This window comes from Actinoplanes sp. NPDC048967 (genome assembly GCF_040649415.1).
In the GTDB taxonomy this organism is placed as follows: Bacteria; Actinomycetota; Actinomycetes; order Mycobacteriales; family Micromonosporaceae; genus Actinoplanes.
Genome location: NZ_JBEZFL010000009.1, coordinates 286,145 through 342,163 on the forward strand (window position 1 = coordinate 286,145; position 56,019 = coordinate 342,163).

Sequence of the window (56,019 nt, forward strand, 5' to 3'; positions counted from 1 at the left end):
GCGGCGCGGGCAGAGTCGGGCGTGCGCAGCATCGTCAGCAACCCGGGGAAGCGTTGCTCCACGTCCTCGTAGCGAAGCCTGACCAACCGGCGGATGCCGTCGACCCGCGTGCGGATCAGGCCGGCGTCGCGCAGCACCTTGATGTGGTGCGACAGCGTTGATTTGCCGATGGTGACGCCGGTGTCTCTGAGGACATCACTGCCGCACGTCCAGTCCCCGGCGGCGTCGAGGGCGCGGACGAACGTGAGTCGTACCGGATCGGCCAGTGCGCTGAGCACGACGTCGATCGTCACGGTCTCGATGGCGGGTTCGATCACCTCGGTCACGACCCGAGCCTAACCAGATCTTGCTGAAAGTTCGACCGTCGTCGTACTGTTCGATGCAAATCGAACGGAGGAGCACTCGTGAAGGCGATCATCTACCGCGAGAACGGCGGTCCCGGCGTTCTCCAGCTCGTCGAACGTGACCGGCCCGCGCCCGGCCCCGGCGAGGTCCGCGTCGAGGTGGCCGTTTCCGGGGTCAACCCGACCGACTGGCAGGCCCGCTCCGGCCTCGCCCACCGCAAGCTGTGCACCGAGATGACCCCGCACCTCGACGGTGCCGGTGTGATCGACGCCGTCGGTGAGGGCGTCGACCCAGGCCGGATCGGCCGGCGGGTGTGGCTGTTCATGGCTGCGGCCGGCAGGCCCACCGGCACCGCCGCGGAGTTCACCGTCGTACCCGCCGATCAGGCCGTGCCGCTGCCCGACGCGGTCAGTTTCGACGTCGGCGCCTCACTCGGCGTACCCGCCCTCACCGCACACCGTGCACTCACCGTGGCCGAGGACGGGCCACGCCGCCTGCACCCCGGCGCGCTCGACGGCAAGGTGGTCCTCGCCGCGGGCGGGGCCGGCGCGGTCGGGCACGCGGTGATCCAGCTCGCCCGCTGGGCCGGCGCCACGGTGATCAGCACGGTGAGCGGCCCGGAGAAGGCGGAGCTGGCGACCGCGGCGGGGGCTCACCACACGGTCAACTATCGCGAGGGCGAGCCGGCCGCCGCGATCCGTGCGTTCGCGCCGGACGGCGTCGACATCGTCGCCGAGGTGGCGCTGGGCGCTAACCTCGCTCTGGACCTGGCCGTGCTGCGCACCCGGGGCACGATCGCGACGTACGCCAACGAGGGCGGACACGCGATCGAGCTGAACGTGGGGCAGAACATGGTGCTGAACACGCGTCTGCAGTTCCTGGTGCTCTACACGGCCGGCCCGCAGGCGCGCGCCGCGGCCGTCGAGGACGTCGCCGCCGCGACCCGGGACGGCGCCCTGCCGGTCGGCGAGGAACGCGGCCTGCCGCTGCTCCGCTTCCCGCTGCACCGCACCGCCGACGCCCACCGGGCAGTGGAGAACGGCGCGGTCGGCAAGGTCCTGGTGGACGTCATCCAGGTCGATCGCGATCACTGAGCCGGGCCGGCGCGACAGGCATGGACGACGAGCTGGGCGCGATCCGACATGGCCGGGCGAGCGGATCAGCACGCCTCGGCCGGGCGGTCAAGAGATCGATCAATGTCGTGATCTTGGCACAATGGGTGCATGCGGCGGTTGTCAGCGCGGGTGATCATCACGGTCGTGGTGGTCTGCCTGGGCATGGCGGTCGCGGTCGGCTTCCTCGCCCGGCAGAAGCTGGCCGACGCGGACCAGTACTCGAGCGTCGGCTCCGGCCTGGTGGCCCTCTTCGGATTCCTGGTTGTTGCTGGTGGCGGCGTTGCCACGGTGATCAGGTTCGTGACTCAGCGGGCCCGGGTGGACGACCGGCCCGGGCTCGTCGGGGACGTCGGCGACCTGGACCTCGGCGTCGCTGTCGCCATCCACAGCCCCCACGCGATCAGCGGGGTGATCCCGCTCTACATCGGCCGGAGCATCGACGACGAGCTGCGGGAGGCCGTCAAGCGCGGCGGGTTCGTCCTGGTCCACGGCGAGGGCCCGGCGGGCAAGACGCGGACAGCGGTCGTCGCGATCAACAATGCCCGCCGCGGACAGCCGCTCTGGCGCCCCGCCGGGCCGGACGAACTGCGGAAGCTGGCCGAGGCGCCGGTGCCGCGGCACGGCGCGGTCGTCTGGCTGGACCGGCTCGAGCGGTTCCTCGGACCGGACGGTCTCGATCTGGCGACCCTCGACCGGCTGACCCGCGATCAGCGTCTCGCGGTCGTGGCCACCATCCGGGACGAGCAGATCGCGGCGATCCGGTCGGCACCCGCGGCCGGGGCGCCACCGGGTACGGATGTGCTGAGCGGCATGCCCGGGCACCGGTGGTTCAAGATCGACCGTTTCCTGACCCCGGAGGAGTGGGCGGCGGCGCCGGACGACACCCGGTACGACCCGCGGCTCGAGCAGGCGTACCACGCGCGGGAGGGATTCGGTGAGTACCTCGTCGCTGGGCGCGCGCTGCTCGACCGCTGGCTGGTCGGCGGCGGCCCTCTGTACGCGGTCGGCAGTGCGCTCGTCTCCGCCGCGGTGGACTGTGCCCGGGCGGGCTTACGGGGGCCGGTGCCGGTCGAGGTCCTGGAGAAGCTTCTACCGCGGTATCTGGCCGATCCGTGGTACGGCCGCACCGATCTCCCCACGGTCGCTGACGGGCTGGCCTGGGCCACCACGCGAGTGCTCGGGGCAAGCTCGTGCCTGTGGCCGGTTCCGGGTGGATACCTCGCTTCCGAACAGTTGGTCGGACCGGTCCGCGCGCTCTCGCGCCGGCCCGGGCCGCCGGTTCAGGACGCCGTGTGGCCGCTCGTGTACGAGCTGGCCGCCGGCGACGACGGCGAACTGCGGTCGATTGCGGCGAACGCCGTACAGGAAGAACGGACCGACTGGGCCGAGCGGATCGCCCGGCCGATGGCCGAGGCCGGGGACGCCGAGGCTGCGGCCTTCCTGGCCTGCCTACTGGTGATGGAGAAGCGCTGGGACGACGCGATCGAGTGGGGGCGGCGGTCCGCCCAGGCCGGCTCCACCCGCGGGATGATCATCTACGGTATGGCGCTCGGCACCCGGTTCGGGGAGCTCGAGGCCGAGGTGTGGTTGCAGGCGGCTGCCGAGCGCGGCGACCTGTCGGGCGCGTTCGTCCTCGGCGAGATCGCGATGAACCGCGGTGACCGGGCGGCGGCGAAGAGCTGGTGGCGGCGGGGGGCCGAGGCCGGTGAACTGGACGCGAAATTCGCTCTCGCCCTGCTGATGGAGGACGACGACGATCCGGCCTACGCACGACTTCTCGGCGAGCTGGTGATGGCCGACCATCCGGAAGCGCTCACGGAGTTCGGCGCCCGGGCACTGCGCGCCGGTGAGGTGACGATGGCGGCGGGTGTGCTGATGCGCGCGGCCGACCGCGGATCGGTGACGGCGCTGTACCACCTGGGTGTGCATGCCATGCTGACCGAAGGCGACGGGGACCGGGCGATCCTGTGCTGGCGTGAAGCCGCGGAGCGCGGACATGTCCCGGCCATGACTGGTTTGTCGCTCCTGCTGACGGCGGCTGACCCGGCTGAGAGCGACGTCTGGCTCCGGAAGGCGGCCGAACTCGGCGAGCCACAAGCGGTCGAGCTGCTCAACGAACGCCGGCAGCGGTGAACGAGGGTCACCGCAGGGATCCGCTTCCGTCGTTGTATGTCGCGCCGTAGGGTCGGTTTGTGGATGGCGCTGAACTGGTCGGCGTGCAGAAGACGCTCACGCCTGTTCTCAAGGCCAAAGCCCTCGACAACCGCCTGCCGGACCCGATTCTCGGTGACCGGTACGCCGAGAGGGTGATGCGCCGGCTCGATCCCGGCTACGACCGAGGCCGCGGGGCCACCCAGCTGGGCCTCGTCGCCGTGATCCGGAGTCTGGCCCACGACACCTGGGCCCGGAGCTTCCTCGCCGCTCATCCCGATGCGGTCGTGCTGCACCTGGGGTGCGGCCTCGATGCCCGGGTCCACCGGATCGACCCGCCCGCCACCGTCGACTGGTTCGACCTGGACTACCCGGCCGTCATCGAGTTGCGGAAACAACTGCTGCCGTCGCGTGAGCACTACGTCCAGCTCGGCACCAGTGTCACCGACCTGGCCTGGCTGGACCGCATTCCCCGCGAACGCCCGGTGCTCCTGATCGCCGAAGGGCTGGTGCCCTACCTGACCGAAGCTGACGTCCGGCGGCTGCTCACCACTGTCGTCGAGGCGTTTCCCAGTGGGCAGCTGCAGTTCGACACGGTGCCGGTCTGGGCGTGGCGCACCTCGCGGTGGGATCCCACGCTGCGCCGGTACGACGCCCAGTTCCACTGCGGATTCGACGATCCGGCGGCGCTGGCCCAGTGGCATCCGCGGCTCGAATTCGTTGACGAGGCGCCGATGTACGACGCGGCACTGGTGAAAGCCAAGGCGCCCGCGACCGTCCGTCGCGTCTACCGGCTGCTCACCCTGCTGCCGGGTCTGAAACGCTCGACGAGGATCGTGCGGTTCAGGTTCCCACCACGGAGGTCGTCCGATGCCCCTGCCTCCTGACAGTCACGTGCACAGCGAATGGTCGTGGGACACGGCCGTGGGCGACATGGAGCAGACCTGCCTCCGGGCCGTGGAGCTCGGTCTTCCGGCCGTCGCATTCACCGAGCACCTGGATCACACCGTGTGGCGTGTCGCGCTGGAAGGGCCGTACGTCATGGACAACCTCACGGCGCTGGCCGACGCTGACGGGCTGTTGACGCCGCCCGCGTTCGACGCCGCCGGATATCTGGCGGCGATCGAGCGTTGCCGGGAGGAGTTCCCGCAGCTGCGCGTCCTCAGTGGTCTGGAGCTGGGGGAGCCGCACCGCCACGCCGACCAGATCGCGCGGGTGCTGGCCGCGGGCCGGTTCGACCGGTTGCTCGGCTCGCTGCACACCTTGCCGGACCAAGGCGTCCTCGCCGAGCCCTGGGGCATCTTCCCGCACCGGGACCCCCACGACGTGGTACGGGACTATCTTGCCGAGGTCGCCGCGATGGTGTCGGCGGGCGGGACGTTCTCCGTGCTGGCCCACATCGACTATCCGGTCCGCTTCTGGCCGGCCGAGCACGCCGGCCCTTTCGACCCCGCCGCCTTCGAGGACGAGTTCCGGCATGCGCTGCGGCTGACCGCGCAGTCCGGCCGGGCGCTGGAGGTCAACACCCGGCTGCCGCTGCATGCGACGGTGCTGACCTGGTGGCACGAGGAGGGCGGCGACGCCATCACCTTCGGCAGTGACGCCCACCTGCCGGCCCTGGTCGGACACGGCTTCGCCGAGGCCGCGCAGCTGGCCGAGGCGCACGGCTTCAAACCCGGTGAGAGCCCCCACAGCCTGTGGGGACGGGTCGACTGAGCGACACCGGGGCCACGCGGCTCAGCCCACCCGGTGTCCCTGGGCCTCGGCGGACAGGTCCTGCCAGTCGGCCCAGGTCTTGAGCCGGTCGGCGTACACCTGCTGCACCAGCGGGTAGAAGCCCTGGCCGAACAGCACCCGCAGCGGCGGGCGGTCCGCATCGACGATCTTGAGCAGGGCCTGGGCCGCGGCGGCCGGGTCGCCGGCCGGCTGCCGGCCCACCAGGGCGGCCAGACGCCGGCGCAGATCGTCGTACGCCGGCTGGGTCCGGGCCATGTGCCCGTTGGCCAGCGGGTCGGGGTTCTTACCACCCCGGGTGGCGAAGCCGCCGGGCTCGACGATGGTCACCTTGACGCCGAAGTCAGCGACCTCACCGGCGAGCGCCTCGTTCAAGCCCTCGAGGGCCCACTTGGACGCGTGGTACGCACCGCCGAGCGGCATGGCGATGACCCCGGCCGCCGAGGACAGCTGGATGATGTGTCCCGAGCGCTGCTCGCGCAGGTACGGCAGCACAGCCTGGATCACCCAGGCCGCACCGAAGAGATTGGTCTCCAGCTGCTCCCGCAGTTCCTGTTCGGACAGCTCCTCGACGGCGCCGACCTGGGCGTAGCCGGCGTTGTTGACGATGACATCGAGCCGGCCGAAGTGCTCTTCTGCCCGCCGTACGGTCGAAAAGACCGCCGCCCGGTCGGTCACGTCCATCTCGAGCGGCAGGATCGCGTCGCCGTAGGCGGCGACCAGGTCATCCAGGCTCGCGGTGCTCCGGGCAGTGGCGGCGACCCGGTCACCGCGGGCCAGCGCGGCCGCGACGAACTCGCGGCCCAGGCCGCGGGACGAGCCGGTGACGAACCAGACCTTGCTCATGGTGTTCCTTCCTTTCCGGTACGGGTCGGCCGGGCGGTTCACCAGGCGACGGGGCCGAGACGGTCGACGAAGATCCCGGTCGGCCCGTCGGCGTCGACGGTCGCGAGCCGGATGATCGAGTCGGTGCCCTCGGTGACGGTCAGCTGACCGGTGTGCCGGTTCATGTCGGTGGCGGCGAACCTGTGGTTGGCGATCTCGCCCGGGGTGGCGACGTTGAACTTGACGGCCGGCAGCGCCTGGGCGTACCGGAGCGTGATCATGTGCAGGGCGGCCTTCGACGAGCTGTAGGCGAGTTCGTGCATCTTCGAGACGGGCTGGGCCGGGTCGGTGACGACGGCGAAGGAACCGCCGCCGCTGCCCACCATCACCACGCGCGGGTTGTCGGCCGCCTGGAGCAGCGGAAGAACGGCGTGCGTCACCCTGATGGGCCCGTACACATTGGTCTCGTACACGGAGTGGATCTCCTCGACCGTCGCTTCCGCCGGCGCGACCACGCGCCCCGGCGCGCCGGCGTTGTTGATGAGCACGTCCAGCCGGTCGGTGTGCTCGCGGACGAGCCGTACGGCGCCGGCCACCGACTCGTCCGAGGTGACGTCCAACGGCACCATGACCACCTCGGCGCCGCCGGCGGTCAGCTTGTCGGCGGCCGCTTGTCCGCGTACCGGATCCCGCGAGCCGAGGAAGATCGTCCAGCCTTGCTCGCCGAGCCGGCGGGCCGTTTCATAACCCAGTCCCTTGTTGCCTCCGGTGATCAGCACCGAGGTCTTCCGCGTAGCTGTCATGCCATCCGTGACGAGAGGCAGCCCCGGGTTGTAACAAGGTGTGGGCCGCCTCACGTGTTGGCCCGGTAGTACAGGTACGTGACGGAGAGGAGCAGGGGCCCCCACAACAGCGCCGGCAGGTAGCAGCTCACCAGCAGCACCCACCACCCGGTCCCGCCGGTGAACTCCTCGACCGGAGTGACGAACAGCCGTCCCACCGCGAAGGTCCAGATGACGATCAGCAGGAGGCCGCCGGCGGTCGCCGGCACGACCACAGCCACCGGTGGGATCCGGCGGCCACCGAGCCACGGCACCCAGGCGGGCACGACCTCACCCCAGGGGCGTACGAGACCGATGGTCAGCAGCGCCAGCGCTTCGGTGAGCACGGTGAGGAAGAAGGCCCACGCCGAGCCCCAGCCCGGGATGTCACCGGCCTGCAGCGCGGCGGGGCTGAATCCCATGCCGAACCCGAGCCCCAGCAGGGTCCGCCACACCCCCGACGGCAGCACGGTGAGCGGTACGAGACGGGCGAGGATCACGGCAGTACGGCTCACGGGCTTTCTCCCGGTCATCTGATCCGGTCCGGTGCGGTCGTGATCAGGCGCCAACCGTCGGTCCCGCCCCGTACCCGCGGAGTCCAGCCGCTCGCTTCCTGGAGCTTCCGGCTGCGGACGCGCTGGGATCGGCTCAGGGGCTCCAGCTCGGGCGGTATCTCGTTCACCGCCGGTCGAAGTGCTGTGCGCCCGACGACGGCGGCCAGCGCGGCGTCGATCTCCGCCCGGGTGGGCGGATCGTCGTCGGCCACGTTGTAGGTGCCGGCGGGCGCGATCACCGCCGCGGCCACCGCGGTGCCGGCGTCGTCGAGCCAGAGGGTCGGCTGGTACGCGTCCCGCCGGCCGACGCCGGGGGAGACTCCTTTGCGCGCGTTCTCGACGTCGGCCCGGGAGAGGTGGCTGTCCGGCCCGATGAACATCCCGAAGCGCAGGATGACCGTGTCCCCGGTGAAGAACCGCGTGGCGTTGGTCTCGGCCGCCAGCGCCGCAGTGGTCGTGCCGCCGCCGGTCACCGGCGCGCCTTCGTCCACCCAGGCGTCGCCGGCACGGGCTCCGAGGCCCTCGAGCCGCGATCGGCCGCGGGCCGATCGTGTGACGCCGGTGACGCGGTGGCCCGGGCCAGCAGTTCCCGTACGGCACGCCGCCCGGCAACGCCGGTGGCTCCGGTAATCACGATGTTTGACATGTTCTGTTGACGAGGCGTCCGGAAAAATCGTCACAGGCCGGCCGGAATGTGTCGCCGGTCACCAGCTGTCACGTTTCGCCGGCCCGAATCGACCAGTGGTCACGACACCAGGTGGAAGGAAGAACGATGCGCGTTGCAGTGGCCGGAGCAACCGGCCGGATCGGTTCCCTGACGGTGGCAGCCCTCGAACGCGACGGGCACGAGGTCCGGCGGATCAGCCGCGCCGAGGGGGTGGACGTCCGCACCGGAAGCGGGCTGGAAGCGGCAGTGACCGGCGTGGACGCGGTGATCGACACGTTGAGCAGCACCGCTCCGGACCGGGCCGAGACCGTCGGCTTCTTCACGGCGACCACCGGAAACCTGCTGGAGGCCGAAGAGCGGGCAGGCGTACGGCACCACGTGGCGCTGAGCATCGTGGGCGTGCACAAGGTCGAGGGGAACGCCCACTACGCGGGCAAACGGGCGCAGGAGGCCGCGGTGGAGGCGGGTCCGGTCCCGTTCACGATCGTCCCCGCGACCCAGTTCCACGATTTCCCGGCCATGGTCGCGTCCTGGTTCGAGCAGGACGGGGCCGCCCTGATCCCGCCCCTGCTGCTCCAGCCGATCGCGCCCGAGGACGTGGCCGACGTGCTGGCCCGGGTCGCCGTGGGACAGCCGCAGGGCCGGCACCGTGACATCGCCGGCCCCGACACCCAGGACCTGGTCGACATGGCCCGGCGCACCCACACCGCGCAGGGCAGGACGGTCCGTCTCGTGCCGACCTGGCACAACGGCGTCTTCGACCAGTCCATGGCGGGTGACGTCCTGCTGCCCGGTCCGGACGCCGAGATCACTCCCACCACCTTCGAGGACTGGCTCGCCGCGCTGGGTGCGTGACCCGGGGCTTCCGCGTCGGTTACTTCTGCCTCCCGGTTCGCGTCATGTCCATGACGCGAACCGCCGAGAGGAAGGCGAGAACCATGACCGGTACGGGTCCGGACGAGCCGCTGGCCCGCGCGTTCGAGGAGCAGCGCGGACGGTTGGTGTCCGTGGCGCACCGGATCCTCGGATGACGCGCTGGTGGCCGAGTCGGTCGGCCTGGCGTTGATGGTGGTTCTCGACACCCTCGGCCCCGCCGAGCGCCTGGCTTTCGTGCTGCACGACGTGTTCGCGGTGCCGTTCGACGAGATAGCGGAGATCGTCGGCACCTCCGGTGACGCCGCCAAGATGCTCGCCTGGCGGGCCCGCCGCAAGGTGCGGGACACGCCGCGGCCGGCCGCCAGCCACCGGGAGCAGCGCGCTGTGGTCGACGCCTTCATGGCCGCGACCGGCCACGGAGACTTCGAAGGCCTGCTCCGCGTGCTCGACCCGGACGTGACCTGGCGGGAGCACACGGCGCGCGGCCTGGTCGTCAGGAGCGGCTCCACAGAGGTGGCCGCCAGGGTGCGGCGGGCCGGACGGGCACGCGGCACAGCACGCCGCGTACGGGTGAACGACGCCTTCGGGGTCGCCGCCTGGACGCCCGACGGCCGGCTGCGCACCGTCATGGCGTGCACGGTCGTGAACGGCCGGATCGTCGAGATGGAGTCGGTGACCGACCCGGCCCGGCTCGCCTCCCTCAGCCTGCCCCGGCCGACCGTGGAAGGTCCATGGACGCGAGGCGCTCGGAGTCGGTGACGGACACCATCTCGGTGATGCGGCCGTCGGCCACGGTGCACGCCATGACGCCCAGCGGCCTGCCCTTGCGGTCCGACACCACGAAGCCCGGCTCGCCGTTGACCAGCACCGGGTAGGTGCTCACCTGGGCCTTGACCCCGTGCTGGGCCCGGGCGGCGACCTCGGTCGCGCCCTGTCTGACAACAACCCCGTGCCCGGTGTACGCGCGCCACGTCACGTCCGGGTCCAGCACCCGCAGCAGGCCGTCGAAATCACCGTTCCGGGAGGCCGTGATGAACGCGTCGACCACCGCACGCCGGTTCTTCGGCTCGTCGCCGGGCGGCGGCCTGTCCTGCACCTTGCGACGGGCCCGATGGGCGAGCATCTTCGTGGCGTCGGGGGACCGGCCGACGATCGGGGCGATGTCCTGGAACGGCACCGCGAACATGTAGTGCAGGACGAAGGCGAGCCGTTCGGCCGGGCGGAGCGTGTCGAGCACCACCATCAGCGCCAGGCCGACCGAGTCGGCGAGCAGTGCGCTGTCCTCGGGCGTATCGCCCGGGTCGGCGGCCACGATCAGCTCGGGCAGCTGGTCGGAGGGCGCCTCGGGCCGAGCTCGGCGGGAGCGCAGGAGGTCGATGCAGACCCGGCCGACCACGGTGGTCAGCCAGCCGCCGAGGTTGTCGATCGCGGCGGCTTCCTGGCGGGCCAGCCGCAGCCAGGCCTCCTGCACGGCGTCCTCGGCGTCCGCGCGGGACCCGAGCATCCGGTAGGCCACCGCGACCAGCCGCTCACGCTGCGCCTCGAAGGCTCGCGCGACGGCCTCGTGCGCGTTCGATCCGGTCATGTCGACACCTTCCCCCAGCGCGTTCCGTCATGGACATGACGAGTGGCGGAGGTCCGGGGTAACCGGCAGCGGGCAGAAGGGTCCGGCTGACTCTGGTTGGATGGTCTCCGGAAGATCTGGGGGTGCACCCGATCGATCGATCAGTGCAGCACCCGGCCGCCGGCGGGACAAGCACGCCGGCGGCCGGGCCTTCCTGATCTGCGCCCCCGTTCGTCGACCTCGCAGATAAGGAAAGTGGAGATCAGGATGAACCCCCGCGGAGCCGGTGCTTTTCGCGCGACTGCGCCCGATCTCCCGGTCTTCGGCGTAACCGCAGGTCACGGGCGTACCGTGCGGGGTCCTGTGCAGGACTTCCCACGTGAGCACGTGACGGCATGAGCGGTCCGGGGTCCGCGAAGCGGGAGCTGAGGGACCGTTTCGCCGAGCTCTACCAGGCCGCCGGCAAGCCGCTGTACGCGACCGTGGCCCGGCACACCCGGTTCAACCTCGAGGAGGCCGGGGCGCCGGCCGCGAACATCGACAAACAGCGGGTCTCGAGCTGGCTCTCCGCGGCCAACCCGATGACCCCGGACACCTTCGCCAAGCTGCGGGCGTTCGTCGCCGCGCTCACCGAGCTGATCGGCAAGCGGCAGGCCACCGCGCCGGCCTGGAACGAGCAGGACTGGCGGGCGCTGTGGGAACAGGCCCGCCGGCGCCAGCCGGCCGGGCCCGGCGCGTACCCGGGCCGTCGCCGGACCGGTGACCGGCCGCCGGAGCGGGCCCGCTGGGTCCTCCCGCCGGACACCCTGGCCTTCACCGGACGCACGGCCGAGCTCGACCAGATCATCGCGGCCGCCACCGGCGGCGTGGTCTCGATCCACGCCATCGACGGGATGCCCGGCGTCGGCAAGACGGCGCTCGCCGTGCACGCCGCCCACCTGCTCGCGGACCGCTTTCCGGGCGGCCGGATCTTCCTCGACCTGCACGCGCACACCCCCGGCCAGCAGCCGGCCGACCCGGCCGACGCGCTGGCCACCCTGCTGACCGCCGACGGGGTCGACCCGCGGTACGTGCCGGAGTCGCTGGACGGCCGGGCCGCGCTGTGGCGGGACCGGTCGGCGGCCAAGCGGATCCTGCTGGTGATCGACAATGCGGCCGGCAGCGACCAGGTCAACCCGCTGCTGCCCGGCAACCCGGAGTGCGCCGTACTGGTCACCAGCCGGCGCCGGCTCGGCGACCTGCCCGGACGGACCCGCCACCTCGCGCTGGGCCTGTTGCCGCTGGAGCAGGCCCGGACGATGTTCCTGCACCAGGCGCCGCGGGCCGGCACCGAGCCGCTCGCCGCGGTCGACGAGGTGGTCACGCTGGCCGGCCGGCTGCCGCTGGCGGTCTCCCTGCTGGCGAAGGTCTACACCGCCCACGCCACCTGGACGCTGACCGATTTGCGGGCCGAGATCAACGCCCGGCTGCTGACGCTGACCGCCGAGCACGCCACCGTGGCGGCCGCCTTCGACCTGTCCTACGACACTCTACCGGCCGGCCGGCAGGACTTCCTGCTGCACCTGGCGCTGCATCCGGGCATCGACGTCGACCCGTACGCGGCCGCTGTGCTCGCCGGGTGTACGCCCGACGAGGCCGTGGACCAGCTCGACGCGCTGCACCGGGAGAACCTGCTCATCGAGGTCGGCTACCGCCGGTACGGGCTGCACGACCTGATCCGCAGCTACGCGAAGGCCCGCTCCCGCGACCTGCCGGAGCGGGAGCGGCGGGACACTCGGGACAGGTTGCTGGACTACTACCAGCACACCGCCACGGTCGCCGGTGGCTATCTGCTGCCCTACACCCGGCCCCAGCCGCCCGCGATCACCGTGACCTGGGCCGGACCCGAGCTGACGGACAGCGTGCAGGCGCTGAGCTGGGCCCGGGCCGAGCGCGCCAACCTGCTGGCCGCCCTGGCCGGCGCCCGGGGCGACGATCCGGCCCGCTTCGTCGGGCTGACCGCCGGCCTGACCGGTCTGCTGCGGATGGACGGCCCCTGGGCCGACGCACTGGCGATGCACCAGGCCGCCGCGACGGTCGCGCGGGACCGCGACGATCCCTGGGCGCAGGCGTACGCCCTGGTCTGTCTCGCGGACACGCAGCGCCTGCGCAGCGACTACGACAGCGCCGTCGAAGCCTTGCAGCGTGCCCTCGACCTCTACCGCCGCCTCGGCTCCCGGGGCGGCGAGGCCAATGCCCTGCTGCAACTCGGCATGGTGCGGTACTCCGTCGGCGACCACCCGAGCGCGGTGCCGCCGCTGCAGGACGCCCTCGACCGCTGTGCGGAGCTGGACGACCGCCGCGGCGAGGCCAACGCGCTGCTGCAACTGGGCATCGTGCGGTACATGGGATCCGACCTGTCCGGTGCGGTGGATCTGCTGAACCGGTCGCTGCGCCGCTCGCGCGAGCTGAACGATCTGCCGGGAACGTCGTCGGTGCTGACGGTCCTGGGTTACGTGCACCGGATCCGCGGCGACTACCCGGCCGCCGAGGCAGCGCTGACCGAGGCGCTGCCGCAGTGCCGCGAGCTCGGCGACCGGCTCCGGGAGTCGAGTGCGCTCAACCACCTGGGCGCCGTGCTGCACCGCACCGGGGACCGGGCCGGCGCGGCGGACGCGCTCGCCCTGGCCGTCGAGCGCAGCCGGGAGGTCGGCAGCCGGCTCGGCGTGGCCACGGGGCTGGTCTTCCTCGGCACTCTGCGCCGCGAGAACGGCGATCCCACGGCCGCGATCGAGACCCTGACCGAAGCCATCGACCTGGTCCGTGATCTCGGCGTACGCGGCGGCGAGGCGGAGGCGCTCAACGAGCTGGGGGCCGCGTACCGGGATCTCGGTGAGCTGGACCGGGCCGCCGAGCATCACCGGCTGGCGCTCGGCCTGGCCCAGGAGATCGACAGCGCCATCGACGAGGCCCAGTCGTACGCCGGGCTGGGCCGTACCGAGCTGGCTGCGGACCGGCCGGCCGCCGCGGCCGAGCACCTGCGCACCGCGCTCGCCCTGTTCACCAAGGTCGGCACGGGCGAGGCCGCGGACGTGGCCGCCGAGCTCGAACGGCTCGAGTCCCGATGACGCCGAGGCCCGGGCCGGCCCGTTCGAGGGCGGCCCGGGCCTCGGATCAGCTCACGAGGCGGTGCAGGTGGGCGAGGCGCCGACGGCGCTGCCGGTGCCCTGGAAGCCGAACTCCACCGACTGCCCGGCGGCGACCCGCCCGTTGTAACTGACGTTGGAGAACTGCACGGCGCCGCTGGTGCCGGAGTTGGTGGCGTTCCAGCCGCTGGTCACGGTGGCGCCGCTGGGCAGGTTCAGGCCGACGGTCCAGCCGTTGATCGGCGCGGACCCGGCGGTGACCCGCACGGTGGCGACGAACCCGCCGTTCCAGGAGTTGAGCGACACCGCGGCCGAGCATCCGGCCGGGACCGGCGGCGAGCTGGCCGAGGCCGACGGCGAGACCGGGGGCACCGACGGCGAGACCGGCGGCGAGGAGACCGGCGGTGAGCTCGGCGGGGTCGTGGTGCCCCGGCCCTTGTTGAGCTCTTCGAGGACGGCCGTGTAGGCCGCCTTCTTCTGGTAGTTGCCGTTGCTCCCGGTGAACAGCAGGCCGCGCTCGGAGGCGCGCCACGACTCGCTGTCGGAGATGCCCCAGACCGTGATGCCCGTGCACCGCGCGACGTTCAGGCAGGCCCGGACCACCTTGCGGTAGTTCTCCGCCTGACCCTGGCCGATGTCGTTGTTGCTGAGGTCGTCGTCGATGTCCAGCTCACTGAGGTGCACCTCGACGCCGAGGTCGGCGAAGCGCTGGATGTTGGCCTGCAGGTCGGCGGTGATGATGCTGTTCGGGTTGTCGTTGAAGTGGCTCTGGAACCCGACGCAGTCGATCAGCTTGCTCGACCCCTGGGTGTACGCCCGCACGATGTCGTACAGCGCGTCGGACTTCCTGTTGCGGCCGCCGCCCTGGACCGTCAGGCCCTCGACGTCGTAGTCGTTGATGCAGAGCTTGGTGCTCAGCCCGTTCTGCTGGACGACCTGCTTGGCCCGGGTGAAGGAGTCCCGGATGTAGTCGGTGTCGGTCGCGTCGAAGTAGTCGCCGTCGCCGTTGGCGTCGCGGTCCAGGGTGTGCGGCCACTGGCTGCGGCGCGTCCCGGCGTTGTTGTCGGCCAGCGACTCGTTCACGACGTCCCAGTAGGCGATCTTGCTGCCCCAGCGCGTCAGCGCGTTGCCGATGTACGTGTTCAGCGTCGACTGGTTGGCGCCCTGCAACTGCCCGGCCTGCGAGTACCAGACCATGGTGTGGCCGCGTACCACCATGTTGTTGGACTGCGCGAAGTTGACCAGCGTGTCCGCGTTGCCGGTGTTGCGCAGCGTGCCGTTGGCGTTGGCGATCGCGTCCGGCTTCATGTCGTTCTCGGGGGTGAGCTGGCCGAACTCGCTGGAGAAGAAGGAGTTCAGTTTGCCGGGACCCGCGGCGGCGCCGAAGAACAGACCGGCCTCGGCGGCGGCGGCCCGCAGGGTGCTGGCGGCTGCCTCAGCGGTGCCGGTGGACTGCACGGTCACGACGCCACCGACCAGAAGAACCGCTGCGCCCATCGCTGCAAGTTTCGGTCTACTTCCGGCCCGTCCAAGTACGCTACTCACGAGGTTTCCTCCTTGTTTCGACCCGGTAAGCCTCAGCCAAATATCGGGAGCTGTCAATCAGAAGTTACGCGAAGTGGATCTTGAAGGACCGAAACTTCCGGAGACGTCAAGGTCGCTCGACCGGGTGAGCGCCGCGCCCGGCAGCCGTCCATCCGGGACATTCCTCCCTACGGTGATCTTCTTGTCCCGTGCCGAGGAGATGCCGTGAAACGTCGTTACCTAGCCGTCGCCGTGGTCGCCGCGCTCAGCGCCGCCGCCGACCAGATGCCGCTCCCGGATCCGGCCGCCGCGACGACCCCCGACGCCTGGGGACAGGCCGCGGCCCACGCGACCGGCGACTACTACAACCCGGGCGAGACCCGGCTGACCCCCGCGACCGCCGGCAAGCTCAAGCCACGGTGGAGCGTCCCGCTGGCCACCGCGAAGTGCGCTGCCCCGGCCACGCCCCTGGTCGGCGCGAATCGGCTGATCACCGCGGCGGCGTACCGGATCAGCGGCTATGACGCGACCACGGGCGCGCTCGCCTGGCGGACACCGGCCACCACCAGGAAGACCAGCATCAGCCTCGCCGCGATCGTGGGGACCAGGCTCGTCGCCCAGTCCCGGGACTGCCGGTCCGGCAAGACCTTCCTGAGCGTCCACGACGTGACCACCGGCCAGGTCCTCTACCGCAAGCGGATCCCGGAAACCATGTACGGCCTGCTCGTCGACAAGGGCATCGTGGTCGGAAGCGTGTGGGACGCGCCGATCAGCAAGTACGGCATCCGGGCGTACCGCATCGCCGACGGCTCGCGGGTCTGGGCACGACAGGGCTCGATCGCCGGGGAGACAGTGGCCGCCGGGGGCAGGATCCTGGTGGTCGGCGACGACTCGACCACCGCGGTCGACGTCACGACCGGCCGAACGGTGTGGCCGGCCGACGCGGGTTGTCACACCCCGATCGGCGCGTCACCCGACGGCTCGACGTTCTACCTGCGATGCGGGCCGGACGAGCGGATCCGCAGCGTCGACGCGGCCACCGGAGCCGTGCTGAAGACCTTCCCGAGCCACGGCTCGACCTTCGGCTTCGCCACTGATGGCGAGCGGATCTACCTGCACACCTTCTCCGACGAGCTGATCGCCGTCGACGCGAAGGACGGCCGCCGGGTCTGGACGGCCACCTTCACCGAGGACGCCCCCATCACGTTCGCGGTCGGCGGGGGAGTGGTGTACGGCTGGCGGGACACCGGTCGCCCCCTGGCGGCGTTCGAGACGCGCACCGGGAAACCGATCACGCTGGACGCGAAGACCTCGGCCCTGCAGGACGCACCGATGGTGGCCAACGGCCGGCTGTACGGCCGAACCGGGTCGACGGTGACCGCGTACGCGCCCTGAGTCAGCGGCCGCCGGCCGCCGTGACGGTGTAGGCCTCGCCGTCCACCGCGATGGGGTAGCCGAAGTAGGTGTAGCCGACGTTGTAGAGGGTGCCCTGCTCGCCGGCGGCGGCCTCGTCGGTGAAGGTGATGCGCAGCGTGGCCGTGTACGACTCGCCGGGCTGCAGGCTCGGGTTGCCGTCGGAGTACCACCAGTAGTAGCTGTTGCTCGGGCCTGACACGGGCGTCCACTGGTCGCCGTCGAGGCGTTCGACGAGGACCTGGTCATTGCCGGCCCGATTGAGCAGCAGGCCCGGCCGCAGAATCGAGTAGGCCAGCGGCGTCGTGTTGGTCAGCGACATCGTCACGACGGTGGGCGTGCCGACCTGGAGCCGGCCGGACCAGCCGGTGATGTCGGCCCGCGGCTCGACCAGGGCGATCCGGTCGGCCCTGCGGTCGGCCGCGAACACGACGCCGTCACCGTCCAGCGCCTCGGTGGCCACACGGACGGTCATCTTGTCGACGTGCGGCGCGCTCTCGGTGGGCCGCGTCGAGATGCGCAGCCGGATCGTGGTGGTGGCGTCGGCGTCGACCCCGGACAGCGCGGGAGTGGTGGCCACCAGGGCATCGCCGCGGACCTCGTAGTTCAGCGAGCGGTACTGCGTGCCGAACTGATAGCTGAGCACCAGCGTGGAGTCGAGCGGCCGCAGAGCGCTGCCGGAGACCGGCGTGACGGTCATCCGCAGCGCGACACTCGACCGCGCGGTGCCGCCGGTGTTGACGACCTCGACCGGAACCTCGGCGGCGGTGAGCCCGGCGCCGACAACGGCCGGCGGGGCGAAGGAGACGTGCGGAGAGGCGGCCGCGGAGGCCGGAGCGACAGGCAGCGCCACGGCGCCGGCCAGCAGCAGGGACGTCGTGGTGGCGCGCAGGACGGCAAGACGCATGTCGCAATACCCCCGTGTCGTGACAGATCTTCCGGACACCATAGCGGTCCCGGTCGATACGTGATGTCCCGCCGGATCACCGACCGGCTGACGTCCTCTGAGGTTTCTCGTGTCCGGAACGCGAAGGAGCCCGCTGACCCTCGGGCCAGCGGGCTTCTGTTGTCGGCGTCAGGCGGTGAACTTCACGCGGCGCCGGCGCGCCGCGGCCTGCCGATTCGTCGTCGCCCGCGGCCGTACCGCCGTCCTCGGTGGAGCAGTTCTCGGGCTGTTCGTGGGCGATCGTGCGGGGCCTGGCGCCTCCGGGAGGCTGCAAGCCGCTGGCGGGCGTGACGTCGAGGGTGAAGCCGACCGTGGCCGGGAACGTCTCGCTCTTGGTCTCGCCGGGCTTGGCGACCAGAGTGCGTTCCTCGCCTTCGCTGCTCTCCAGCCGGAAGGCCACCTCCTGCACGGCTGAAGCCGGGTTGACCAGCGTCATGGTCGCCGGTGACTTCGGCGCCGTCGACGAGCCGGTCCAGCTTCGGTGGACCGCCGATGCCGGTGGGGACCGTCGGTGAGGGGGATCGCAACAGCGCCTGACCATAACGACTGCCAAGTCGTCGCACCATGACACGAACGGGTGACGGAGGGCTGGCCCTGCGCCGCTGACACAATGGGCCTCGTGGCTTACGGAGTGGTGCTGCGGCCGGATGCGGAGACCTCGCGGTCGCTGATCGAGTTGTCGCACGCGATCGGGGACGGTCACGAGCCGCTCATGCTGCTCGGCGAGAAAGCCCCTCCGCACGTCTCGGTGCTGCACATGGACTGCGCCGAGGACCAGACGGCCGGGATCGTCGCGGCGACCGCATCCCACCGGGGCCGGATCTTCCCGGCGACCATCATCGGCCTGCTGTACTCGGTGGTCCCACCCGGTGACTACTACGTCCCGACCGGCGGCTACTACTTCGGCCTGGAGATCGTGCGGAGTCCCGAGCTGGACGCCCTGCACCAGGAGTTCCTGGGTCTCGGCCATCCGCCGCTGGGTCTGGTGGACCGGGACTACCGCCCACACATCACCCTGGGCATGACGGCCGGGCCACCTTCCCGGCCGCCGTTCCCGAAGATCCCCACCGGGGTCATCCAGCTGACGATGTCCAGCGGCCCGGTAGGGCCTTTCGGAACCTTTCCTGAGCTCCGCCAATAGCCGAGAGGAGCGTTGTCCTGCTCGACGTGGATCGGTGCGAGGAGTGCCGATTCGCCTACGCCACCGTTTCGACCGCGGACCTGCCGCCCCGATGGTTGGCGCGCGACTTCGACGCCCTGAGCCCACCGCGGTGGAGTCGCACTGTTGTCTACAACTGGCCGTCGGCCGAGTCACAGACGATCCTGTGCCTCGGCCGGCACACCGTCCATGAGGTGGAACACCACCTGATGGACCTGACGGGCTGACCCCGCCGCGCGGTCAGCTACGCGCGGACCACTGCTGGTTGTGTTGTCCGTTGCAGGCCCAGAGGATGAGTTTGGTGCCGTTCGCTGTTCCGGCGCTGTTGGCGTCCAGGCACAGTCCGGACTGGACGCCGGTGATGGTGCCGTTGGCGTTGATGGTCCACTGCTGGTTGGTGCCGCTGTGGCAGTCCCAGATGATGACCTGGGTGCCGTTGGTGGTGCCCTGGCCGTTGGCGTCGAGGCACTTGTTGCCGTACACCTGCAGCTGCCTGGCGGCGGTGTGGGTCCAGCGTTGCTGGGTGCTGCCGGCGCAGTCCCACAGCTGGACCTGGGTGCCGTTGGTGGTGCTCGCGTTGGGCACGTCGATGCAGCGGCCGGACTGCCCGCCCACGAGCTGGACGCTCTGCCGCGGGTCGCTGCCACCGGCCGGGGCGTATCCGGCGGCGGTGATGTTGGCCTGGACGGCGTTCTCGGTCGCGGCCGACGGGTAGCCGGACGTCAGCACGCCCTCGAAGAAGGTGCCGCGGCCGGTGACGCTGTTGTCCCCGCCGATGCCGAGCAGGATGGCCCCTTCCTTCTTCATGGGGTGGTAGCCGTTGGGGCGTACGCCGTCGAAGTAGGTCGAGAGGCTGCCCGACTGCGCGTTCCCGCCCCGGATCGCCCAGTGATTCGGCTCGCCCTTCACCATGGCCGTCACGAAACGGTGGTTGACGGACGGGATGTCGTTGTATCCCGCGTTCACCCCGGAGAACAGTCCCCACTCCAGGTCCGCCATGATCCAGGGACCGCTGCCGGCCCCGTATCCCCACTGCTTGTCGGCGCCGAAGTACACGGTCTCCATGATCGCGGGGGAATCGGCCTCGCCGTCGGTCTGCGCGTTGCCGTAGTCGAAGCAGCACCACTGGTTGTAGTGCGCGCCGTCGACGACCGCGTAGATACCTTCGGGCTGGTCGCCGGTCGCGACACCGTTGGTGTTGTTGTTGCGGTAACCGGTTCCGGGAGCGATGTAGACGCCGTACGCCTTCTGGCCGCCGACGGTGACGGGTGCGGCCTTCGCGTCGGCGAGATTGTCCCAGCCGCCGGCGGCGGGACCCGGCCAGTGGCCGGGGGGTGCCTGGGTGAGGCGGTTGTTGCGGCCGGACTGGTCGTAGATGACGGTGATGACGCAACTCGTGGTGGCACAGAACGAGTCCTGGGTGGGGGCGTCGGCGTAGCCGCCCGCGCTCAGCACGCCGATGTCCCGGGTGGCGTTGTCCGACGCCCGGCGAACCTGGTAGAGCGGGCCGGTGTACGCGCCGTACAGCGCCCGGGTGGTGCTGTGCGCGGCTACGCACGGCGTACCGCCGGAGGCGTAGATGTCACAGGGGCCGGAGACGGCGGCCTGGGCGCCCGACGCGTCCGAGACCACGGAGACGCCGGCACCGGCGAGGAACAACAAGGCGGTGCTGAAGCGACTCAGCGTTCTTCTCCGCACGATCATCAAATCCTTCTCAACGGCCGAGCAGTCGCCAGGTCTGGTTGAGGGGACTCGCTTGAGCCACCGGCTTGCAGGTCCACTGGTGGACGACGGCGCGCGCCGCGGTGGACACACCACTGACGTCCACGCACTTGCCGCTGTGCCGGGCCACGAGCTGGTAGTCGTGCGCGTCGTTGCCCGCGTAGCTGACCCGCCGCAGAGTGAACTGCTGGTTCAGCCCGCCGCTGAGGCAGGTCCACTGCTGTACGGCGGCGCCGTCGGCGGTGGACACGCCGCTGATGTCGAGGCATTTGCCGCTCTGCTGGTTGACGACCGTGTAGGTGTCGGCCACACCGGACACCGGGCGGAAGTTCCACTGCTGCTGGGTGCCGCCGTCGCAGGGGTACTGCTGCTGCTGGTTGCCGTCGGTGGTCCGCCGGTCGGTGTTGTCGAGGCACATCCCGCTGTGCTGGGCTACGGCGGTGCTCTGGAAGCCCGCCGTGCTGATGGGCGGCAGGACCGTGATGGTGTACGCGTCGGTGACGGTGTTGTTGGCGATGGTCACGGTGGTCGCGTTGCCGTTGAGGGTGACGTTCTGGTCCTGCACGGTGGTGGGTCCGGTGACCGCGCCGCCGTTGTTGTGCGGGATGCGTTGCACCTGCACGCGGACCTGGTTGTTGGTCACGATGCCGGTGGTGGTGTTCAGCCCTTGCAGGTTGACCGCGATGTTGCCGGTGGTGCGCCCGCCGCCGACGAGGATCTTGGCGTTGCCGTCGGCCTTGGTGGCGTACGCGTCGTACCCGGCGGACGCCGTGGTGGGCACACCGGTGCCGGTCTGTCCGGCGTAGAACCGGTAGACCCACCACTCGCCCTTGGGCTGGTACTGCCCGGCCGAGTTGTGGGTGAGCAGGTTGCCCAGGTCGTTGTGCAGGTTGCCGCCGCTGGCCCAGTTGGCGCGCAGCCCGTCGGCGCCGGCGCGTTCCAGCCGGGTGATGTACCAGGCGCCGTCGGCGGGGTTCTGTTCGTCGCCGGCGCCGTACTCGTTGATCTGGTACGGCCGGCTGTGCGGAATGCCGCGGGAGCCGAGCGAGGAGTTCGCGGCGGCCACGTTGGCCACCGGGTCACCGGGCAGGGAGTGCCAGCTGAAGATGTCCGGCACCGCGTTGTTGGCCTTGACGTGGTCCAGGTACTGGCCCCACCAGCCGCCGCTGGTGGAGGGGACGCCGGCCAGGCTCGGCCCGACGATCAGGGTGCCGGGCATGTCGGCGCGCAGCCGCTGGTAGGTGCGCCGCCAGAGTTCGAAGTACTGGGCCTGGGTGCGGTTCCAGAAGATGGAGAGGTTGGGTTCGTTCCAGATGTCCCACTGGACCGGCACCCCGGTGGCTTTGACGTCGGTGATGACGCGGGTGAGGAAGTTGTCGTAGTCGGTCCAGTTGCCGTTGTCGCCGGGGAACCGGGGGATGCCCGCGCCGTCGGCGCCCCACAGGTCGTGCGGCAGCAGGATGAACGTGCCGCCCAGGGCTTTGGTGCGCAGCATCTGGGCGCGGGTGGCGTTCCATCGGCGGTCGTATCCGCCGCCCTGCCAGCCGCCGCCCGGCAGCTGGGCGCCGCCGGCCCGCATGGCCTGGTATTTGATGTCGGTGAAGAAGTTGTCCGGTGGCGCGGCGCCGTTCTCGGTCATGCCGTAGATCCAGCCGGACGCCCGGTAGGTCGGCGCGGTCCCGGTGGCGGCGAAGTTCACGCTGATGCTCTGGTCGTCGGCGCGGGCCGGGGCCGGTGCGGCGAGAACGCCGGCGGCGGCCAGCACACCGGCCAGGATGCGGCCGATGCGGGTACGCGTGGGGGATGCGGGTCTCACGGTGCCTCCGGAGGGGAGAAGGGCAGCAGGGATCGCGGGAGGAGCCGGCGGCTCGTCCCGGGGAGCGGACGGTTCAGCTGGTGCGGGCGGGTCCGGTGCTGTCGCGCAGGGCGATGGGCGGCGCGAGCAGCAGGTGACGCGGCGGGCTGCTGGGCGCGGCGATCCGTTCGAGGAGCAGCTCGACGGCGTGCGAGCCCATCTCGAGCGTGGGGACGTCGGCGGCGGTGAGCTGGGGGCGGAAGCCCTCGGCCCAGTGCCGGGCGGCGACCCCGGCGATGGACAGGTCACGCGGGACGGCGACGTTCAGCCGCTCGATGCCGCGCTGGAGGCCGGGCAGGGCCGCCTCGTTGACGGTCGTGATGGCGGTGACTTCGGGGTGGCGTTCGCGCAGCTGCTCGAACCATTCCTCGCCGGCGGCCGGGTCGTCGGCGCACGGCTGCTCGATCCCGGTCAGGCCGCGCTGCCGGACGGCCTCGGCGAAGCTCGCCTGGGCCCGGTGGGCCGGGCCGTAACCGGCGGCGAGCAGTTCGGGCGACCGGTTGAGCAGGGCGATGTTGCGGTGGCCGAGGTCGGCCAGGTGGTGCACGCAGCGGGCCACCAGCGCGGCGTAGTCGACGTCGACCCAGCAGGTGCCGTGCGGGTGGGCGGTGTGGCCGATGGTGACGAACGGGAGCCCTCGCTGCTGGAGCGTGGTGACGCGTTCGTCCTCCAGCCGGATCTCCATGAGGATGACCCCGTCGACCCGGCGGCCCGAGACGAGGCGCTCGAACGAGCGGTCGTGGTCGCCGCCGGAGGGGGACAGCAGCACGTCGAGGTCGGCGTGGGCCGCGGCCTCGACGACGCTGGCGACGAAGCCGAGCTGCATGTCGGTCAGGCGCAGGCTGGCCGGCGGGATGACCAGCCCGAGGGTACGGGTCCGGCCCTCCTTGAGAGCCCGGGCGGCGGCGTTGGGTCGGTAACCGATCTCGTCGATGACGGCCTGGATCCGCTGCTTGGTCTCCGTGCTCACCGATCGGCGCCCGCTCAGCGCGTACGACACGGTGCTGCGGGACACCCCGGCCCGGCGGGCGATCTCCCCAATGTTCATGAGCACCTGATCCTATCGCTGTCGAATCGGTTCGCGGCTGACGCTAGGCAGGGACATCCAGCGGTGTCAATAGGATGCCGGCGCGATGGCCAAGATGTTTCAGAACGCGACAATACCGCCCGGTGAAGGTGTTGACCGTGCGGTGGCGGAGTCCTACTGTCGGCGCACCGAGTAGTCGAACCGATTCGAATGCCTGTCGTTGTCGTTGCCGCATTCAGGAGTTGTCCGACATGAGAACCTCGACCATCGGCCGCCGGGTTGCCGGCTGCGCGTTGCTCGCCATCACTCTGACCGCGCTCGCCGGCGCCTGCTCCGACTCCGGCTCTCCGTCGTCCGGCGCGTCGGCCGCGGAGTACACGATCTGGGACCCGTACCCGCAGTTCGACACCGGCTCCGACTGGGTGAAGCTGCTGACGGCCTGCGGCACCGGCGCCGGGGTGACGATCCAGCGGACCGGCTATGACACCACCGACCTGACCAACAAGGCCCTGCTGGCCGCGCAGCAGGGCAACTCGCCGGACGTGCTGATCGTCGACAACCCGGTGGTGTCGACGCTGGCCGAGGCGGGAGTGCTCACCACCACCGCGGACACCCGGATCGACACCTCGGCGGCCGAGCCCAACCTGCTGGCCGCCGGGCAGGTCGGCGGCCAGACGTACGGGATGCCGATCGGGGCCAACACCCTCGCGCTGTACTACAACAAGAAGGTCCTGGACGCGGCCAAGGTCGACCCGGCCACGATCAAGGACTGGGCCGGGCTGACCGCGGCGCTGCAGAAGGTGAAGGCGGCCGGCAAGAAGGGCATCACCTTCTCGGCCATCGGCACCGAGGAGGGCTCGTTCCAGTTCCTGCCCTGGTTCTGGGGCTCCGGCGCGAACCTGACCCAGCTGGACTCGCCGCAGGCCGTGGCCGCGCTCACCCTCTGGACCGACTGGCTGAAGCAGGGCTACGCCCCCAACTCCGTCATCAACAACACCCAGACCACCAGCTGGCAGGAGTTCGCCAGTGGCGACTACGCCTTCGCCGAGAACGGCACGTGGCAGCTGGCCAACGCCGAGAAGGCCGGCTTCGAGTACGGGATCATCCCCGTCCCGTCCAGCGCCGGCGGGACCGCCCCGGCGCCCACCGGCGGTGAGTTCGTCACGGCACCCGTGCAGAGCGACACCGGCCGGTACGCCGTCGCGGCCAAGCTCATCGCCTGCCTGACCAGCGCCGACAACGCGTACACCACGGACACCACGCTGTCCTACATCGGGGCCACCGGCGCCGTGCAGGCCAAGCAGATCAGCGAAACCCCGCAGCTGAAGGTCTGGGTCGAGGCGGTCAAGGCGGCCAAGGGCCGCACGAGCGACAACCTCGGCACCAGGTACCCGAAGATCTCCGAGCCGATGTGGGGCGCGTTCCAGGCCGCACTCAGCGGGAGCAAGTCCCCGCAGGACGCGCTCAAGGCGGCACAGGCCACCGCTGCCGCGGCCACCAAGTGACATGGCGGCACCTGTGAAGGAACGCCCGCGCGCGCAGCCGGCGGCCGAACAGCCCGACCGGGCCGCGCGGCGCCGGGGCAGAGCGGAACAGTGGTGGGCGTGGGCGTTCGCCGCGCCGGTCGTGCTCTACCTCGGCGCGTTCTACGCCTACCCGCTCTACCGCAACCTCGATCTGAGCCTGCGCGCCTACACCGTGCGCTCCTTCGTGCAGGGCGGGGCGCCCTTCAGCGGGCTGGACAACTACCGCACCGTCGCCGCCGACCCGACGTTCCTGCCCGCGCTGACGCACACTGTCGTCTTCACCGTGGTGTGCCTGGTGTTCCAGTTCTCGATCGGCATGGCGCTGGCCCTGTTCTTCCGCCAGCACTTCCCGCTTTCCGCGACGCTGCGCGCCCTGTTCCTCGTACCGTGGCTGTTGCCGTTGATCGTCTCGGCCTCGAGCTGGTCCTGGATGCTCAACAGCGATTCCGGGATCGTCAACGCCGCCCTTCAGGTGTTCGGGGCGGAACCGGTCAACTGGCTGACCGACCCGCGGTGGGCGCTGGTCAGCGTGATCATCGCCAACATCTGGATCGGTGTCCCGTTCAACCTGGTGGTGCTCTACAGCGGTCTGCAGGCGGTCCCGGCGGAGATCCACGAGGCGGCCGCGCTGGACGGCGCCTCCGGATGGCAACGCTTCTGGCGGGTCACGTTCCCGCTGCTGCGTCCCGTCTCGGCCATCACGATCCTGCTCGGCCTGGTCTACACGCTGAAGGTCTTCGACATCATCTGGATCATGACCCGGGGTGGTCCGGCCGACGCCTCGGCCACCTTCGCCACCTGGTCGTACCGGCTGGGCTTCGGCAGCGCGCTGCCGCGGTTCGGCCCGGGCGCGGCGGTCGGCAACCTGCTGATCGTGCTGGCGCTGGTGTGCGGCCTGGTCCACATCCGGATGCAGCGCAGGCAGGCGGCATGAGCAGAGCGCTGAAGACGGTCGCCGGCCTCGGGCTGACCGCCGTGATGCTGTTCCCGGTCTACTGGATGATCAACGTGTCCTTCACCCGGGACACCGACATGCGCGCCGACCCGCCGCACCTGTTCCCGTTCGACGGCACCCTGGAGGGCTATCGCGCGGTCCTGGACCAGCAGCTGCCGTACCTGGGCACGAGTCTGCTGATCGGGGTGGGCACGGTGGCCGTGACGCTCGCGCTGTCCGCGCCGGCCGGATACTCGCTGGCCAAGCTGCGTCCCCGGGGTGGCGGGGCCCTCAGCTTCGTCCTGCTGATCGCCCAGATGATCCCCGGCATCATCATGGCGATGGGCTTCTACGCCATCTATCTGCGCGCCGGCGTGCTGAACTCGGTCGCCGGGCTGATCCTGGCCGACTCGACCATCGCCGTACCGTTCGGGGTGCTGATCTTCGCCGCCTTCATGGCCGGCATCCCGGCCGAGCTCACCGACGCCGCGATGATCGACGGCGCCTCCCGGTGGCGCACCTTCCGTTCGGTGATCCTGCCGGTCAGCCGCAACGCGATCGTCACCGTGAGCCTGTTCGCCTTCCTGTGGGCCTGGTCGGACTTCGTCTTCGCCGCGACCCTCGACGGCGGTGGCGCCCATCAGCCCATCACGCTCGGCATCTACCACTACATCGGCAACAACAACCAGCAGTGGAACGCGATCATGGCCACCGCGGTGGTCGCCTCCGTTCCCGCCACCGTGCTGCTCATCCTGGCGCAGCGTTACGTGGCCGCCGGCGTCACCGCCGGTGCGGTCAAAGACTGAGCCAACACCGGCGAAAGGCACCTATGTCCGTGGTCACCACCTTTTCCGTACGGGACATCCCGTTCAGCCACCGGGAGTCCTGGTTCGACATCTCCCCGGTCATCGCCGAGCAGACCTACGCCGAGGACCTGCACCTGGTCTCGCACCGGTCCGGGATGCACGCGGTGCTGCGTTTCGAGGCCCGGAGCGCGGGGGAGCGCGTCGACGCGCCGGTCTCGGCCACGCCGTCCCGGCTGCGGTGGGAACACCCGTCCGGCCACGTCGACCTGGTCTACGAGAACGCCGACACGATCAGGGTGCGCGGCACCGGGCTGGGCCTGCGCATCGCGGTCGCGGCGGCGTCGCTGACCCCGTTCTCCGGCACCTACCTCTATCGCGATCCGCGGGACGGCGCGTACGTGTTCACCTCCTATGCCACCGGCCACCGCTACCGCATCACGGTGCTGGCCGGCGACCCGGCCGTCGCCGGCGTCGAACTGCTCGGCACCGGCGACCGGCACCTGGACCTGCCCGGCGGCCCGGCCTGGGAACTGGCCATCGAGGAGTACGCGACCAGCCGCGACCCGTACCGCCCGGCCGCGACCTTCGACGAGGTGGCCCGCGACACCGCTGACGCGTTCGGCCGGTACGTCGACGCCGTCGCCCCCTGGCGCGACGCCCGCACCCCGGCCGCCGAACTCGCCACGTACGTGTTGTGGTCGGCCACCGTGGCGCCCGGCGGGTTCCTCGGCCGCCCGGCCGTGCTGATGTCCAAGCACTGGATGGACAAGGTGTGGAGCTGGGACCACTGCTTCACCGCGCTGGCCCTGGCGGCCGGCGATCCCGGACTGGCCTGGGACCAGTTCCACATCCCGTTCGACCACCAGGACCCGACCGGCGCGCTGCCGGACTCGGTGACCCATTCCGAGGTCCTCCACAACTTCGTCAAACCGCCCATCCACGGCTGGGCGTTGCGCCGCCTGCGGCAGGCGCTGCCGCCGCTCGACCGGGAGCAGCTGACGCAGACCTACCGGCGGCTGCGCGAATGGACCTCGTTCTGGCTCGACCAGCGCCGGGTGCCCGGGCATCCGTTGCCGCACTACCAGCACGGCAACGACAGCGGCTGGGACAACGCGACCACCTTCGACGCGGGCCGCGTGCTGGAGACCGCCGATCTCACGGCGTTCCTGATCCTTCAGCTGCGGGAGCTGAGCAGCCTCGCCGCCGAGCTCAATGACGCCGGGGCGGCGGAGCACTGGACGGCCACCGCGGAGCAGCTGAAGACCGCGTTGCTGTCGACCCTGTGGGACGGCAGCCGGTTCCTGGCCCGTGTTCCCCGTACCGGTGAGACCTCGGGCAGCACCAGCCTGCTCGCGCTCATGCCCATCGCGCTGGGCGCCGACCTGCCGGCGGATATCCGCACGGCCCTGGCCGCGGGCCTCAAGGCCCACCTCACTCCGCACGGGCTGGCCACCGAGCCGCTCGACTCGCCCCGGTACGCCGCTGACGGATACTGGCGCGGCCCCATCTGGGCCCCCGCCACCCTGCTGATCGAGGACGGCCTGCGGCGGGCCGGGCACGACGAGCTGGCCGACGACATCAGCGGCCGCTTCCGCGAACTGTGCGAGACATCGGGCTTCGCCGAGAACTTCGACGCCGGGACCGGAGCCGGTCTGCGCGACCGGGCGTACACCTGGACCGCCGCCGTGTACCTGATCCTCGCCGCTCGGATGACCTAGCCGGCCGCCGTGGCACGCCGGTAGCGCTCGGCCGGCCTGCCCAGGACGGCCACCAGTTCGGGCGCGTCGGCCACGGTGAGGTCGGTGCCGAGCATGCCCGGCTGCCCCGCACGCCGAACGCGAGTCCCTGCTGACCGAGGCCGAGCGCCTCACCGCGTGCCTGTCACCCGGCGCGATTTGCGACATCGTTGTCGAGGCGGGCTGACGACGCCTGCCTGAGCAGCGCCTCGGCCTTTGCCTTGAGCAGTGGTACGGACGCCACGTCCGAAGTGGACAGCAGGGTGTGCAGGAGGGCGATGGCACCGGGGGAGTCGCCGCCGGCCAGCAGCGCCTCGGCCAACCGCAGATTCGCGAGGAACACCCCGCGGGGATCGCCCGCCTCGACCATGCGTCGTAGCGCCTCGCGCGCGTCGCTCATGGCGGCGGGCAGGTCGCCGCGCGCGCGGCGCAGCCGGCTGTGGTGCACGAGCAGCCAGCCGAAGCCGTGGGCGTTGCCGACCGCGTCGGTCACCTCGCGGGCCTGCGCGTACGTCGCGTCGGCCAGGTCCAGCCGCCCGAGCGAGATCGCGCAGTCCAGCTTACGGACCAGCAGTGCCCGATGGCTGTCGTTGTTCCACAGGGCCCGGGTGTGGGCCAGCGCCCGGTCCAGCAGCGGCAGGGCCTCGGCCGGCCGGTCCCGCAGGACCAGGGTGTCGGCGTGGGTGCGCAGGGCCAGCACGATGTCGTCCGGGTCGCCGGTCGCGTACGCGATCGCGGTCGCCTCCTCCGCGTGCGCGAGAGCCGGCCGTCCCTGGAACATCCGGGCGAACGCGAGGCCGGTCAGGCTGTGCACGAGTTCGTGGCGCAGTCCCCGGCGGCGGAACACGGCGACCGATTCCTCGAACTCCGCGGCGGCGTCGTCGAGGCACAGTGACAGCAGGACATCCGCCCGGCTGCTCGCCTGCCGGCTGGCCACCCGTTCGTCCCCGGCCGCCCGGGCGGCGTCCCGGACGGCGGCGCGGACCTGGACGATCTGTTCGTAGCCGCCGCGGATGGACAGCGGTGGGACGGTCAGGTCGGCCAGCAGTGCCGCCTTGTCATAGCTGCCCAGCACGCACGCCTGCGTGATGGCGTACAGCAGCTGACCCCGCTCGGTCTGCAACCACGCGCCCGGGTCGGCGGTCAGGGTCGCGAGGTCCACCGGCGCCGCGTCGAGGTCGTCCGGCAACGGGTCAGGCGGCAACCCGTCCTTGCGGTCCACCCGTACGTGCACGTCATGGGCCAGCACCAGGAACGTGTCCAGCAGGCGCCGGTACGCGGCCCGGGTCACCTCCCGGTCCTCGCCGCGGGCCAGCTCCCGGGCGAACAGCGCGACCAGGTCGTGCGGCCGGTACCGCAGCTGCCCGGTCAGGTCCAGGCCGACCGGGTCCAGCAGCCCGGCCGCCATGAGCTGCTCGACGGCGCGTTCGCCGTCGCCGCCGTCGAGGACCGCGCCGAGCGTCCAGGCGGCGAAGGACTCGGCGGCCAGCAGACCCATCCGGCGCAGCGCCAGCTGGACGGGGCCGGCCAGCCCGCCGTAGCCGACCGCCAGTTCGGAGCGGACCGCCAGGTCACCCACGGCCAGCTCGTCGAGGCGCCGGCGCTCGTCCCGCAGCCGATCCGCCAGCGCGCGCAGCGGCAAGGTGGGCCGGGGCTGGAGCCGGGCGCCGATGATGCGTACCGCGAGGGGGAGGCGGCCGCACAGCTCCACCAGCTCCTCCGCGGCCGGCCGCTCGCCGGCGACGCGGTCCGGATCGAGGATCTCGGCGAGCAGCGACACCCCTTCCGCCACCGAGAACGGCTGCAGGCGGTGGTGATCGGCGGCGGGAAGCTCGTCCAGTGACCGCCGGCTGGTGATCAGGACGGCGGAGCCGGCGGTTCCGGGCAGCAGCGGTGCCACCTGCCCGGCGTCGGCGGCGTCGTCGAGCACGATCAGGACCCGGCGGTCGGCCACCCGCGCGCGGAACGTCGCCGCCCGCGCCGGTACCGAGCGCGGCTGAGCGTCCGGGAGCAGCCCGAGCGCGTACAGCAGCTCGCCGAGCACTTCGGACACGTCCCGAGGAGCGGCGCCGCCACCGCCGAGGTTGACGTAGAGCTGACCGTCCGGGAAGCGGTCCCGTACGCGGTGCGCGACCTGCCCGGCGAGCGCGGACTTGCCCACGCCGGCCACCCCGCTCAGCACCACGATCGGCAACCGGGCCGGCTCGCCGCCGGCCTCCAGTGAGCCGGCGATCGTGGCCACCTGAGCGGTCCGGCCGACGAAGTCGCCGATCGCCGGTGGCAGCTGGCACAGCGCCGGCGGATCCGGCCCGGCGCGGCCGGGGGCGTCGCCGTCGAGCGATTCGCCGAGCAGGATCGCCTGGTGCACAGCGCGAAGCTCGGGCCCCGGATCCAGGCCCAGCTCGGTGCGCAGCAGGGCGGCGACGTCGCGGTAGACCCTCAGGGCTTCGGCCTGCCGGCCCGATCGGTAGAGCGCGTGCATCAGGTGGGCCCGCAGCTCTTCCTGGAACGGGTACGCCGCGACGAGCGCCCGCAGCTCCTCGACGACCGCCCGGTGGTGCCCGAGCGCCAGTTCCAGCGCGAACCGGCGTCCGGCCGCCTCGAGGCACCGCTCCCGCAGCTGCGGCACCTCCTCACGATGCAACGTGGCCGACTCCACGTCGGACAGGATCGGACCACGCCACAGCGCGTTCGCCGCCCGCAACGATTCCAGGGCGGCCGCCCGGTCGCCCTGACCCAGGGCTGTCCGCGCGCTCTCCAGGAGCTCGTCGAGCTTCTGCAGATCGCAGGAGCCCGGTGGCAGTTCGATGACGTACCCGCCGCTGCGCGTGTGGATGGCGACGTCCGCGCCCAGCTGCCGGCGCAGCCGTGCGACGTACGTCTGCAGGGCCGCGCGCGCCTCGGCCGGCGGCTCGTTGTCCCACAGCCGGTCGATCAGGACGCTGACCGGCACCACGCGGCCCGCGTGCAGCACCAGCGACGCGAGGATGATCCGGAGCTTCGCCGCCGAGATGACGACGAGCGCGCCGTCCCGCCGGATCTCCAAGGTGCCCAGGACGCGGAAATGGATGACAGCCGCCACCGGCACCCCCTCAAGCGGGACCCGGGTCCGTCGGCTCCTCGAACAGGGTCAGGTGGATCGTCCCGGGCGCGTCCATCCGGGCGTTGACCGATTCCCAGGGCGTACGCGTGGGTGGCGCGACCGGGGTGGCCCCGGCCTCGATCGCGGTGCGGGTGGCCGACTCGCAGTCCTCGACCTCGAGCGCCAGGCGGAACCGGGGTGCGACCCGGCGCCCGACCTCGACCCGGTCGATGAGCTCGATCTGCGCGGTGTTCGACAGCTCGAGGGTGGCCCGGCCCGCGTCCAGGATGGTCACTTCGGCGCCGCCGCCACCGGAGTAGGACTCCGCGACCGGCATCCCGAGGGCGTCGCGGAAGAAGGTGACCGCCTGCTCGTAGTCCTCCGCGTGCACCACGAGGCGGAGCTGGCGGACCGTCATGCCGTCGGCCTTCGCAGCGCGGCCCGGTGGTGCAGCTCGCGCATGACCTCCAGCAACTCGTCGGCCGGCCCGGACACCGGGATGCCCGTGGTGACGGCCTCGACGGGAAGCACGCGTACGGGTCCGGGCGGGAGCCCCCAGCCGGTGCGCCACCCGGTGAGCTGAACCGCGGACACCGCATAGACGATGCGGCCGAGCCCGACCCACGCGTGGGCCGCCGCGCACATCGGGCAGTGCTCGCCGGAGGTGTAGACCGTGCAGCCGGGCCGGGTCGCCGCGGGCACCTCCGTGGCGGCCCATCGGGCCAGGTCGAACTCGGGGTGTCTGGTCTCGTCCCCGGCGCCGGCGCGGTTGCGTTCCTCCCGCAGCGGCTCTCCATCGGGTCCGACCAGCACGGAGCCGAACGGGTCGTCGCCCGCGTCGAGCGCCTCGCGCGCCAGCTCGACGCAGCGGCGCAGGTGCACCAGGTCGATGTCGGTCAGCAAGTCAGGCCCCCGTCGGTTGAAACGGAACGGAACGCATTGCTCCTCCGGCACGCTAGCAGAGCAGCTCACCGTGATCCACTGCTAGCCTCCACTGATGGCCGAGGAACAAAACCGCAGCTCCCTGAGCGGCCGCCGGGCCGAGGCGCAGCGCAACGACGGGCGCATCCTCGACGCCGCCCGGGCGGTGTTCCTGGCCGATCCGGAAGCGCCGATCGCGAAGGTCGCCGTGCAGGCCGGGGTGGGGATCAGCGCTCTGTACCGGCGCTACCCCAGCAAGGAGCACCTCCTGCGGGCGCTGGCCGAGGACGGCCTCAACCGCTACATCGCCGATCTCGAGACGGCGCTGGCCTCCGCCGACGCGCCGTGGGACACCTACGTCGCCTGCCTGGCCCGCGTCATCGACGGCCAGAGCCAGGCCCTGGCGCAGCGGCTGGCGGGCACGTTCACCCCGACGCCCGAGCTCTCGGCTCTCGCCATGCGGGCCGGCAAGCTGGCCGAGACCCTGTTCCAACGGGTCCGTCGTTCCGGCGAGCTCCGCGGCGACGTCTCCGAGGCCGACGTCACGCTGCTGCTGGAGATGATCGCTTTCATCGAGCTCCCCGGCGCCGATGGCGGTGCCGCCCTGCGTCATCGTTACCTCGCTCTGCTCCTGCAGGCTCTGCACGCCCCGGCCGAGGCGCCACTGCCGGGCCGCCCCGCGCGCCAGTCCGACCTGGCCGCCCGCTGGCGGACCGCGGGGACCGTCTGATCGGCGACGCACGGGGCTCCGGCTCAACTGCGCTAACGCGTCGGGGTGGGCTCGACCGGGACGTCGTCGTCGTAGTCCGGCGCCTGACCGTCCGGCGACGCCCAGATCACCACGACACCACCGGCCAGCGGCGCGGTGTCGAAGATGATCCACGAGCCCGGCACCTCGGCGGCGGGCGCCTCCAGCGACTTCGGGCCGACGCGGTAGCTGGCCTTCCGCCCGTTCGCGCTCAGCAGCCGGCGCGCCTCCGACACGCGCTTGCCGACCAGAGCGTCCAGGGACGCCTCGTCCGTGGTGGTGAGCACGGGGGCATCGCCCTCGACGGATTCGCCGGGCAGCGGGGTGCGGCCGAAGACGATCCGGGCGTGCCCCCGGTAGGAGAGCGGGACCCGGACGCCGACTGCGCAGTTGCCGTTGGCGGTGCAGTTCCCCGGGGCTTCCACCGGCTCGATCCCGCGGACGTCGTCCTCCTGGAAGACGACCCGGCCGACGCGCTCGGGCTCGGCGGCGGCCAGCGAGAGATCGATGTCGAGCCCGTGCGCCGCCAGCTCCTCGCGGTATCGCCGCGGGTCGGCGGCCGGGTCCTGGATGCGGATCTCCAGGTACCTGTCGCCGGAGGTGATCCGGAGGGTGGCGGCTCGCGCCGGCGTGGGGCCGGTCGGGCTCGACCGGGGCAACCACAAGCTGGCGGCCACCACGGCGGCGGCCAAGCCGGTCACCAGCGAGGCGCCGACGGCCAGGCGCACACCCCACGGGCGGCGGTGCGGCGACGGTGGCGTGGACATGACGCGGCGCAGCAGGTCGTCGGCGGCCGGGCCGGTCGGGTCGGCCGCGGGGTGCGGGATGTCGAGGTCCGGGGACAGCAGCCGGATCAGGCGATCGGGTTCGGTCATGGCGGGTTCGGTCATGGCGGGTCCTCTACTTCGTGATCGACGGTGACCGCAGCGCCGCGGCGAACCGGGTGCGGGCGCGGTGCAGGCGGATGCGGGCGGCGTTCGCGGAGCAGTCGAGCGCCACGGCAAGCTCCTCCGCGGACAGTCCCTCCCAGGCGACCAGGCGCAGCAGCTCCTGGTCGGCCGCGGTGAGGGTGGCGAAGGCCGCCGAGATCTCGGGAGGTGCCCCGGGCGCGGTGACGATGGCGCCGCCGAGCTCATGACGCAGCCGGGCGGCCAGGTCAGCGCTGCGGCGGGCCGCGCGGTACTGGTTGGCCAGCACGTTGCGGGCCACCCCGAACAACCAGGCGCGGCCGTTGCCGGGTGGCAGGTCGTCGAACCGCCGCCACGCGACCAGGAAGGTGTCCGCCACCACGTCGGCGGCCGTCTCCGGCTGACCGGTGCGGCGCAGGGCGTACCGCAGCAGATCCTCGTAACAGGCCCGGTAGAGGCGTTCGAAGGCGGCGGCATCGGATGTGCGGGCCAAGGCGGCTCCCTCAGTCGGTGGTACCGGTCAGGTTCTGCCCGGCACCCCCTACATGTCTGTCGCCCCGGCACTATTTCATCGGAACTTCGCCGCCGGCTCGCGTGAGCGGGACGTCAGCGCGGCGACAGCGGGCACCCGTATGCTTCGCGCGGTCCGACCTGAGCGAGGGGTGTCCGGAAGGGGAGCCGCCGTGATCCGCGTGCTGCTTGCCGAGGATGTGCGCATGCTGCGGGAGGCGCTGGTCGGCGTGCTCAATCTCGCCGACGACATCGAGGTCGTCAGTGCCGTCGAGGCCGGCGACGCGATCGTGACCACCGCGCTGCTGGTCCGCCCGGACGTGGCCGTCATCGACATCGAACTGCCCGGCCTGGACGGGATCAGCGCGGCCGCCCAGCTGCACCAGTGGCTGCCGGAGTGCAAGACCCTGATCGTGACCGGCGCCGCCCGCCCGGGCAACCTGCGCCGCGCCCTCGCGGCCAAGGTGGCCGGCTTCATGGGCAAGGACGCCTCGCCGGAGGACCTGGTCGCGGCGGTGCGCACGGTGGCCGGCGGGGGCCGGGTCCTCGACCCGCAGCTGGCGTTCGCGGCCCTGGACGTGGCCGGCAACCCGCTGAGCGAGCGTGAGTGTGACGTGTTGCGGCTGACCGCCTCCGGCGCCGAACCGACCGAGGTCGCCGAGCGGCTGGGCCTGTCGTACGGGACGGTCCGCAACTACCTGGCCACGGCCGTCACCAAGCTGGGTGCCCGCAACCGGGTCGACGCGATCCGGATCGCCGGCGAGGCCGGCTGGCTGTGAGCCCGGCCGCTACCCGGCGACGGAGACCACGGCTTCGGGCAACCGCCCTTCGGGCCCACCGGTACGGATCTCGGCGACGAGGGTGAACCGGTCGTCCTGACGGTGCACCTCCAGACGGCCGCCGGCCTCACGCGCCCGTGACTGGAGGTTCGCCAGCCCGTTGCCGGCTGTGGCACCGGCCGGCGCGGCGGAGACGCCGTCGTTGGTGATCCGTAGCCGGATGCCACCGGGCAGTGGCCGGGTCTCGATCTCGCAGGTCGTGGCCCGGGCGTGGCGTACGACGTTGGTGACCGCCTCGCGCAGGACGATCGCCAGCGGCGACTCCACCGACGGCTCGGGTCTGGCGTGCAGCTCGACCGCGACCCGGGTCCCGGCGGCCGTGAGCATCGCGCGGGCGCTCTCCACCTCGTCGGTGAACGACAGCCCGGCCGGCTCGGCGGTGATCGACCGCAGCGACCGCAACGCCTTCTCGGCGACCTGGCCCGCCTCGGCCAGCTGGACCCGCGCCGCGCTCGGATCGGTGCCGGTCAGCCGGTCGCCGAGGTCGGCCTTGAGCGCGATCGCGGCGAGATGGAAACCGAGCAGGTCATGGGTGTTGCGGGCGATCCGGAGCCGTTCGCGCAGCACGGCGAGCCGCGCCAGCTCCCGGCGCGCGACGACCAGCTGCTCGGCGGCGAGCGGGAGGCGGCACAGCGCGGCGACCGCGACCATCGTGAGCAGGGTCCAGGGCAGGGAGAGGATCATCCAGAGCACCACTGCCCGCGGCGCGGTGGCGGTGAGGTCGACTCCGCTGTGGTGCAGGGACACGAGTGCGGAGACCAGGATCATGCCGCCGGCCACGACCCATGACCACGGCCGGCGTACGTGGAAGAGCACGACGCCGGCGACCGGGCCCGCGTACGGCAGCGCCGGCACGTTCTCACCGCCGACGACCGTGAGCACGCCGAGCAGCAGAATCTGCAGAACGAGGGTCCACCGCCACCCCGGCGGCGCGCTGCCGGAGCGTGGCCGGACGTGGTGCAGCTGCAGCAGACTCAGCGGTACGACCAGAGCGATGATGCCGATCAGCCGGGGCGTGGAGACCGGCTCGACGAAGGACCACGACCCCTGCGTCCGGGCCAGGGTGGTGACGAAGAGGTCGAGCTCCAGCACGGCCACGATCCACCACGCCAGCCAGGGTGCGGCGGCGACCGAGCGCGGGCTGCGTGGGCCGCCGGAACGGTGCCCCTGGACGGGTATCCGTACGTCGATGCCGCCCGTGGTGCCCGGCCCGGAACCGGCCTGGACCCGGCCGCCGAGCCGCTCGGCCTCCTCGGCGATCCCGTCCGGAGCCGGCCGGCCGGGCTCGCCGCCGGTGAAGCCCACCCGCAGCCACGCCGAGCCGTCCAGCTCGATCCGGCAGCTCAGTGGGGGTGTGGCTCGCAGCGCGTCGATGACTGTGCGGCGCAGGATCGACCCCAGCAGGGCGTCGACCGGCCCGGGCAGATCCTCGGGCACCGGCCCGGCGGTCACCTCGACGCCGGCGGCCGTCAGCACGGTACGGGCCGCGGCGACCTCAGCGGCCAGCGAACGGTCACGGTAGTCGTCGGCGACCGTCCGCACCTGGGCCAGCGCCTCCCGGGCCGCGCCGGCCACCGCGCGCGCCTGGTCGCTGTCGAGCGCGGCTTCGGTGCGCCGGCACGTCGCGATGATGGTCGTCAACCGTTCCCCGACCACCTCCCGCAGGCGACGGGCGATCCGCAGCCGCTCATCCACCACCGCCAGCCAGGCGCCGGCGGCGCGCGTCGTGTCCAGGTCCCGGACCAGCTGACTCAGCCGGGACAGGCCGAACAGCAGGAGCCCGTTGGCCACCGCCACGATGGCGGAGTACGCCACCCGCGGATAGACCACACCGTCGGCGTCCACGATGCCCGGTTGGTCGAGCAGCACCCGGACCGTGAGGTCGCAGGTCACCGCGAACGCCGCCACCGCCCAGGAGTGCCGACCGGCGAAGGTGAGCAGCACGGCGGCGACGACGAAGGCCCCGGACGGGTCCCAGAGGGAGCCGAACGCGACATAGGGCCCGTAGACCAGCAGGACCTGGGCACCCAGCAGTGCGCCGGCGCGCGCACCGGACAGGCGGGTGAACGCGAACCGGAGCTGCACCGCGCCGGTCCCCAGAATGACGCCGGTGGCCAGCACCCGCCCGCCGGGGTCGAAGCCGGGATCGTAACCACCCCAGGGAACGACCTCGAGGATGCGGTACACGCAGTAGAGCGCGACACACAGCACGACCGGGATCGTGGCGAGCCGGATCGGCCTGGACGCGGTCACGAACCCTCCCCGGCCGATGTGCAAACTGCAGCCGAACTCGTGCGGCAGACACTACCTCGCACCCCTCGGGTCTGTGACCGTTCATGCAGGCCGAAGACGTTCACAGGGAGGCGACCGTCGTGTCCGATCCGAGCATCACCCCGTTCCGCATCGCGATACCGCAAGCCGGTCTCGACGACCTGGCCGAGCGGCTCGCCCGTACCCGCTGGGCCGATGAGCTGCCCGAGAAGGAGGTCGTCGCCGGTGGCTCGGGCACCCCGGCCCCGGCCGGCTGGGAGTACGGCGTCCCGGGCTCGTACGTCCGGGATCTGGTCGAGCGCTGGCGCACCTCGTTCGACTGGCGGGCCCGCGAGGCCGAGCTGAACGAGTACCCGCAGTTCACCACCGAGATCGACGGTCAGCGGATCCACTTCGTGCACGTGCGCTCGGCCCAGCCGGACGCCGTCCCGCTGATCCTGACCCACGGGTGGCCCAACAGCTTCGTCGAGTACCTGGGCCTGGTGGGTCCGCTGACCGATCCGGCCGCGTACGGCCGGGCCGGGGCGCCGGCCTTCCACGTGGTCATCCCGTCGCTGCCCGGCTTCACCTTCTCCGGGCCCACGACCGAGCACGGCTGGAGCGCGGGGCGGACCGCCGCCGCGTGGGCCGAACTGATGCGGCGGCTGGGCTACCACCGCTACGGCGCGCACGGCAACGACGCCGGCGCCATCGTCTCGCCGTTGCTCGGTGAGCTGGACCGCGAGCACGTCAGCGGGGTGCACGTCACGCAGATCTTCTCCTTCCCGCGCGGCGACGCGGGCGAGTTCGACGGGCTCACCGCCGAGGACTTCGGCGCCCTGCGGTTCGGCCAGGCGTTCACCGAGCACGCCGTCCACGACCGGTCCCAGCAGGCCCAGCCGCAGACCCTGGCCCACGCCCTGGCCGACTCGCCGGCCGGGCAGCTGGCCTGGAGCGGCCAGCTGTTCGGCACCGCGCTCAGCCCCGAGGACATCCTGACCAATGTGGCGCTGTACTGGTTCACCAACACCGCCGCCTCGTCGGCCCGGTTCTACTACGAGAACCACCGGGCCGCCCGGAACGCCGATCCGGCCGGGCCCACCACCGTGCCGATCGGCCTGGCCGCCTTCGCCTTCGACTTCCACGCCGTGCGCCGGTTCGCCGAACGCGACCACCACAACATCGTCGCCTGGAACACCTACGACCGCGGTGGGCACTGGGCCACGCACGACGCCCCCGACCTGCTGGTCGAGGACATCCGCCAGTTCTTCGCGGCACTCACCTGAGCGTCCGGCCCGACAGCCGGCAGGAACCCATCGAGAGGAACCATCCGTGACGTTCACCGTACTCACCACCGCTCTTGACGCCCTGCGCCAGGTCACCGCCGGGGCTGTCGACACCGACCGGCTCGACGACCCGACACCTTGCTCGGAATGGACAGTGGCCCAGGTGCTGTTCCACGCCGCCGGCGACCAGCACGCCTGGGCGTCCATCGTCGGAGCCGGCTCGCTGCCGTCCTACGACCCGTTCGATCCGCCGCGCCGGCTCGACGCCGGCGTCCAGGACACGGTCACCAAGGCGATCGAGGCGGCCACCGGTGCCTGGGCCGGCGTCGACCCAGCGGCGTCATCGGTGCGCACCCCGCTGCCGCCCGTACCGGAAATGACACCGGCCCTCGCGGCGGCTGCCTGCGCCCTCGACGCCGCCGTCCACGCCTGGGACGTCGCTGTGGCGACCGGTCAGCCGACACCGCTGACCGACGCACTGGCCGAGGAGCTGTTGCCGGCCGCGCGAGCGACGGCCGAACCGCTGCGCGGCTTCGCCTACGCACCCGCCCTGCCCGTGCAGGCCGGCGACGGACCGGCCGCCACCCTGGTGCGCTACCTCGGCCGCGACCCGCTCTGGACACCGGCCGGCCACTGATGGGCACCGCCGGGGCCACCCCAGCCGGTGGCCCCGGGACGCGGTCAGCGGCGCAACGCGAGCCGGAACGCGCAGCCGTCGCCGGCCGGGCCGGGCGAGACGAGGGTGAGCTCGCCGCCGTGGGCCAGCGCCACCTGGTGGGCGATCGGCAGGCCGAGGCCGGTGCCCGCGACGTCGGTCCGGCTGCGCCAGAAACGCCGGAACACCTCCTCCTGCTCGGCGGGCGGGATGCCGGCGCCGTGGTCGGTCACCACCACGGCGACCTCGTACGCCGTCACCTCCACGCGGATCTCGACGATGCTGCCGGCCGGGGCGTACCGGACAGCGTTGTCGACCAGGTTCGTCACTGCCCGCCGTACGGTGGGTTCGTCGAATGCGCACTCCGCCGCCTCGGGACCGGTGACCGACAGCTCGATGGTCTTCGCCGCGGCGAGGACGCCGACGTCGTCGGCGACCGCCCGGACCACGGCCAGGAGGTCGGCCGGGCGCCGCGCGATCGTGCGGGCCCGGCCCCGGGCGTCCACCAGCAGCTCGTCGATGGTCGCCTGGAGGCGGGCGGCCGCCGTCGCGGTCCTTCGCAGCCCGAGCCGGTACACCTCGATCGACGGGTCGGGGTGGGCCAGGAGCACCTCGGCGTTGGCCATCAGCACCGACAGCGGCGTCCGCAACTCGTGGCTGGTCTCCTCGATCAGCCGGCGCTGCGTCTCGGCCGCCTGCTCCAGGCGGGCCAGCATGTCGTCGATGCTCGCCGCGAGCCGGACCACCTCGCTCGGGCCGCGGTCGAGCCCGACCCGCCGGCTCAGGTCGGCGGCCCCGATGTCCTCGGCGACGGCCCGGACCCGGTCGAGGTCACGCACCGCCCGTCCGGCCAGGCCCCAGGCGAGGGCGGCGGCCACCGGCGCCAGGGCGAGCACCGTCCAGGTCAGCCAGGTCGACCGGTGCCCGGAGGCGCTGGTCACCAGCTCGCCGCCGGCCGCTTCGGTCTCGACGTCGCTCACCACGACCACGCCGAAGAGCAGAAGCGCGGGCACGTAGCCGGCCAGGAACCCCAGCACCGCGATCCGCGTACGCAAGGACCGCCAGCCCCGGCCCGTCACGGCAGCAGCCGGTAGCCGGTGCTGGTGACCGTGACGATCAGCGGCGGCTCGCCGAGCTTGCGGCGGAGCCGGCTGAGGATCACCCGGACCGACGAGGTGAACGGGTTGGCGTTGGCGTCCCAGACGTGCTCCAGCAGCGTCTCGGCCGACAGCACCTCGCCCGGGTGGTGCATGAAGTACCGCAGCAACGAGTACTCCCGCGCGGTGAGGTCGAGCGGCGTCGTGGCCCGCCAGGCCCGGTGGGTGGCCAGATCCAGCATCAGCTCACCCACCCGTAACCTCGACCCGGCGCTGTCCTCGCGGCGGCCCAGCGCCCGCAGCCGGGCCAGCAGCTCGGCGAAGTGGAACGGCTTGACCAGGTAGTCGTCGGCGCCCGCGTCGAGCCCGGCGACACGGTCGGCCACCGCGTCGCGGGCGGTCAGCACGAGATGACGCCGGGGCCGGCGCAGGGACGGGTCGACCGCGGCGCGCCGGACCAGAGCGAGCCCGTCGCCGTCCGGCAGGCCCAGATCGAGGCACACCACGTCGTACGCGGTGGTGCCGAGCAGCTCCTCGGCGGCCGCGTAGGTCCCGGCCACGTCGACCGCGTAGGCCTCGTTCCGCAGGCCCAGCGCGACGATCTCGGCCAAATCCGGGTCGTCCTCGACCAGCAGGACGCGCATGGCACATTCCCCTTCCGCGGGCAGCGTTGCGATGTCAACGGGACCGCCGCGCGGTCGTCGTCCCGGCCGGCCCGGAGACGGTCACCTGGCCGCCGGCGAAGTCGAGGGTCACGTCCGGGCCGGTTCCGGTCGGGTCGTCCGGGCGGTACCTGTCCGTGCCGACCGGCACCAGTGGCAGGGCCGGCGGCTGGGTCGGCAGCTCCGCCCCCGCGATGGTGCTGTGCTCGTCGACCGCGTACCAGCCGAGGCGCGGACCGTCGCGGGTGGTCAGGGTGACGTACGTGCGCATCTCGCCTTCGGCGACGACAGTGCCATCGGAGGCCACCGCGGAGATCGGTCCGTACTCGGCCGCCACGCCTTTGCGCTCCTCGCGTCCCTCGTCGGTCTGTCCGGCGAGCACGGAGAGCACGCGCTTCTCGTGCTCGCGCAGGTCTTCGGCGGAGAAGCGGCCGCGCGCCGGGAACAGCGCCCCCACCGCGTCGGGACCGAGGGCCGAGACCCTCGGCCGGTTGCCGGCCACGGTCACCTCGAACGATCCTCCCGTCTCCAGCCGGTACCTCCCGGCGATCGCGGCCGGGTCAGCCCCTGCGGCCGGCGCGGTCGGCGTCGGCAGGGGATGGCCGGCCACCAGCGACCGTACCGTCGCGGCCAGCAACTTTTCGGCGGTGAGTACCGATCGGTTGGACGACATCGCGATCACCTGGTCCCGCTCGGGGATCCAGAGGACCGCCACGTTGTGGCCGACGTCGCCGCCACCGCCGGCGATGGCCACGATCGGCTCGCCGTACGCCGTGGCGTCGAACGCCATCCAGCCGCCCAGCGTGTACGCCCGGCCGTCGCCCACCGGATATCCCGGATCGCCGGCGAGCTTCGCCGACCCGGGAGTGACGAGCCCGCCCCGGAACAGCGCGCGGGCCCAGGTGGCCAGTTCCCTGGTGGTCATGGCCAGTGAACCGTTGCCCTCCGTCGTCCAGTACGGACCGGTGAAGTCGCGGGACCGGCTGGGTTCGCCGTCATCGAGGTACCCGGCCGCGAAGGGCCCGGCGGGGGCCGGCCGGCCGTGCCAGAAGCCGCCGGTGACCGCACCGCCGGGCAGCGTGAGGACCTGCGTACGGGTGTAGTCGCGGTACGACAGGCCCGACACGGTGTCGATGATGAGCGCCAACAGCGTGTACCCGGTGTTGGAGTAGGCGTCGCTCGTGCCGGGTGGGAACGCGAGCTTCAGCTTGTTGATCGCGGCGATCGCGCCGGCCCGGTCCAGCGGTTTGTCGTCGGCGCCGATCGAACCGTTGATCCCGCTGGTGTGCAGGAGCAGTTGGCGTACCGTCGCCTTGGCCGCCGGCCCGACGATCGCCGGCACCAGCTCGCCGGCCCGGTCGTCGAGGGACAGCTTCCCGGCGTCGGCGAGCTGGAGGATCGCGGTGGCGGTGAACGCTTTGCTGACCGATCCGATGCTGTACACCGTGTCGGCGGTGTTCCGGGCGCCGGTGGCGTCGTCGGCCGCGCCGTAACCGGCGAGGCACTCGAACCGGCCACCGGTCGACACGGCGACGGCACCGCTGAAGCCGGCCCGCGCCCACGCGCCGAACGCCGCCGCCAGCTTGCTGTCGCACTGCGGGGCCGGAGCCGGTTCTCGGGCGGTGCAGCCCGCCGTCACAGCCAGCACCAGCACCACGGAAAGCCATCGCTTGTTCATGCCGCGACGGTAGGAGCGGAGCTGAGAACGTGATGTAAACGGCCCGGTTCTCCCGCTTGACACCTGTTGCGAAGGTCGAGGCATGCCGGACGAGCTGGCGCCACCACACGGGCACGCCACGTCGCTGGGACACGAGCTGAGGCTGGGACCGGTCGCCGGCCTCTTCGTGCGGGAGACCGAGGGGCCGGCCCAGACGGCCCTCGGGACGCTGCTGATCGGGCTCGTCCTCTCGCTGTGCCTCGTACCGATCGGGGTGGGGGAGACCGGGGTCGCTCCGCTGTGGGTCGCGTGGGTGACAGTCGCCGGGCTCGTGGTCCTGATCGTGCCGGTCGGGCGCGGGTTCTTCCGGCCGGGCCGGCGCTGGTGGCTCTACCTGTACGAGGGCGGGCTGGCCTCGCTCGACCACCGCGGGCAGGTGCGGGAGAGCCTGCGCTGGGACGAGGTCGGGCAGGTCGACTGGGAGTGGTCGCCGCACGAGGACGGCGGCGGCGCGAGCCTGGTCGGCTACCGGCTGCGGACCTTCGACGGGCGGGTGGTGCGACTACCGGTCGACTTCACGAACGCGTACGGGTCCCCCACACTGGCCGACGCGTTGGACGCTCCCGCCGTTCAGCCTCTCGCCCGGCGCGCCCGGCATGCTCTCTCCGCCGGGCAGCCACTGGTCTTCGGCAGGGTGACCCTCGATCGGGGCGGCCTCACGTACGCGAGGAAGGCGCCCCTTCGCTGGGACGAGGTCACCGGCTGGAAGCTCGACGACGGCCGGCTCCTCCTCGCGCGGGCGGCGGGCCGGCCCCGGCGGCTCGTCATCCCGATGACGCAGGTCGAGGACGGCTGGATCCTGACCCGCCTGCTGGCCGACCGGCTGCCCGAGACGAAGAGCTAGGGCCGCCGGGAACGTGGCCGGGTGGGGCGACGTCGAAGGCCCGTGTCGATACGCCGGATCATCATCGTGGGCCTTGCCGGAGCGGTTCTCGCCGCGGCGGTGACCATCGCCGTCAGCACGGCCGGCAGGCCGGAGCCGGCGTGCGCGTGCACCGCTGAGCCCGACCTCCGGCGTCCGGCCGAGGAGGCCGCCGCACGGTTCGAGGCCCTGGTCAGGCGGTCCGATGTGTCCGGCGCCTGGGTGATGCTGACTGACGGGGCGCGGTCCCGGTACGTCGACGTCGCAGGCTTTCAACCCGTCCTCGACCGTCTCGGCCGGACGCTCCGCGAGGCCGATGCCGGCTGGCTCACCCTGGACGATCGGGTGCGCTACGACCGGCCGAGCGAGGTTGTGGTCGTGCGCCGCTCGACCGGCCCGCCGCGACCACTCTGGCCGTTGCTGATTCTCGTGCCGCTCGGGCACGCCGGCGACGAGCGGGTTGATCCGGAGGTGCCGCCCCTGCGACTGACTGCCCGCCAGGACGGAGACGCGGTACGGGTCGAAGTTCCCGGCGGCGACCTGAGACTGACCTCGTTCGTGCTGATCGACGAGGCCGGACAGGACGCGTCGCCACGCCGGCAGCACGTGACCGAAGGCGTGGACAGGTTGACGTGGAGCAGACCGTTGCGAGGCCCGGTCCTGGTCATCGCGATCGAGCGGCGCGGGACCGGTCTTCGGGTGGGTAGCGGCGCGACGCCGCGGGCATGATCGTCGCGAGCAGCGACAGCACGCTCCCGGTGATCGTGGCCAGGTCCGTGTCGTCGCCGGCCAGCCACCGCCGGTAGGCCGTCCGGAAGACCTGGCTCCCCACGGTCGCCGCGAGCTCGGCGATGTCGGGGTCGATGCCACGCCGGCGGAGGGCATCGCTGAGCCCGTCGGTCAGCTGCTGCTGTTTGATCAGGTCCCGCTCCAGCAGGTGAGCGTTCGCGGCGATCAGTGCGTACCGCCGCTGCTGGAGCTTCCGTGATCCGAGTTTCTCCCAGTCGAAACCGGCCAACGTCCGGATCACCGCCCGGAGCGGCTCCGAGACGTCCTCCGCCTGGACGAGCTCCTGGACCAGTGCCTCGTTGAGCCCGTCCGCCTCGGCGAAGAGGACCTCCTCCTTGTCCGGGAAGTACCGGAAGAAGGTCCGGGTGGTGACGCGGGCCCGGGCCGCGATCTGGACGGCGCTGGTGTCCTCGAACCCTTGCTCGCCGAACAGTTCCATGGCGGCCTGCTTCAGCCGCTCCTCACTTCCGTGTTCCCACCGGGGCATGGCGCCAAGATACCTGCCCCGATGACTCGTCGTGACAACGGTCAGCCGAGTGATGGGCGAAGCAGGCGCACCGTCTGGATCACCCGTACGCACAGGCGGCCCTCGTCGTCGTGGATGGCCACATCGACGACGACGCGTCGCTTGCCGACGTTCACCGGTGTCGCGGTGGCGGTCGCCCGGCCGGTCACCGGGGCGAGGAAATGGGTGGTGGAGTCGCTGGTCGCCGGCACGGCACCCGCGGTGCCGTTGGCCCACGCGCACACCGCGGCGCAGGCGTCGGCGAGACTCATGAGCGCGCCACCATGGATGGCGCCGCCGACGGTGGACAGCGCCGGGGTGAACCTCAGCTGCCCCACGACGCCGTCCGGGGCTATCCGGACGAACTCGACGCCGAGCGTCCTGACGAACGGGGCCGCGGCGTACACCTCGTCGGCGGTGATTGTCATGGCTGGTCCTCCCGTGAGATCAGCTGAACGGTACCGGGGTCAGGCGGATGCGGACGGCAGCGGCAACAGCGCCAGCGGTACGTGGTGCTGACCGGCGTGGATGTCGCGGTCCCGCAGGCTGCCCTGGACCACCGGCCGGGGGAAGGAGATCTTCACGACGTTCAGCTCGGGGATCCGGAAGATCTGGATGGTCTCCGCCGCGACGTCGTAGAGGCGGGCCACGACCGCCGCGTCCAGGTAGGCGGGATCGGCCACCGTGGCGTAGCCGGTGGCGTCGCGCATGAACAGTTCCATGGTGACCCAGAACGGTCCGGCGTTCTTCGAACGGACCTCCCGGGCCAGGTCGGCGATCGTCCGGGGACGGGCGGGCTCAGACATCGCGGTCCTCCGGCGGGTTGATGCGGAACAGGCTGGTGGGGGAGTCCGCGTCGACGACGTGGTTGAGGACGAATTCGTACGCCGCTCCGCGCTCGGTCTCGGCCGGTGAGGTGGCGAAGGCGAGGCTGGGCAGGTAGTCCATGTCCGGGGTGGGCAGGTGCAGCATCAGCGGGTTGGCGATCTTGGCGACGGCCGTGGCTGTCTGCTGGTCCGGGGCGTTGACCAGGAGCATCACGCCGACCTCGCGGGGCGGGCCGGTGTCCGGGTCGAGGGCTCCCAGGACGGCGTCGTAGCCGTAGAGGCGGATGTCGAAGGCGTACTCGTCGGGGCCCAGCCCGAGGGTCTGCCCGACCCATTCGGTGATCATCCGGCGCAGCAGCGCGGCCCAGGTGGTGATCTGGCCGAGGATGTGCGGGTCGCGGACGGCGGTGAACGACATCGTCTCGTACCCGGTGATCCGGGCGCCCTCCAGTTTGATGGTGTGCTGCTCGGCGGGTTCGAAGCGGGAACCCTCGACGCGGACGCGCCGGTCGTCCAGGGCCCGGTAGGTGGCCCCGGAGACGTTGATCGTGCCGGCCGGCTCCCGCATCGAGTACGGGTTGACCGTCTCGTAGAGCATGTGCGCCGACACCGAGGTGGGGGTGCAGGCGACCGCCGGGTCGAGCGGTTCGATGGTGAAGCCGGTGGCGTCGATGGTGGCCAGGACGCCGCCGGAGCGCGGGTCGGTGGTGCACTGCCCGCCGCATTCGACGATCTTGGCGGCGTGCCAGGTGGGGCCGGCCGGCATGCCCGCCATGAGCGGATAGGCGGCGGCCACCGCGGTGTCGGTGGCCCGCCCGGCCAGGACGACGTCGGCGCCGGCGGCCAGCGCCTCGACGATCGGCTCGTGACCCATCATCGCGACGATGTGCCGGCAGCTCTCCAGGGTTGCCGGGTCGAGCTCGCCGGCCGGCGGCAACGGGTGCACCCGGCCGGCGTCGAGGTGTTCCTTGAGGCCGGCGGCCTGCTGTTCGCTGTAGATGGTGGCCAGCCGCAGGTTGAGCCCTTCCTCGGCCAGGATCTCGCGGGTGATGCCGGCGACCCAGTCGACGCCGGAGTCGGTGCCGCTGGTGCCGCAGGAGCCGACGATCAGCGGGATGCCGGCGGTCGCCGCCGCGCGCAACAGCAGGCGCAGGTCGCGGGCGACGGCCGCGGCGGCGGTCTTGGCGGTGCCGGAGCCGAGATAGTAGGGCCCGGAGTCGGTCGAGCCCCCGTCGACGGTGATGACGTCGGCGCCGAGGTCCAGACCACGGGTGATGGTCTCGGGCGGGAAGCCGCCGCCGAGCATGCCGCTGGGGGCCAGCACGCGTACGGAATCACGGTTTTCAGTCATGGTCCTCATCTCGGGGTCACGGGGTTGACGGCTGACCGGGGGTGGCCGGCCAGGGCGGCGACGAGCTCCTCGGCGCCCTCCAGCCCGGCGGCCAGGCGGGCCTCGGCGGTCTGCCCGGCCATGTGCGAACAGACAGTGATGCCGTCGACGCCGCGCAGGACGCTGTCGGCCGGTAGCGGTTCGACGTCCACGACGTCGAGGGCCGCACCCGCGAGGCGCCCGGAACGGACCGCCTCGGCGAGGGCCACGGTGTCGACGATGGGCCCGCGCGCGGTGTTGATCAGGTGAGCGCCCGGCTTCATCCGGCTCAGCGCGGCCGCGTCGATGAGGTGCCGGGTACGCGGGGTCAGTGCGGTGTGGAGGGAGACGAAGTCGGACCGCTGCAACAGCTCGTCGAGCGTGACCAGGACGGCGGGCGTGGGCAGCTCGCCGGTGCCCAGCACGGTCATGCCGAACGCCTGGGCGAGCGGCACCACCCGCCGGGCCACCGCGCCCCGGCCGATCAGCCCGAGGGTCTTGCCGCGCAGCTCGTGCCCGTCGCGGCGGGGCCACCCGCCGGCGGCGACCCCGGCGGCCATCGGCACGATGTTCCGCGCCTGGGCCAGGAGCAGCCCGATGGTGTACTCGGCCACCGCGTTGCTGTTGATGCCCGGCAGGTTGCTCACGCTGATGCCGAGCCGGGTGGCGGCCGCGACATCGACGGAGTCGTAGCCGACGCCGGTGCGCACGACGGCGCGCAGCTCCGGCGCCGCGCTCAGCACCTGCTCCGACATCGGCTCGTTGGCGATCAGAGCGCCCTCGACGCCGGCCAGGGCCGCGATCAGGTGCTCGGGCCGGCGGGGTCCCCGCATCGGGTCGTGCCGGGTGGCGAAGCCCTGCCGGGTGAGGAAGACGTCCACCTCGTCGCCCGGGGTGAGGTAGTCGGTGGTGATCAGAACGGTGGCCATCGGACTCCGTGTCAGGTGAGGAGGGGGGTGCCGCGGTCCCGGTGCAGGCGACCGAGGCGGATGACGACGAGGACGGCCAGCGCGGCGAGGATCCCGATGTCCAGCAACATCCAGTCCCAGCCGGTGAGGTCGACGACGGCGCCGATGAGCGCCGGGCCGCCGAAGCCGCCGAGGTACCAGGTGACCGCGTACAGGCCGGTGTAGGCGCCGAGCACGCGGCTGGACGGCGCCAGGTTCCACAGGGCGACGGCCGCGTTGATCATGAAGCCGGCGGCGCCGACGGCCGCGACGCAGAAGGCGACGACCGTCCCGGTGGCGGTCTGGACGGCGGCGCCGGCCGCCATCGCGGTGGCGAAGATGATGATGCCGACGCCCATGGTGCGTAGCCGTCCGTAGCGCTCGGCGCACAGCGCGGCCGGGTAGGCGGCCAGCAGGAAGGCGATGCCGCTGGGCAGGGTGAGCCCGCCGGCCGCACCGCGGGTCAGGCCCAGGGCCTCCATCCCGTACGGGGTGACCAGCGACCGGGAAGCGAACCAGGCTCCGCCGAAGAGCAGGACCGTCAGCAGCAACAGGAGCCGGCGGCGATCGCTGTCGGTGACGAGATCGGTGACGACCCGGCGGAACGGCACCCGCGCCTCGTCGTGAGCGGCGTCCGCGTCCTCGGCCAGCGCCGCCTGGTAGGCGGTTGACCGGCTGTCGCGGACCTTCGCGATCAGCACCACCGTGACGAGCAGCAGGATCACCGCCGGGATGACGAACGCGCCCCGGGGATGCTCGTCGATGACGAAGAGGCTGATCAGTGCGGCCACGATGATGGTCAGCGCGGCCGCGATCTTCACGGCGGCGTTGGCCCGGCTGCGCCGCCCGGGCGGCAGGAAGTCCGGGATCATCGACTCGGCCAGCGGCCGGACGGTGTTGACGACCAGCGCGTACAGGAACATCACGGCGACCAGCGTGACCAGCGACGTGGTCCACGGCAGCAACGCGAAGAGCACCGCCGCCAGGGGCATGCCCACCGCGAGGTACGGCACCCGCCGTCCCCACCGGGTCCGGGTGTTGTCCGACCGGTTGCCGATCCAGGGCTGGATGAAGATGCCCAGCAGGTTGTCCATGCCCATCAGCAGGCCGACGACCGCCGCGCTGGTGACGTGCTCGCGCAGCAGCACAGGCACCTGGTTGTCGTAGAAGTTCCAGGTCGACTCCTGCGCGAACAGCGTCAGGGCGATGAAGAACGTGATCTTCCGGTGGGACACCGTGCGGTCCCGCAGCGTAACGGCCATGTTGCCTCCACGTGTCGGGCGTCACGCTAATTTGCTGTGGCAAAACCGTCAACAGTTGCATACAAGTTTGCCATGGCAGGCGGTAAAGTGCCTTCATGACTGCCACCCAGACGCTGTCCGACCAGGCGTACCGTCAGCTTCGCAGCGCGATAGCCACCGGCGAGCTCGCTCCGGGGGACAAGGTCACCGAGCGCGGCATGGCCGAGCGGCTGACGATCAGCCCGACCCCGGTCCGCGAAGCGCTGCGCCGCCTGGAGCTCGACGGGCTCATCGAGCGGATCGGCCCCCGTACGGTGCGGGTCGCCGCCATCCGCGATGCCGCCATCGACGACCTCGCCGAGGTGGAGGTCGGCCTGCGCGGCCTGGTGGCCCGCTTCGCCGCCCGGCACGCCACCGCCGCCCAGCTCGACGCCCTGGACGCCATCCTCGACCGGGCCGACGACCTGCTGATCCTGCTCAAGGAGCGCGGTCACCCGGGACAGCCGTCGGAACGGCACCTCACCGCGCTCCTCGACACCATGCAGGAGTTCAACGACACCGTGGACGCCTGCGCCCACAACCCCGTGCTCATCCGGATGCTCGAGCAGAGCCGGGTGTTCTCCCGGCCGCAGCGCCGCGAGCTGCTGCTGCGGCGGGTGGCCGAGGACCACACCTTCGGCCTGGAGCGCTACACCAGCCACCGCGCCCTGGTCCGCGCGCTGCGCGCCGGCGACTCGGCCGCCGCGGAACGCATCGCCCTCGAGGACTCGCAGGGCGGCCTCGCGGCACTGCGGGAGGCGCGATGACCGCGCACCGCATCGCCGTCATCCCCGGCGACGGCATCGGCCAGGAGGTCGTCCCGGCCGGGATCGAGGCGCTGCGGGCCACCGCCGACCACTTCGGGCTGCGGCTCGACTTCGACCACTTCGACTTCGCCAGCGCCGGCCACTGGCAGCGGCACGGGACGATGCTGCCGCCCGGCTGGGAGGAGACGCTGCGCGGGTACGACGCCATCTACTTCGGCGCGGTCGGCTGGCCGTCGGTCGTCCCCGACCACGTGTCCCTCTGGGGAAGCCTGCTGCAGTTCCGGCGGGTCTTCGACCAGTACGTGAACCTGCGCCCCTGCCGGCTCATGCCCGGCGTCCGCAGCCCCCTGGCCGGCCGGGAGCCGGGCGACATCGACTTCGTCGTCGTCCGGGAGAACACCGAGGGCGAGTACTCCAGCGTCGGCGGCCGCATCTTCGAAGGCACCGAACGCGAGACCGTGCTCCAGGAGACGGTGATGACCCGCGTCGGCGTCGACCGCGTCCTGCGCTTCGCCTTCGAGCAGGCCCGCCGCCGCCCGAAGCAGCACCTCACCTCGGCCACCAAGAGCAACGGCATCGCCATCACCATGCCGTACTGGGACGAGCGGGTGGCGGAGATGGGCGAGCAGTTCCCGGACGTACGGCTCGACAAGTTCCACATCGACGCGCTGGCGGCGCAGTTCGTGCTGCACCCCGACCGGTTCGACGTCGTGGTGGCCAGCAACCTGTTCGGCGACATCCTGTCCGACCTCGGCCCGGCCTGCACCGGCACGCTCGGCATCGCCCCGAGCGCCAACATCAACCCCGAACGCGAGCACCCGAGCCTGTTCGAACCGGTGCACGGCTCCGCCCCGGACATCGCCGGCCGGGGCATCGCCAACCCGGTCGGCCAGATCTGGTGCGGGTCGATGATGCTCGAGCACCTGGGCCATCCGGAAGCGGCGGCACACCTGCTCGGCGCGGTCGAGGACGTCCTGGCGTACGGGCCGGAGGAGGCTCCGCTGACCCCTGACCTGCACGGCACCGGCACGACGGTCGAGCTGGGCCGGGCGATCGCCGAGCGCGTCCGGGAACGGCCCGGCAACCGATGATCAGGGAGTGCTGCCCACGCCCCGGCCGCCCGCGTTCCGGGCGTCGAAGCGCCGGCGGTACTCCGACGGTGAGGTGTCGAAGGCCGCGGCGAAGCACTGCCGCATGGTGACCGTGCTGCCGAAGCCGCAGGCGGCGGCGATCTGGTCGATCGCCAGGTCGGTCGACTCCAGCAGCCGGCGAGCCTCGTCGAGGCGCCGGCGCCGGACCCACACCGCCGGGGTGACCCCGGTGGAGGCCTGGAAAGCCCGGATGAACGTACGCCGGCTCAGGAGGGCGACGTCGGCGAGCCGCTCGACCGGCAGGGGTTCCGCCAGGTGCTGCAGCGCCCACTCGATCACTCCCGCGATCGGATCGTTCACCGGGTGCGCCGGGAGCGGCCGCTCGATGTACTGCGCCTGGCCGCCCTCGCGATGTGGGGCCACCACCAGGCTGCGGGCCACCCGATTGGCTGCCGCGGCACCCAGCCTGCTGCGGACGAGGTGCAGGCAGGCGTCGATCGCCGAGGCGGTGCCGGCTGACGTCAATACGTCGCCGTGGTCGATGTACAGCACGGCGGCGTCGACGTCGATGTCGCGGTGGCGAGCGGCGAGCATGTCGACGGCCTGCCAATGGGTCACCGCCGTACGCCGTGACAGCAGGCCGGCGTCGGCGACGGCGACTGCTCCCAGGCACAGGCCGGCGATCGTCGCGCCGCGGCTGTGGGCCTTGGTCAGGGTGCGCCGCAGTGCTGGACCGGCAACCCGGCCGTCCTCGAACCAGGACGGTACGACCACGACGTCGGCCTCCTGGGCGGCCGAAAGTCCACGCAGCTCGCCGATGGGGTAGCCCTCGGCGGTGCGGACCGACCCGGCCCGGTCGGCGAAGAGGACCGTCGTCCAGTCGCCCAGGCCCTGCCGGGTGACCTCGTCGAAGACGAGCTGCGGCACGGAGAGGTGGAACATCGTGATGCCGTCGAAGGCGTAGACAGCGATCCGCAGGGCGTCCGGGGAGGGTGGCACGAATTCATCGTAACGCCGCACTTGTGCCAATGGCCTGAGACGGTCGCGGAGCGGAGACTCGAGGTGTCGCCGCCGGGAACGGCGGCACCGACAGCAAGGAGTGCACCAGCCATGACCACCGCACCGCGTCGCGCCCTCATCGTCATCGACGTGCAGCAGGACTATTTCGGCGGCCCGCTGGAGATCCACTACCCGCCGCATGCCGACTCGCTGCCGCAGATCGCCCGGGCGATCGACGCGGCCACCGCCGCGGGCATCCCCGTCGTGGCGGTGCAGCACACGATGGGCGACAGCGCGCCGCTGTTCAATCCGACCCGGCCCGGGTTTCAGCTGCACCCGGAGGTCGAGAGCCGCCGCACCGGCGAGTGGAAGTCGGTCGTCAAGCAGTACGGCACCGTGTTCGCCGGCACCGACCTGCTGTCCTGGCTGCGGGAGCGCGACATCGACACCGTCACGCTCGTCGGCTACATGACCAACAACTGCGTGCTGGCCTCCGCCGCGGAGGCCGAGACGCACGGCCTGACCGCCGAGGTGCTCTCCGACGCCACCGGGGCGATCAACATCGCCAACGACGCCGGTTTCGCCGACGCGAAGACGGTGCACACCACGCTCATGACCCTGTTCAACTCCAACTTCGCCGCCGTCGCCGACACCGCGGCCTGGTCCGACGCGGCCGGCGCCGGCCGTGCGCTGCCCGGTCCCGACCTCGGCGCGTCCGCCGTGACCGGGGCGCGGCACGCCGGACAAGCCTGATCGACGTGCTCCTCGGACGGGTCCGCGATGTCGTCACCGGCGGCTCGGCTGGATAGAGTTGGGCGATGACCACTGCCAGGGTGTCCGGCACGTGAGCCGGGCCGCCGCGGCCGGGCACATGTGCTGGTCATATGACGACTACGAGCCGTTCGACGCCTACGCGCGGGAGTTCCTGCGCGCGGGACTCGAGGCCGGTGAGCGGGTCTGGTACATCCCGGGCCGCCGCCGTACGGAGACCGCGGAGTGGCTCGCCACCCAAGCCGCAGCATCCGTGCTCTCGTCCGACCAGGCCTATCCCGGCGGCCTGATCGTCGACCCGGCCGCTCAGGTCGCCGCCTACACGGCCGCGACCGAGGACGCCCTGGCCGCCGGGTTCACCGGCCTGCGCGTGGCGGCCGACGCGACCGCGTTCGTACGCACCGACGAGCAGCGGCACGCCTTCGCCCGGTACGAGTACGCGATCGGGCGCTACCTGCGCACCGCCCCGATGCGCGCCGTGTGCGCCTACGACCGCCGTGAGCTCGGCGATCACGCCGTCGCCGAGCTGGCGTGCATGCACGAGTCCAGCCACGCCGACGGCGTCCTGTTCCAGCTGCATCCCGGGGCCACGACCGCCGACGCGGTGCTCGACGGCGAGGTCGACATGTCGGTGGAGGAGTTGTTCGCCGGCGCCCTGCGGCACACCGACCTGGCCCCGGCCGGTGGAGAGGTCGTGGTGGACGCGGACGACCTCGGCTTCATCGACCACCGGTCGCTGCTCGCCCTGCAGCGGTACGCCGAGACGCAGCAGATGACCGCCGTGGTCCGGACCCGCCTCCGTGCCGCCGAGCGCCTCGCCGGGCTGCTGGAGCTGGCCCACGTACGGGTGGAGGTGACCCGATGAGGACAGGCGCCGCCGCCGGGCACACCGGCTACTTCCACGAAGCGGTCTGCTACGACTCCGACGACGATCTGCTGGCCGTGGCGGTGCCGTTCCTGCTGGGCGGCGTCGCCGCCGGCGAGCCCACCATCGTCGGGCTGGGCGGGCGCACCGCCGAGCTGGTGCGTGCGGCGCTACCGGCCGGCTGCCCGGTCACGTTCCTGCCGGGTGGCTCGGTCTACGCCCGGCCGGCCGGGGCCATCCGGTCGTACCGGGGGCTGCTGGCCGACCACGTCGCCGGCGGGGCCGCCCAGATCCGGATCATCGGCCAGCTGCCGGTGGAGGCGCTCGGCGTGACCTGGGACTGGTGGGCGCGCTACGAGTCGGCCATCAACCACGCCTACGACGAGTTCCCGCTGTGGAGCATGTGCGCCTACGACACCCGGGTCACGCCGCCCGAGGTGCTCGGCGACGTGCTGCGCACCCATCCGCGCACGGCTCTGCCGGACGGCCGGCACGTGCCCAACAGCCAGTACGTCGACCCGGTGCCGTACCTCAGCGAGCCGCGTTCCCCGGTGCCGGACCCGGTCGAGCGGACCGTGCCGCGGGCCGACCTGCTCGATCCCGGCCTGTCCGAGGCACGCCGGGCCGTCCGTGACGCCGACCGGGGCCACCTGCCGGCCCAGGACGTCGACGACCTGATCGTGGCGGTCAGCGAAGCGGTGGCCAACGCCCACCGGCACGGCCACGGGCCGGTGCGGATGCGGCTGTGGAGCGGCGCCGACCGGATCGTCGTCTCGGTCACCGACTCCGGCGCGGGGCCCAAGGACCCGTTCGCCGGGCTGCTCGCCGCGGGCGACGGCAGTGCCGGTGGCCTCGGCCTGTGGATCGCCCACCAGTCGTGCAACCACGTCGCCCTGCACCGGCATCGCGACGGCTTCACCATCCGGCTGACCGCCGGAAACCCCCACCACTGACACCGTACGGGGGTCAGCCGAGACCGCGGTGCCCCGCCCACAGGACACTGGCCCGGCCGGCCGCCGCGGCGACGAGCGCGGCCAGCTCGGGACTGTCCGGCAGCGGGAACGAGACGTACGTGCCGCGGCCGCCCGCGACGGGACGGCCGTACGCCTTGGCGGCGAGGTGCCCGTCCTTCAGGAGCCGGACGTTCAACGTGGTCAACTCGAACTCCTGACCACGGCGGGTGTCGGTCCAGCGGAGCTCTTCCGGTATCGACACGTTGATCGCGAGAGCGCTCACGTCGGGGTTGGCGTCGCTGCCCATGGCCTCATCCTCGCATGCCCGTCGGGCCGGCCGATCGGGCGAGGAGCGGAACCCGATCGGCCACCTTTTCCGCAACTTGTTCACAACCGGCGTGATCCTGCCGAGCAAGCGGATCACATCGTCGGTACGTCGAAGGAGCCGCAGTTGAGTAAGACCGTCCGCCTCAGGGCCGCCGGGGCGGCTGTTGTCACAGCGGCCGCCCTGCTCTACCCGGGCAGCGCGGAGGCCGCCGTCACGACGGCCTCCTTCACGGACTATGCCTACACCGCCACGGCCGCGACGTTGCCGGACGTGCGCCGGATCGTGCGGGGCGACGTGGCGGCGGCCGCCGGCCTCACCGGTAAGGGCGTCGGCATCGCCCTCATCGACACCGGCGTCGTGCCGGTGGCCGGGCTCACCAGCGGCAACGTGGCCAACGGGCCCGACCTGTCGCTGGAGTCGCAGGTGCCGGGCCTGCTGCGCCGGGACACGTACGGTCACGGCACCCACCTGGCGGGCATCATCGCCGGGCGTGACGCCGCCGGAGGGACCTTCAAGGGGGTGGCGCCCGACGCCAAGCTGATCTCCCTCAAGGTGGGCGCGGCCAA

General features: G+C 72.0%; 55 protein-coding genes (2 of these 55 only partly in view). 26 read left to right on the plus strand and 29 right to left on the minus strand.

The window, feature by feature from the left end; all coding sequences use genetic code 11:
* Positions 1-326, minus strand: the 5' portion of a protein-coding gene (locus tag AB0C12_RS34055; protein WP_360554089.1) for a metalloregulator ArsR/SmtB family transcription factor. 25 nt of this gene lie to the left of the window's left edge; the window shows 326 of its 351 coding nt (coding positions 1-326); the start codon lies at positions 324-326; the stop codon falls past the left edge of the window.
* 78 nt (positions 327-404) lie between these two features.
* On the opposite strand from AB0C12_RS34055, the gene AB0C12_RS34060 reads away from it, so the two are divergent.
* The 4 genes from AB0C12_RS34060 to AB0C12_RS34075 all read left to right on the plus strand — a co-directional run bounded on the left by AB0C12_RS34060 (position 405) and on the right by AB0C12_RS34075 (position 5,327).
* Positions 405-1,439, plus strand: coding sequence for an NADPH:quinone reductase (locus tag AB0C12_RS34060; protein ID WP_360554091.1), 1,035 nt, complete (start codon positions 405-407; stop codon positions 1,437-1,439).
* Between the two features lie 129 nt (positions 1,440-1,568).
* Complete coding sequence (locus tag AB0C12_RS34065; protein ID WP_360554093.1) at positions 1,569-3,593, plus strand: tetratricopeptide repeat protein; 2,025 nt, start codon at positions 1,569-1,571, stop codon at positions 3,591-3,593.
* 59 nt (positions 3,594-3,652) lie between these two features.
* Positions 3,653-4,498, plus strand: a complete 846-nt coding sequence (locus tag AB0C12_RS34070) for a class I SAM-dependent methyltransferase (protein ID WP_360554095.1) — start codon at positions 3,653-3,655, stop codon at positions 4,496-4,498.
* On the plus strand, positions 4,482-5,327 hold the full coding sequence (locus AB0C12_RS34075) for a PHP domain-containing protein (protein ID WP_360554097.1): 846 nt from the start codon (positions 4,482-4,484) through the stop codon (positions 5,325-5,327). The genes AB0C12_RS34070 and AB0C12_RS34075 overlap by 17 nt, the downstream gene beginning before the upstream one ends.
* A gap of 21 nt (positions 5,328-5,348) precedes the next feature.
* Here AB0C12_RS34075 and AB0C12_RS34080 read toward each other — a convergent pair whose 3' ends face one another.
* Genes AB0C12_RS34080 through AB0C12_RS34095 form a run of 4 tightly spaced genes read right to left on the minus strand, consistent with a single transcriptional unit; the run spans position 5,349 to position 8,036 of the window.
* Positions 5,349-6,191, minus strand: coding sequence for an SDR family NAD(P)-dependent oxidoreductase (locus tag AB0C12_RS34080; RefSeq protein WP_360554099.1), 843 nt, complete (start codon positions 6,189-6,191; stop codon positions 5,349-5,351).
* 38 nt (positions 6,192-6,229) lie between these two features.
* Positions 6,230-6,973, minus strand: a complete 744-nt coding sequence (locus AB0C12_RS34085) for an SDR family NAD(P)-dependent oxidoreductase (RefSeq protein ID WP_360554101.1) — start codon at positions 6,971-6,973, stop codon at positions 6,230-6,232.
* A 50-nt stretch (positions 6,974-7,023) separates the two neighbouring features.
* The gene (locus tag AB0C12_RS34090) at positions 7,024-7,506 is read right to left on the minus strand and encodes a hypothetical protein (RefSeq protein ID WP_360554103.1); all 483 of its coding nucleotides are present in this window, start codon (positions 7,504-7,506) and stop codon (positions 7,024-7,026) included.
* Between the two features lie 14 nt (positions 7,507-7,520).
* Positions 7,521-8,036 carry a hypothetical protein gene (locus AB0C12_RS34095; protein WP_360554105.1) on the minus strand — a complete coding sequence of 172 codons (516 nt, stop codon included), beginning with the start codon at positions 8,034-8,036 and terminating at the stop codon, positions 7,521-7,523.
* A gap of 281 nt (positions 8,037-8,317) precedes the next feature.
* On the opposite strand from AB0C12_RS34095, the gene AB0C12_RS34100 reads away from it, so the two are divergent.
* Positions 8,318-9,067, plus strand: coding sequence for an NAD(P)H-binding protein (locus AB0C12_RS34100; RefSeq protein WP_360554107.1), 750 nt, complete (start codon positions 8,318-8,320; stop codon positions 9,065-9,067).
* A 183-nt stretch (positions 9,068-9,250) separates the two neighbouring features.
* The gene (locus AB0C12_RS34105) at positions 9,251-9,847 is read left to right on the plus strand and encodes a sigma factor-like helix-turn-helix DNA-binding protein (RefSeq protein ID WP_360554109.1); all 597 of its coding nucleotides are present in this window, start codon (positions 9,251-9,253) and stop codon (positions 9,845-9,847) included.
* On the opposite strand, the gene AB0C12_RS34110 is transcribed toward AB0C12_RS34105, so the two are convergent.
* A complete protein-coding gene (locus AB0C12_RS34110; RefSeq protein ID WP_360554111.1) occupies positions 9,789-10,673 on the minus strand; it encodes a sigma-70 family RNA polymerase sigma factor in 885 nt (294 codons plus the stop codon). The genes AB0C12_RS34105 and AB0C12_RS34110 overlap by 59 nt on opposite strands.
* Before the next feature lie 374 nt (positions 10,674-11,047).
* Here AB0C12_RS34110 and AB0C12_RS34115 point away from each other — a divergent pair, with 374 nt between their 5' ends.
* Positions 11,048-13,759 carry a tetratricopeptide repeat protein gene (locus AB0C12_RS34115; protein WP_360554113.1) on the plus strand — a complete coding sequence of 904 codons (2,712 nt, stop codon included), beginning with the start codon at positions 11,048-11,050 and terminating at the stop codon, positions 13,757-13,759.
* Positions 13,760-13,810: 51 nt separating this feature from the next.
* Here the strand turns inward: AB0C12_RS34115 and AB0C12_RS34120 are convergent, their stop codons facing one another.
* On the minus strand, positions 13,811-15,274 hold the full coding sequence (locus tag AB0C12_RS34120; protein WP_360554115.1) for an endo-1,4-beta-xylanase: 1,464 nt from the start codon (positions 15,272-15,274) through the stop codon (positions 13,811-13,813).
* 252 nt (positions 15,275-15,526) lie between these two features.
* Here AB0C12_RS34120 and AB0C12_RS34125 point away from each other — a divergent pair, with 252 nt between their 5' ends.
* Positions 15,527-16,696 carry a PQQ-binding-like beta-propeller repeat protein gene (locus AB0C12_RS34125; RefSeq protein WP_360554117.1) on the plus strand — a complete coding sequence of 390 codons (1,170 nt, stop codon included), beginning with the start codon at positions 15,527-15,529 and terminating at the stop codon, positions 16,694-16,696.
* Position 16,697: 1 nt separating this feature from the next.
* On the opposite strand, the gene AB0C12_RS34130 is transcribed toward AB0C12_RS34125, so the two are convergent.
* Together AB0C12_RS34130 and AB0C12_RS34135 are read right to left on the minus strand one after the other, a co-directional pair.
* Positions 16,698-17,621, minus strand: a complete 924-nt coding sequence (locus AB0C12_RS34130) for a hypothetical protein (RefSeq protein ID WP_360554119.1) — start codon at positions 17,619-17,621, stop codon at positions 16,698-16,700.
* A 76-nt stretch (positions 17,622-17,697) separates the two neighbouring features.
* Positions 17,698-18,096, minus strand: a complete 399-nt coding sequence (locus AB0C12_RS34135) for a hypothetical protein (RefSeq protein ID WP_360554121.1) — start codon at positions 18,094-18,096, stop codon at positions 17,698-17,700.
* A 183-nt stretch (positions 18,097-18,279) separates the two neighbouring features.
* Between AB0C12_RS34135 and AB0C12_RS34140 the strand changes: the two genes are divergently transcribed.
* Complete coding sequence (locus AB0C12_RS34140) at positions 18,280-18,801, plus strand: hypothetical protein (RefSeq protein WP_360554123.1); 522 nt, start codon at positions 18,280-18,282, stop codon at positions 18,799-18,801.
* 26 nt (positions 18,802-18,827) lie between these two features.
* The gene (locus AB0C12_RS34145) at positions 18,828-19,046 is read left to right on the plus strand and encodes a hypothetical protein (RefSeq protein WP_360554125.1); all 219 of its coding nucleotides are present in this window, start codon (positions 18,828-18,830) and stop codon (positions 19,044-19,046) included.
* 13 nt (positions 19,047-19,059) lie between these two features.
* On the opposite strand, the gene AB0C12_RS34150 is transcribed toward AB0C12_RS34145, so the two are convergent.
* The 3 genes from AB0C12_RS34150 to AB0C12_RS34160 all read right to left on the minus strand — a co-directional run bounded on the left by AB0C12_RS34150 (position 19,060) and on the right by AB0C12_RS34160 (position 23,444).
* Complete coding sequence (locus AB0C12_RS34150) at positions 19,060-20,523, minus strand: arabinofuranosidase catalytic domain-containing protein (protein ID WP_360554127.1); 1,464 nt, start codon at positions 20,521-20,523, stop codon at positions 19,060-19,062.
* Between the two features lie 10 nt (positions 20,524-20,533).
* The gene (locus AB0C12_RS34155) at positions 20,534-22,357 is read right to left on the minus strand and encodes an RICIN domain-containing protein (RefSeq protein ID WP_360554129.1); all 1,824 of its coding nucleotides are present in this window, start codon (positions 22,355-22,357) and stop codon (positions 20,534-20,536) included.
* A gap of 73 nt (positions 22,358-22,430) precedes the next feature.
* Complete coding sequence (locus AB0C12_RS34160; RefSeq protein WP_360554132.1) at positions 22,431-23,444, minus strand: LacI family DNA-binding transcriptional regulator; 1,014 nt, start codon at positions 23,442-23,444, stop codon at positions 22,431-22,433.
* 230 nt (positions 23,445-23,674) lie between these two features.
* Here AB0C12_RS34160 and AB0C12_RS34165 point away from each other — a divergent pair, with 230 nt between their 5' ends.
* The 4 genes from AB0C12_RS34165 to AB0C12_RS34180 are packed head-to-tail and all read left to right on the plus strand — an operon-like array spanning position 23,675 to position 28,407.
* On the plus strand, positions 23,675-24,928 hold the full coding sequence (locus AB0C12_RS34165) for an extracellular solute-binding protein (protein WP_360554134.1): 1,254 nt from the start codon (positions 23,675-23,677) through the stop codon (positions 24,926-24,928).
* Position 24,929: 1 nt separating this feature from the next.
* On the plus strand, positions 24,930-25,883 hold the full coding sequence (locus AB0C12_RS34170; RefSeq protein WP_360554136.1) for a sugar ABC transporter permease: 954 nt from the start codon (positions 24,930-24,932) through the stop codon (positions 25,881-25,883).
* Positions 25,880-26,689 (plus strand): carbohydrate ABC transporter permease, encoded by an 810-nt coding sequence (locus tag AB0C12_RS34175; RefSeq protein ID WP_360554138.1) that lies wholly within the window; start codon positions 25,880-25,882, stop codon positions 26,687-26,689. The genes AB0C12_RS34170 and AB0C12_RS34175 overlap by 4 nt, the downstream gene beginning before the upstream one ends.
* A gap of 23 nt (positions 26,690-26,712) precedes the next feature.
* A complete protein-coding gene (locus AB0C12_RS34180) occupies positions 26,713-28,407 on the plus strand; it encodes a trehalase family glycosidase (RefSeq protein WP_360554140.1) in 1,695 nt (564 codons plus the stop codon).
* Positions 28,408-28,570: 163 nt separating this feature from the next.
* Here AB0C12_RS34180 and AB0C12_RS34185 read toward each other — a convergent pair whose 3' ends face one another.
* From AB0C12_RS34185 to AB0C12_RS34195, 3 genes are read right to left on the minus strand one after another with little or no spacing between them, the layout of a single operon-like run.
* Positions 28,571-31,507, minus strand: coding sequence for a BTAD domain-containing putative transcriptional regulator (locus tag AB0C12_RS34185; RefSeq protein WP_360554142.1), 2,937 nt, complete (start codon positions 31,505-31,507; stop codon positions 28,571-28,573).
* A 10-nt stretch (positions 31,508-31,517) separates the two neighbouring features.
* Entirely contained in the window at positions 31,518-31,925 is a 408-nt protein-coding gene (locus tag AB0C12_RS34190) for a VOC family protein (protein ID WP_360554144.1), read from the minus strand.
* On the minus strand, positions 31,922-32,410 hold the full coding sequence (locus tag AB0C12_RS34195; protein ID WP_360554146.1) for a nucleoside deaminase: 489 nt from the start codon (positions 32,408-32,410) through the stop codon (positions 31,922-31,924). Before AB0C12_RS34195 ends, AB0C12_RS34190 begins: the two co-directional genes overlap by 4 nt.
* A 94-nt stretch (positions 32,411-32,504) precedes the next feature.
* On the opposite strand from AB0C12_RS34195, the gene AB0C12_RS34200 reads away from it, so the two are divergent.
* Positions 32,505-33,158, plus strand: a complete 654-nt coding sequence (locus tag AB0C12_RS34200; RefSeq protein ID WP_360554148.1) for a helix-turn-helix domain-containing protein — start codon at positions 32,505-32,507, stop codon at positions 33,156-33,158.
* A gap of 32 nt (positions 33,159-33,190) precedes the next feature.
* Here AB0C12_RS34200 and AB0C12_RS34205 read toward each other — a convergent pair whose 3' ends face one another.
* Positions 33,191-34,066: a hypothetical protein gene (locus AB0C12_RS34205; protein WP_360554150.1), complete on the minus strand. Its 876-nt coding sequence runs from the start codon at positions 34,064-34,066 to the stop codon at positions 33,191-33,193.
* 10 nt (positions 34,067-34,076) lie between these two features.
* Entirely contained in the window at positions 34,077-34,577 is a 501-nt protein-coding gene (locus tag AB0C12_RS34210) for a sigma-70 family RNA polymerase sigma factor (RefSeq protein WP_360554152.1), read from the minus strand.
* Between the two features lie 190 nt (positions 34,578-34,767).
* On the opposite strand from AB0C12_RS34210, the gene AB0C12_RS34215 reads away from it, so the two are divergent.
* Complete coding sequence (locus AB0C12_RS34215; protein WP_360554154.1) at positions 34,768-35,373, plus strand: response regulator transcription factor; 606 nt, start codon at positions 34,768-34,770, stop codon at positions 35,371-35,373.
* Positions 35,374-35,382: 9 nt separating this feature from the next.
* On the opposite strand, the gene AB0C12_RS34220 is transcribed toward AB0C12_RS34215, so the two are convergent.
* On the minus strand, positions 35,383-37,686 hold the full coding sequence (locus AB0C12_RS34220; RefSeq protein WP_360554156.1) for a histidine kinase: 2,304 nt from the start codon (positions 37,684-37,686) through the stop codon (positions 35,383-35,385).
* Between the two features lie 119 nt (positions 37,687-37,805).
* Here AB0C12_RS34220 and AB0C12_RS34225 point away from each other — a divergent pair, with 119 nt between their 5' ends.
* Both AB0C12_RS34225 and AB0C12_RS34230 read left to right on the plus strand, forming a co-directional pair.
* Positions 37,806-38,969, plus strand: coding sequence for an epoxide hydrolase family protein (locus AB0C12_RS34225; protein WP_360554159.1), 1,164 nt, complete (start codon positions 37,806-37,808; stop codon positions 38,967-38,969).
* A 46-nt stretch (positions 38,970-39,015) separates the two neighbouring features.
* Entirely contained in the window at positions 39,016-39,606 is a 591-nt protein-coding gene (locus AB0C12_RS34230; RefSeq protein WP_360554161.1) for a TIGR03086 family metal-binding protein, read from the plus strand.
* 44 nt (positions 39,607-39,650) lie between these two features.
* Here AB0C12_RS34230 and AB0C12_RS34235 read toward each other — a convergent pair whose 3' ends face one another.
* The 3 genes from AB0C12_RS34235 to AB0C12_RS34245 are packed head-to-tail and all read right to left on the minus strand — an operon-like array spanning position 39,651 to position 43,061.
* Entirely contained in the window at positions 39,651-40,679 is a 1,029-nt protein-coding gene (locus AB0C12_RS34235) for a HAMP domain-containing sensor histidine kinase (protein WP_360554163.1), read from the minus strand.
* 20 nt (positions 40,680-40,699) lie between these two features.
* Positions 40,700-41,365, minus strand: coding sequence for a response regulator transcription factor (locus AB0C12_RS34240; protein WP_360554165.1), 666 nt, complete (start codon positions 41,363-41,365; stop codon positions 40,700-40,702).
* Positions 41,366-41,399: 34 nt separating this feature from the next.
* Positions 41,400-43,061 (minus strand): serine hydrolase domain-containing protein, encoded by a 1,662-nt coding sequence (locus tag AB0C12_RS34245; RefSeq protein WP_360554167.1) that lies wholly within the window; start codon positions 43,059-43,061, stop codon positions 41,400-41,402.
* Between the two features lie 82 nt (positions 43,062-43,143).
* Between AB0C12_RS34245 and AB0C12_RS34250 the strand changes: the two genes are divergently transcribed.
* Positions 43,144-43,944 carry a hypothetical protein gene (locus tag AB0C12_RS34250; RefSeq protein ID WP_360554169.1) on the plus strand — a complete coding sequence of 267 codons (801 nt, stop codon included), beginning with the start codon at positions 43,144-43,146 and terminating at the stop codon, positions 43,942-43,944.
* A 66-nt stretch (positions 43,945-44,010) separates the two neighbouring features.
* Positions 44,011-44,691 carry a hypothetical protein gene (locus AB0C12_RS34255; protein ID WP_360554171.1) on the plus strand — a complete coding sequence of 227 codons (681 nt, stop codon included), beginning with the start codon at positions 44,011-44,013 and terminating at the stop codon, positions 44,689-44,691.
* On the opposite strand, the gene AB0C12_RS34260 is transcribed toward AB0C12_RS34255, so the two are convergent.
* The 6 genes from AB0C12_RS34260 to AB0C12_RS34285 are packed head-to-tail and all read right to left on the minus strand — an operon-like array spanning position 44,627 to position 49,661.
* Entirely contained in the window at positions 44,627-45,238 is a 612-nt protein-coding gene (locus AB0C12_RS34260) for a TetR family transcriptional regulator (RefSeq protein WP_360554173.1), read from the minus strand. The genes AB0C12_RS34255 and AB0C12_RS34260 overlap by 65 nt on opposite strands.
* Positions 45,239-45,279: 41 nt before the next feature.
* On the minus strand, positions 45,280-45,684 hold the full coding sequence (locus AB0C12_RS34265; RefSeq protein WP_360554175.1) for a PaaI family thioesterase: 405 nt from the start codon (positions 45,682-45,684) through the stop codon (positions 45,280-45,282).
* A gap of 39 nt (positions 45,685-45,723) precedes the next feature.
* Positions 45,724-46,062: a DUF4387 domain-containing protein gene (locus AB0C12_RS34270; RefSeq protein ID WP_360554177.1), complete on the minus strand. Its 339-nt coding sequence runs from the start codon at positions 46,060-46,062 to the stop codon at positions 45,724-45,726.
* On the minus strand, positions 46,055-47,434 hold the full coding sequence (locus AB0C12_RS34275) for an acyclic terpene utilization AtuA family protein (RefSeq protein WP_360554179.1): 1,380 nt from the start codon (positions 47,432-47,434) through the stop codon (positions 46,055-46,057). The genes AB0C12_RS34270 and AB0C12_RS34275 overlap by 8 nt, the downstream gene beginning before the upstream one ends.
* A 5-nt stretch (positions 47,435-47,439) precedes the next feature.
* Entirely contained in the window at positions 47,440-48,381 is a 942-nt protein-coding gene (locus tag AB0C12_RS34280) for a phosphoglycerate dehydrogenase (protein ID WP_360554181.1), read from the minus strand.
* 11 nt (positions 48,382-48,392) lie between these two features.
* On the minus strand, positions 48,393-49,661 hold the full coding sequence (locus AB0C12_RS34285) for an MFS transporter (protein ID WP_360554183.1): 1,269 nt from the start codon (positions 49,659-49,661) through the stop codon (positions 48,393-48,395).
* A 95-nt stretch (positions 49,662-49,756) separates the two neighbouring features.
* Here AB0C12_RS34285 and AB0C12_RS34290 point away from each other — a divergent pair, with 95 nt between their 5' ends.
* Positions 49,757-50,446, plus strand: coding sequence for a GntR family transcriptional regulator (locus AB0C12_RS34290; protein WP_360554185.1), 690 nt, complete (start codon positions 49,757-49,759; stop codon positions 50,444-50,446).
* Positions 50,443-51,537, plus strand: a complete 1,095-nt coding sequence (locus AB0C12_RS34295; RefSeq protein WP_360554187.1) for a tartrate dehydrogenase — start codon at positions 50,443-50,445, stop codon at positions 51,535-51,537. Before AB0C12_RS34290 ends, AB0C12_RS34295 begins: the two co-directional genes overlap by 4 nt.
* On the opposite strand, the gene AB0C12_RS34300 is transcribed toward AB0C12_RS34295, so the two are convergent.
* Entirely contained in the window at positions 51,538-52,536 is a 999-nt protein-coding gene (locus AB0C12_RS34300) for a helix-turn-helix domain-containing protein (protein ID WP_360554189.1), read from the minus strand.
* 111 nt (positions 52,537-52,647) lie between these two features.
* Here AB0C12_RS34300 and AB0C12_RS34305 point away from each other — a divergent pair, with 111 nt between their 5' ends.
* The 3 genes from AB0C12_RS34305 (at position 52,648) to AB0C12_RS34315 (ending at position 55,125) form a co-directional block, all read left to right on the plus strand.
* On the plus strand, positions 52,648-53,289 hold the full coding sequence (locus AB0C12_RS34305; RefSeq protein ID WP_360554191.1) for an isochorismatase family protein: 642 nt from the start codon (positions 52,648-52,650) through the stop codon (positions 53,287-53,289).
* A 91-nt stretch (positions 53,290-53,380) separates the two neighbouring features.
* Positions 53,381-54,172, plus strand: coding sequence for an MEDS domain-containing protein (locus tag AB0C12_RS34310; protein WP_360554193.1), 792 nt, complete (start codon positions 53,381-53,383; stop codon positions 54,170-54,172).
* Positions 54,169-55,125 (plus strand): sensor histidine kinase, encoded by a 957-nt coding sequence (locus AB0C12_RS34315; protein WP_360554195.1) that lies wholly within the window; start codon positions 54,169-54,171, stop codon positions 55,123-55,125. The genes AB0C12_RS34310 and AB0C12_RS34315 overlap by 4 nt, the downstream gene beginning before the upstream one ends.
* A gap of 13 nt (positions 55,126-55,138) precedes the next feature.
* Here AB0C12_RS34315 and AB0C12_RS34320 read toward each other — a convergent pair whose 3' ends face one another.
* Positions 55,139-55,432: a hypothetical protein gene (locus tag AB0C12_RS34320; protein ID WP_360554197.1), complete on the minus strand. Its 294-nt coding sequence runs from the start codon at positions 55,430-55,432 to the stop codon at positions 55,139-55,141.
* A 144-nt stretch (positions 55,433-55,576) separates the two neighbouring features.
* Between AB0C12_RS34320 and AB0C12_RS34325 the strand changes: the two genes are divergently transcribed.
* Positions 55,577-56,019, plus strand: partial view of a S8 family serine peptidase gene (locus AB0C12_RS34325; RefSeq protein WP_360554199.1) — the start only. 1,054 nt of this gene lie beyond the right edge of the window; 443 of the gene's 1,497 nt are visible here — the first part of the coding sequence; the start codon lies at positions 55,577-55,579; the stop codon falls past the right edge of the window.

Coding starts and splice junctions, on each gene's coding strand:
- AB0C12_RS34065 (WP_360554093.1), top strand. CDS start 1,569: ATGCGGCGGTTGTCAGCGCGGGTGATCATCACGGTCGTGGTGGTCTGC.
- AB0C12_RS34075 (WP_360554097.1), top strand. CDS start 4,482: ATGCCCCTGCCTCCTGACAGTCACGTGCACAGCGAATGGTCGTGGGAC.
- AB0C12_RS34080 (WP_360554099.1), bottom strand. CDS start 6,191: ATGAGCAAGGTCTGGTTCGTCACCGGCTCGTCCCGCGGCCTGGGCCGC.
- AB0C12_RS34085 (WP_360554101.1), bottom strand. CDS start 6,973: ATGACAGCTACGCGGAAGACCTCGGTGCTGATCACCGGAGGCAACAAG.
- AB0C12_RS34100 (WP_360554107.1), top strand. CDS start 8,318: ATGCGCGTTGCAGTGGCCGGAGCAACCGGCCGGATCGGTTCCCTGACG.
- AB0C12_RS34110 (WP_360554111.1), bottom strand. CDS start 10,673: ATGACCGGATCGAACGCGCACGAGGCCGTCGCGCGAGCCTTCGAGGCG.
- AB0C12_RS34115 (WP_360554113.1), top strand. CDS start 11,048: ATGAGCGGTCCGGGGTCCGCGAAGCGGGAGCTGAGGGACCGTTTCGCC.
- AB0C12_RS34120 (WP_360554115.1), bottom strand. CDS start 15,274: ATGGGCGCAGCGGTTCTTCTGGTCGGTGGCGTCGTGACCGTGCAGTCC.
- AB0C12_RS34130 (WP_360554119.1), bottom strand. CDS start 17,621: ATGCGTCTTGCCGTCCTGCGCGCCACCACGACGTCCCTGCTGCTGGCC.
- AB0C12_RS34135 (WP_360554121.1), bottom strand. CDS start 18,096: ATGACGCTGGTCAACCCGGCTTCAGCCGTGCAGGAGGTGGCCTTCCGG.
- AB0C12_RS34150 (WP_360554127.1), bottom strand. CDS start 20,523: ATGATCGTGCGGAGAAGAACGCTGAGTCGCTTCAGCACCGCCTTGTTG.
- AB0C12_RS34160 (WP_360554132.1), bottom strand. CDS start 23,444: ATGAACATTGGGGAGATCGCCCGCCGGGCCGGGGTGTCCCGCAGCACC.
- AB0C12_RS34165 (WP_360554134.1), top strand. CDS start 23,675: ATGAGAACCTCGACCATCGGCCGCCGGGTTGCCGGCTGCGCGTTGCTC.
- AB0C12_RS34170 (WP_360554136.1), top strand. CDS start 24,930: ATGGCGGCACCTGTGAAGGAACGCCCGCGCGCGCAGCCGGCGGCCGAA.
- AB0C12_RS34175 (WP_360554138.1), top strand. CDS start 25,880: ATGAGCAGAGCGCTGAAGACGGTCGCCGGCCTCGGGCTGACCGCCGTG.
- AB0C12_RS34180 (WP_360554140.1), top strand. CDS start 26,713: ATGTCCGTGGTCACCACCTTTTCCGTACGGGACATCCCGTTCAGCCAC.
- AB0C12_RS34190 (WP_360554144.1), bottom strand. CDS start 31,925: ATGACGGTCCGCCAGCTCCGCCTCGTGGTGCACGCGGAGGACTACGAG.
- AB0C12_RS34200 (WP_360554148.1), top strand. CDS start 32,505: ATGGCCGAGGAACAAAACCGCAGCTCCCTGAGCGGCCGCCGGGCCGAG.
- AB0C12_RS34205 (WP_360554150.1), bottom strand. CDS start 34,066: ATGACCGAACCCGCCATGACCGAACCCGATCGCCTGATCCGGCTGCTG.
- AB0C12_RS34240 (WP_360554165.1), bottom strand. CDS start 41,365: ATGCGCGTCCTGCTGGTCGAGGACGACCCGGATTTGGCCGAGATCGTC.
- AB0C12_RS34245 (WP_360554167.1), bottom strand. CDS start 43,061: ATGAACAAGCGATGGCTTTCCGTGGTGCTGGTGCTGGCTGTGACGGCG.
- AB0C12_RS34250 (WP_360554169.1), top strand. CDS start 43,144: ATGCCGGACGAGCTGGCGCCACCACACGGGCACGCCACGTCGCTGGGA.
- AB0C12_RS34260 (WP_360554173.1), bottom strand. CDS start 45,238: ATGCCCCGGTGGGAACACGGAAGTGAGGAGCGGCTGAAGCAGGCCGCC.
- AB0C12_RS34265 (WP_360554175.1), bottom strand. CDS start 45,684: ATGACAATCACCGCCGACGAGGTGTACGCCGCGGCCCCGTTCGTCAGG.
- AB0C12_RS34270 (WP_360554177.1), bottom strand. CDS start 46,062: ATGTCTGAGCCCGCCCGTCCCCGGACGATCGCCGACCTGGCCCGGGAG.
- AB0C12_RS34275 (WP_360554179.1), bottom strand. CDS start 47,434: ATGACTGAAAACCGTGATTCCGTACGCGTGCTGGCCCCCAGCGGCATG.
- AB0C12_RS34280 (WP_360554181.1), bottom strand. CDS start 48,381: ATGGCCACCGTTCTGATCACCACCGACTACCTCACCCCGGGCGACGAG.
- AB0C12_RS34285 (WP_360554183.1), bottom strand. CDS start 49,661: ATGGCCGTTACGCTGCGGGACCGCACGGTGTCCCACCGGAAGATCACG.
- AB0C12_RS34290 (WP_360554185.1), top strand. CDS start 49,757: ATGACTGCCACCCAGACGCTGTCCGACCAGGCGTACCGTCAGCTTCGC.
- AB0C12_RS34295 (WP_360554187.1), top strand. CDS start 50,443: ATGACCGCGCACCGCATCGCCGTCATCCCCGGCGACGGCATCGGCCAG.
- AB0C12_RS34305 (WP_360554191.1), top strand. CDS start 52,648: ATGACCACCGCACCGCGTCGCGCCCTCATCGTCATCGACGTGCAGCAG.
- AB0C12_RS34315 (WP_360554195.1), top strand. CDS start 54,169: ATGAGGACAGGCGCCGCCGCCGGGCACACCGGCTACTTCCACGAAGCG.
- AB0C12_RS34320 (WP_360554197.1), bottom strand. CDS start 55,432: ATGGGCAGCGACGCCAACCCCGACGTGAGCGCTCTCGCGATCAACGTG.